The following is a 49,343-nucleotide window of genomic DNA, read 5'->3' as shown; positions in this document are numbered from 1 at the left end:
GAAGCAACAGGATCAATCGTTTGGGAAGAGGATGTTTTCATGATGCAAAAATAAGAATTTTAACGCAATCCCCCAAGGTTTCAGACTGAGCCAATCTTCGCCTACCACCTTATTCATAATTATATTATGGAAACAAAACTAGTTACCGTTCAACCAGCGGTGGGAGGCATGATAAAGGCTTCCAAAGATTCATTTGTTATTCCTAAAGAAGAATTAAAGGATTTCTACCTTAAATTCGCTTTCCTCCTGAACCCGGATTCCTGCTCCGTAAACCGCACCGAATTCGAACTATTAAACATTCTGCTGAAAGACCTGAAAAAAATCTTGGCAGCATTGACTCACCTCAACACCCATCCTTGGGATGAAGGCATCGCAGAAATCCAAATTTCATGCGGTGTTTACTCCCTACAAGATAACTTGAGCAAAGAAAAACGTATGCAAATGAACACCTCTACGGGTAAACACCTACAATTTCTCACCCAAATGGCTATGAACAGTCCAGTGTTCAAACAGTTATTCAGGAACTATCACAACCATTATATCCAAGTGGAAAGTTTGGTTAAACAGATGGCTAAAGAAATGGACCAACAGAAGCAATAAGAACAGAAGTTGGAGAATCAACAGAGGGGGTATCTTTAGAAAAATACATTCATTTCTAAAAATACCCCCTTTAAAATAGGGGTACTTTCAGAAAAAACATATAATTTTGCGCCATCAACCGATAAAAAGTAGACCATTTATGTCAAGAATGCGTTTTTTTGCCTTACAAGAGCTTTCCAACCGGAAACCTCTGGAAGTAACTGCTCCTTCCAACAAACTCTCTGATTATTATGGTAGCCACGTGTTCGACCGCAAGAAGATGCAGGAGTATCTTCCCAAAGAAGCCTACAAAGCTGTAACCGATGCTATCGAAAAAGGTACGCCTATTAGCCGCGAAATAGCAGATTTGATTGCTAACGGCATGAAAAGTTGGGCCAAGTCACTCAACGTCACTCACTACACACACTGGTTCCAGCCTCTGACAGACGGAACAGCCGAGAAACATGACGGTTTTATCGAATTCGGCGAAGATGGCGGAGTAATCGAACGCTTCTCCGGAAAACTACTGATCCAGCAAGAGCCGGACGCCTCTTCTTTCCCCAACGGCGGTATCCGCAACACTTTCGAAGCACGAGGATATACCGCCTGGGATGTTTCTTCACCGGCATTCGTGGTAGACACCACTCTTTGTATCCCAACTATCTTCATTTCTTATACAGGCGAAGCACTGGATTACAAAACTCCATTATTGAAAGCACTTGCCGCCGTAGATAAAGCAGCAACGGAAGTCTGCCAACTATTCGACAAGAACATCACACGCGTATATACCAATTTAGGATGGGAACAGGAATATTTTCTAGTTGACTCTTCCTTATATAATGCACGCCCCGACCTCTGCCTGACGGGACGGACACTGATGGGACACTCTTCCGCCAAAGACCAACAGTTGGAAGACCACTATTTCGGCTCCATCCCTCCACGTGTCACGGCATTTATGAAAGAACTCGAAATTGAGTGTCACAAACTGGGTATTCCCGCCAAAACCCGTCATAACGAAGTAGCCCCCAACCAATTTGAGTTGGCCCCTATCTTCGAAAACTGCAACCTTGCCAACGACCACAACCAGCTTGTCATGGATTTGATGAAACGTATCGCAAGGAAACATCACTTCAATGTACTCCTACACGAAAAGCCATACAGCGGAGTAAACGGTTCGGGCAAGCACAACAACTGGTCGCTCTGCACCGACACCGGCATCAACTTGTTCGCCCCCGGAAAGAATCCGAAAGGAAACATGCTATTCCTCACTTTCCTGGTAAACGCCTTAATGATGGTTTATAAAAACCAGGATTTACTGCGTGCCTCCATCATGAGCGCCAGCAACAGCTACCGTTTGGGAGCCAACGAAGCTCCTCCCGCCATTCTCTCCTGCTTCCTGGGTTCACAACTATCGTCTACTCTCGACGAAATTGTCCGCCAGGTAGGAAACGAGAAAATGACACCGGAAGAAAAAACCACTCTTAAATTAGGTATCGGACGTATCCCCGAAATCCTACTGGATACTACCGACCGTAACCGCACCTCTCCTTTCGCATTCACCGGAAATCGTTTCGAGTTCCGTGCCGCAGGTTCGTCTTCCAACTGTGCCGCCTCCATGATTGCAATCAATGCCGCCATGGCAAATCAGTTGAACGAATTCCGCGCATCAGTAGAAAAACTGATGGAAGAAGGAGTAGGCAAAGATGAAGCCATCTTCCGCATACTGAAAGAAACGATTATCGCTTCCGAACCGATTCGTTTTGAGGGCGACGGTTATTCTGAAGAATGGAAACAGGAAGCCGCACGCCGCGGACTGACTAACATCTGCCACGTACCGGAAGCCCTGATGCACTATATTGACAACCAATCCAAATCAGTGCTGATTGGCGAACGTATCTTCAACGAAACCGAATTGAACAGCCGTCTGGAAGTGGAACTGGAGAAATATACCATGAAGGTGCAAATCGAAGGCCGTGTATTGGGCGACCTCGCCATCAATCACATCGTACCGACTGCCGTTGCCTATCAGAACCGATTGCTCGAAAATCTTCGCGGACTGAAAGAAATATTCCCGGCTGAAGAGTACGAAGTGTTGAGTGCCGACCGCAAAGAGCTGATCCGTGAAATTTCACACCGGGTCACTTCCATCAAAGTACTGGTTCGCGAAATGACCGAAGCACGAAAAGTTGCCAACCACATGGAGAACTACAAGGAAAGAGCATTTGCATACGAAGAAAAAGTACGTCCATACCTCGATCAAATCCGCGATCACATCGATCATTTGGAGATGGAAGTGGACGATGAAATATGGCCGTTACCCAAATACAGGGAACTGTTATTTACTAAATAAAATGCCTATAAGATTGCACGAAAGCTCCCACTTTTGTGCAATCTTTTTATAGATTCGTTCATTTTCTCATTTTTTCTTTTTACTTTTGTGCTGTATAACACAGTTTTGTAGCACTCATGGTAAAAATGAATATGTCAGACATCGATATTTCGGAACCGTTATCCGATATGTTAGCTCCTTTAAATAACGAGCAAAAGGAGTTTCTGATGAACAATTATACGATACAAACCTACAAAAAAAATGAAACCATCTACTGCGAAGGGGAAACACCTTCTCATCTGATGTGTCTTATCAGTGGGAAAGTAAAAATCTTCAAAGATGGCGTGGGAGGTAGAAGTCAGATTATTCGCATGATTAAACCACGCGAATACTTTGCTTATCGTGCTTATTTTGCCAAACAAGATTTTGTAACTGCCGCAGCAGCTTTCGAACCCTCTGTTGTTTGTCTGATTCCTATGAATGCTATCTTAACTTTAGTTGCCCAGAATAATGACCTGGCTATGTTTTTTATCCGCCAGCTTTCTATTGATCTCGGCATCTCAGACGAACGCACTGTCAATCTGACACAAAAGCATATCCGCGGACGCTTGGCCGAATCTCTCATCTTCCTGAAAGAAAGCTACGGCTTGGAAGAAGACGGATCTACTTTGAGCATTTATCTTTCACGCGAAGATTTAGCTAATCTCTCTAATATGACTACTTCGAATGCTATCCGCACATTGTCACAGTTCGCTACGGAACGACTGATTACAATCGACGGAAGAAAGATCAAAATCATCGAAGAAGAAAAGCTGAAGAAAATAAGTAAGATTGGATAAGAAAATTCCTGCACCAGTCGCTCCACCCTAAATAGTGAACATACATATAGAAAATATAATTGCAGACATCAGACGTGGTAACAAACAGGCTTTCAAAAAGCTATTTGATGACTACTATCCTATTCTTTGCGTGTTCGCATCCCACTATATTGAAGACAAAGAAGTTTGCAAAGACATTGCGCAAGATGTATTGTTAGCTTATTGGGAACGGAAAGAAGATTTCGACAACATTTTGAAAGTAAAAAGCTTCCTTTATACCGTCACCCGAAATAAATGTCTGAATCACCTAAAACATGAACAATTAGATATTCCTAATTTTTCCGGACAGGAAGAATTCGATAGTGGTTTTGAAGCTGCTATTATCGAACAGGAAACATTCCACATGGTTCGCAAAGCGGTAGAAGAATTGCCTACCCAAATGCGAAATATCATCTTATACTCTATGAAAGGGTTAAAAAACCATGAGATTGCTGACAAATTGCAAATTTCAGAAGGCACTGTCCATACGTTAAAGAAATTCGCCTATCGCAAACTTCGCGAAAGTCTCAAAGGCATAAATTACACCTTATTACTATTTTTATGCAAATAAAGTAACTTTTTGATTACCCCGTTTTTTCGATTGGATTGTTTTACTTATATAACAAATCGAAAAAACGATGAATTCATTCAAAGAAAAATTTAAAATTGCAAAAATCTTAGCTTCCTTATTTACTCATTCGTCTACTCCCGAAGAGAAAAAAAACTATCATGCGTGGTTGGATGAAAATCCGGAGCATCAAAAAATAGCCGACCGGATATTAAATAAGGAAACGTATGAAGAAAACAGCCGGTTAATAAAAAGCTTCTCTTCACAAAAGGCATGGGACAGAATCTATCCGCTACTAGGAGGAGAAAAAACATCCGGTTTTCTTTCATGGAAAAGGAGTCTGAAATATGCGGCTCTTCTTTTGCTATTGTTAATACCGATTTCATACCTTATTTATAATTGGGTAGCCGGAGAACCAATCGGTGAAATCACTCCAGGAACCCATGGCGGAGAACTGACTTTAAGTAATGGCAACACCTTCAACCTTTTTGAGAATGTCCTTCCGGAGGGTGCAACTGAAGTGTTCATCATTGACTCCAAAGGGATAAATTATCAAACTCCTGCCAACAAGCCCAAAGTGAAAGAAATCAAAAATACGCTTCGTACACTGCATGGTATGGAATGTCACATTGTCCTTTCGGATGGAACAAAAGTACATCTGAACGCAGAATCACAACTGACTTATCCGATTTGTTTCAGCGATAAGGAACGCATCGTACAGGTTGAAGGTGAAGCCTATTTTGATGTTGCTCCAGATAAAGCACATCCTTTTATCGTGCAAACACCGCACACTTCTATTCGGGTGACAGGAACTTCTTTCAATGTAAGGGCTTATGCGGATGAAGAAGTGGAAAGTACTACACTAATTAGTGGAGCTATAGAGATTAGCAGTGAAAACGAAGATTATGAATTGATTCCAAACCAACATTTCGTATATGACAAAAATAGTCGGGAAAGTACCGTATCTAACGTAAATACAGAATTATACACTTCCTGGGAGTCCGGATCATTCATATTTATGAACGTTCCTCTTGAGAATGTAATGTCATATCTTTCCAAATGGTACGGATTCACATACACTTTTGAAGACGATGCAGCCAGACAGGTACAAATCGGAGCTTATCTCAACCGCTATGCAAACATGAATCCAATTATCGACATGATAATGGAATTAAATATGGTAGACATAAAACAAAGAGAAGGTATACTGCACATTTCTTATAAACAATAACTATTAATACATATTATAACTAACGCATTATGAAAAAACGAACACAATCCTCCTCAAAGGGAGTATCTTATGTAAGCAGAAATTTCGTTAAGCTCTGCCTTTTATGGATATTCTCCCTTTCTTCACTTATGATTCAAGCACAAGACAATCAGCGAATCTCCGTTGATCTGAGAGGCGAAAGCCTGGAATCTACGCTTTGGTATTTGCAAAACCGTACAAAATTCATCTTTATGTACGCAACAGAAGATATCGCTAACATAACCGATATCAGCGTAAGGGCAAAAAACAAAACGATCACCGAAATTCTGGATGAATGTCTGGAAGGAACTAACCTGACTTATGAAGTATCAGGCACTGCCATCGTTATTAAGAAAAGAAAGACTAATAAAATCACGATTAGTGGATGGATACGTGATGCAAGCGGTGAAGCACTTCCCGGAGCTACAGTCACTGTCCGAGGTTCAAAACATGGAGCTATCGCCGGACTAGACGGACATTACACTTTTAATATTCCTGCGCAAGAAGGGTTAATATTAACTTATTCATTCATCGGAATGGAGAAAAAGACTGTAAGATATACAGGAAAGAAAACGATTAATGTCACTCTAAACAGTTCCAGTACTGAAATCGACGAAGTGGTTGTAACCGGTTATCAGAATATTCAACGCCGTGACCTAGTAGGTTCTATTACCACAGTAAAAGCAAAAGATATTTTAATGCCTTCATATACCACTATTGACCAAATGTTGCAAGGACGTGTGGCAGGTATGATTGTCACCAATACAAGTAGTCGTGTAGGTACTGCCCCGAAAATTCAAATCCGTGGTACCAGTACCTTACTGGGTAATCAAGACCCACTTTGGGTAGTCGACGGCATCATTCAGGAAGACCCCCTGGAATTGAATGCATCTTCTCTCATGACAGAGGACTTGAAAAACATTATCGGTAATCAGATTTCTTGGTTAAATCCTGCTGATATCGAAAGCATTAGTATTTTAAAAGATGCTTCTGCGACCGCTATTTATGGTTCAAAAGCATCGAATGGTGTTATTGAGATCACAACCAAAAAGAATACGACTGATCGTCTAAGTGTCAATTACACCTCTAATTTTGTAATGGGTACGCGTCCCAACTATGGACAGTTTAATTATATGAACTCCAAAGAAAGAGTACTATTCTCACAAGAAGCTTTTAACTGGGGAACACCTTATGGCACAGAACCAATCAAACAAATATATACTTATGAAGGATTATTGAATATGTATCTATCGCACGATATATCTTCTGAAGATTTTCTGGCACAACGCAATGTTCTGGAAACACAAAATACAGACTGGTTCAAACTACTAACCCGCCGTTCTTTTAGCCATAACCATAATATAAGTGTTTCCGGCGGAACAAATAAATACAGTTATGCAGCTTCTATGGGATATTCCAATAGCGAAGGGCAGGAAATAGGAAACGACAGTGAACGTATGACCGGACGCGTTGCCATCACCATACGCCCGGTACAAAAACTAACGATTAATGCAACGATCAACGGTAGCGTAAGTACGAATAACGGTTTTGCCGGAGGAGTCAATCCTATGGGGTATGCTACTACTACCAATCGTTCTATAGACCCTGATGCTTACTATCAAATGAAAGCCTCATACCCATACAATAGCGGAGTCAAATCATTATCATACAATTTCGTAAATGAACGGAATAATAGTGGTTCTAAATCAAAATCAAGTTTCATGTCAGCTTCGCTAGACTTGAAATGGAATATTTTGGACTGGTTAACTTACCAATTTACTGGTGGATATTCCAATAATAACAGCACAAACGAAGCTTGGGAAACTGAACAAACGTTTTATATTGCTGAAACATATCGTGGTTATGATTTCAACTCTGTCTCACCAAACAGTAAAGAGTTTGGAGCAGCCTTACTCCCATTCGGAGGCGAATTATTCACAAATAACGCACAGCAGTACTCTTACAACATCCAAAATAAACTGCAATTCAGTAAAGCCTTTAATAATGAGAACCGAATTAATGCTTTAGTAGGTATGGAATTACGTTCTTCCACTAATAAAGGTGTCAGCAATACAGTATGGGGATATGCCCCAGATAGAGGAGAAGTAATAACATTACCAACCACTCCACAAGCTTTTACACCTATTACAGGTTCTAAAGACGAAGGATGGGGGCTTTTAAAAAAGATATATGATGGTGGATGGAGAAAAGTCAATACTACAGACAATTACCTTTCCGTATTCGCCACACTAGCATATTCACTCAAAAACCGATATGTTGTTAATGCAAATATACGTAATGATGCATCCAACCGTTTCGGTCAGGATGCTAATCACCGTATTGATCCTACCTATTCATTCGGTTTCTCCTGGAGAGCTTCTGAAGAGGACTTCATGAAGAAATATGTAAAATGGATAACAACTTTAAACTTCCGCGGCACCTATGGTATTCAAGGAAATGCAGTAACGCGCATTAGTCCGGATTTGATTTTAAATCAGGGGAAAGTGGCAAATCTATACAACAGATATCAGTCTACCATCTCCCAAATTCCAAATCCGAATCTATCATGGGAACGTACCAAATCATGGAATTTCGGTGTAGATCTGGAATTATTCAGTATGTTTTATATGAATTTGGAATATTATACAAGACGCTCCAATGCCATTGTTGAACTGGAATTACCTTATGAATATGGAATAACATCCATGAAACGCAACGGTGGTATTATCCACAACAGAGGTATCGAATACACATTAACTTTTACCCCGATACAGAAACGGGACTATGCATTAAGTGTCAGTTTGAATGCTTCCAAGAACTGGAATGAAGGCGGACATACAGACATTGATGTCAATGCAGCTTCCTTCTTAAGTGGACGTTCAGATATTGTATTAAAAGAAGGATATCCGCTCAGCAGTTTCTGGTCATACTCTTTTGCAGGATTAGACGGAAAAACCGGTGAAGCTTTATTCAATCTTTTGGATATTCCGGAAGAAGAACGTAGCAGACAAATAGATCCGACTACTTATCTGGTATATTCTGGTCAGAAAGAGCCTTATTTCACCGGTGGATTGAGCTTAAGTTTCCGCTATAAATCATTAACTTTAAACACCAGTTTTTCACTTTTACTCGGCAACAAGAAGCGTCTGCCATCACCATACAACCAATTCGCTAGTTCTTATTATATGCCGGATCCATATACAAATATAAACCGCGATTTACTGAACCGTTGGAAAGAACCGGGAGACGAAGCCCATACAATCATTCCTTCTTTACCCAAAGCAGGAATGGCTTATATAGAATTGCCCAACAATGAGAATGTTTATAGCATTCCATTATGGGAACAATCTGACGCTATGGTGGTCAGTGGTTCTTTCTTACGCTGCCGTAACATCGGCCTATCCTGGCAAATGAAACGTGAGTGGTGCGAAAAAATATATATGAAAAATCTATCACTCAACTTTAACATGGATAACATCTTTGTTATCGCCAGCAAACGTTTCAACGGTTTCGACCCGGAAGTTAGCAACAGTGTACTTCCACGGAATTATTCATTAGGTATTAACATTGGTTTCTAAAAAAATAAAAAGATAGACAATGAAAAGAATTATATATATACTAACAGGAATAGTCTTACTATCACTATCCTCTTGCTCAGATTTTCTAGAGCCTAAATCTCAAAGTGAGTACGTTCCCAAAGATGCAAATGCTTTGCAAGAAATGTTAATCGGTTCTGCTTATCCCAAACAGGATAAAAGCAATTTCCTACTACCCTTTCTTAGCTTCTTAGACGATGACATTCAGTTCCACAAAACTGATTATGAATTTAGCATCAACTCTCTAAAAAATATAGAAGCCAAACAAGCTGTTTATACATGGCAACCGGATATGTTTTTCATTATGGAAAGAAATGGTTATCCTCTTCAGAATATCTGGGAAGGATACTATAACTATATCTTAGGCGCAAATGCAGCTCTTGATTATATCGGTGACGTAAATGGTACGGAGGCTGAAAAAAATTATGTAATAGCCCAATCCCTCGGATTAAGAGCTTTCTATTATTTTATGTTAGTCAATCATTTTGGAGCACCATACAACTATAACAAACAGGCTTTAGGAGTTCCACTCAAACTAGACAGCAACCTGCTACCTGAAGACCAACTATTAATGACACGAAACACCGTTGAGGAAGTATACAACCAAATTGTGGACGATCTGAATGAAGCTGAACGTTTATTCCTTACTTTAAGCAAAGATAAACAATATGAACCGAATTATCTGGTTAGCCTTCCAATGATACAATTGCTGAAGTCCCGCGTCTTTCTCTATATGGAAAACTGGAAAGATGCAGCCATATACGCCAACAAAGTAATAAAAGACTGGTCCTTCGCTTTAGTAGACTTAAATAACCTCCCTTCTCCAACAGTGGCAGAGCCTTATTACAATTTTACATCTTTAAAATCATCTGAGGTTATTTGGTTATATGGAAGCGTTTCAGACTTAACTGTATTCAATGATGAGTCGGTAGAGTATGAGGAAGAAGGTTACTTCGGTAATACCACCACCTATTACCGAGAAGCTTTTATCGCTTCTGATAACTTGATTGAAAGCTTTGAAGATGGAGATTTAAGAAAAGAAAAGTATATAGCAAAAGAGTTCAATAAAGATGATAAAGTTTTCTATGAAGACTCTTATACTACTTTCGGCAAATACAAACTTTCAGCTACAGGTGAACCTAGTGGTTCGGAAAACTTTGCTTTATCCTTCAGACTAGGTGAGGCTTATTTAAATCTAGCAGAAGCAGCTGCCCATAATAATGACGAGAGTACAGCACTATCTGCTTTAAAAACCTTACTGGCTAAACGTTATGAACCCGACAAATTTGTTGAGCCTACCGGATTAACAGGTGATGCGCTCAAAACTTTCATCAAAAATGAAAGAAGAAAAGAACTTTGTTTTGAAGGGCAACGATGGTTTGATCTCCGACGCTACGGAATGCCACAAATTATTCATAGATGGGGAGAACAGGTATATACATTAAAACAGAATGATCCTTCCTATACCATGCCTATACCAGACGCCGTCTTAATTAAAAATAAAAAACTGGAGCAGAATCCTTTAGCTCCAAAACGCGAAAGTTAATAGTATATATCTTATGAATTAAACAAAAGAAATGAATATGAAAAAAATATATATATTATGGGGATTACTTGCTTGTATGGCATTATTCACCTCATGTTATGAAGAAGACACACTGACTCCTACAGAAGGAGGCATTGAATTACGCTTTAAAGTACCTCAAGGAAATAATAGTTGGGACGATGACATCGCCCAAATATACGAAGACTATAATGTATATCTTATTTATAAAGATCTGCAAAGGGCTGATTTTAATCGCAGCTGGACAGGCATATCATATGGTAGTGGCTACGAAGGCCAAGGCTGTGTAAACGACGAAATGACCAATTACTATGTCGAATTTATGAAAAAGCATATCTTTGCATACTTGAATCCGCCGATCACATCTAAAGTTCTGCCTATGTATTGGTATTTGGGATACAATGTCTATAGCAAAAGCGTATTAGAAGTTGGAGGCGTAATCCTAGCAAGCTGGATTGTACCCATACACGAAAATTACGATGGGCTGGATTATTGGTGCACTTGTATGTTTGGAGAAGACAATCCCAGCGATCCTTATTTAATCCCTACAGACAGAGCACTCCTTGACAGACGCCGGAAAATGATATTGGCTCCCGTATTGGAAAAAGCAGTAAAAGCCGGAAACATCATTATACCTGAAGAATTTGAAGTGGGATTCGACCATGTCACTAATCTGATAGCAGGCTTGGGAATGGAAGATGACCCAAACTATTATCTTACCAGAGGATATCCGGGAAGTGTAAACACGTATGTATTCAATAGTATCAGCGAACCAGCCAACAACTCTTATCCTCCAACCAATGAAGAGACTTTTATAGGATATATGCATCTTTCCATGTACTATAACCAAGCACGACTAGCAGAGGTATATCCGGCTGATAAATATCCTTTTCTCACCGAAAAGTTTGCTTTCGTACAGAAATATTTAAAAGATAAATATCAGATCGATCTGGAAGCAATAGCCAACGGACCGGAAGACTGGGATTTACCTTTACCTCCAATACCGGAGACTCCAGATGAAGAATAACAACTCTGATAATGAACTATAAACTCATAATAATGACAAAAGTAAAAAATCTATTATTAACCATATTACTCTTATGCGGTACCACTGTATGGGGAAATAACGGGCTAAGAATATCAGGAAGAATAAAAGTATTAAAGCCAACGACTTTACAAATAAAAGATATGAATGAAGGCGTTGTATTAAGCTGCATCATCGGTACTAATAACACATTCAGTACCGATGAAATAAACATCATTCCTGATGTCTACAAACTCTATTTAGGAGAAACCGAACAGAATATTTATCTGGAAAATAACCCGGTAACAATCAATGGCTACTTCGACGAAAAGAACCCTGAACAAAGTTCGCTTTCATTCACTGGCATCGATCCGTTTCTGACTTTACAAAACTATATGCCAGCAGAAAAAGACCCGGATATAGCAACGATTTCCACTTCCGTCAAAGGAAAACTAACTCCCTCCATGGCATCTGCATTAGCCTATCTGGCAGATGTAAATGATTACCAATCCAACAAAATGCTATTGGACATGATACCGGAACAAGACAGAAAGTCTTTATCTGCCAAATGGCTGGTAAACAGGGTAGAAATCCTCTCCCACCAAATCATTGGTGCAGAATGTCCCGACTTTACTTTCACAGATGCCAACGGAAAAAACGTAAGTCTGAAAGACTTCCGTGGGAAAATTGTCGTACTTGACTTCTGTGCCTCCTGGTGTGGTCCTTGTCGTAAAGAGATGCGTAGTATGCTAACCATATACAATGAATTGAAGGCTGACGATCTGGAATTCATCAGTGTCTCGCTGGATGACAGCGAAGCAAAATGGAGAAAAATGCTGGATGAAGAAAAATTGCCGTGGGTGATGCTATGGGATAAGGCAGGATTCCCTAAAAACAGCAAGACTCCAAGTGCTATCCAGACTGCTTACGGCTTCTACTCCATCCCTTTCCTTGTAGTCATTGACAAAGAAGGCAAACTTGCTGCACGCAACGTTCGGGGTGAACAAGTACGCGAAGCCATTTTAAAAATAAGACAATAAACAAACTATATAAATTATAACTCTTTTGACAATGAAGAAACTTATATTTCCAATCGTATGCTGTTTCATCAGCGTTACTGTATCAGCCCAGTTAATCAAACCAAAGGCAGAAACACAAAAAAAACAATCCGAACTGGACTGGTTTAACTGTTCTTTCAACCAGGACAGTGTATACGGAGCTGAAGTAAACAAAGCTTATGATTACTTGAAAGCCAACAAAAAGAAAGCAAAGAAAAGACCGGTTGTTGCACTGATCGGAACCGGAATGGACGTAGAACACGAAGACCTGAAACACGCAATCTGGATCAACCCAAAAGAAAAGTCAAACCAGAAAGATGATGATAAAAACGGGTTTGTTGACGACATCAATGGCTGGAACTTCATCGGTGGTAAAGACGGCCAAATAATGGAAGCTTTGACACGCGAAGGAGAACGTGAATTCTTCCGTCTCAAAGATAAATACGCTGATTATATCTTTGACGGAAAAAAGTATTATAAAATAGTCAATGGAAAACGCCAAGAAGTCCCCGCACCGGAAAACATAGAAGAATATAATTACTATCGCTATAAAGTCATGCCGGAATCAAGAATCGGTGGAGCTTACGGCGGTCTTCAACTATCTTATGTTATAGAAGAATATGTTGAAAAGTTCGATAAGGACATGAAAAAACGTTTTCCCGGAAAAGAGTTGACTGTTGAGGACTTCCAAAGTTGTTATGATCCCAAAGCTGAAAGAGACAGTCTTTCTGAAGTCGCTTTTGTATTTACTGCCTACTATTTCAGCATCTATAATACGGATAAATGGGAACCTGTTTATCAGAATATGGGAAAGAAAAGTGTAGAAACAGGTAAAGCGTCTTATGAAGAGGCTTTAAAGAGATACGGAAGTGATAATCGAAAAGAAATTGTAGGTGATAATCCTCTGGATATTAACGATACGCATTATGGTAATAATGTACTGTTGACATCTGATGCGGCAACAGGCGTAATGAAGGCCGGCGTTATCGCAGCTAAACGTGACAACGGTATCGGAAGTAACGGTATTGCAGACAATGCAGAAATCATGACCTTACGCATCCACCCGGGAGAAGGAGAACCGTACCTGAAAGATATGGCATTGGCCATCCGCTATGCAGTAAACCACGGTGCAGATGTAATCGTATTACCGGAACAAAACTCCATATATCCGGAAGAGCAGAAACAATGGGTGTCAGAAGCATTGAAAGAGGCAGAGAAGAAAGGGGCATTAGTTATAGTTCCGGTTTGGGATCTATCAATGGATATGGATAAAGACGAATTCTTTCCCAATCGTAAGATGAATAAAGAGGGAGAACTTACTAATTTTATGGTAGTTGCTTCTTCAGACAAGAATGGAAATCCGGTATTGAACACCAATTACGGTGCAACTGCTCTCGATATTTATGCTCCGGGAACAGACATTTATTCATCTTATATGGGTGACACTTATCAAAAAGGAACTGGAGAAGGAATGGCTTCGGCTACTGTAGCTGGCGTAGCTGCTCTTGTGAAGTCTTATTTCCCTAAACTGACCGGCTCTCAAATCCGTGACATATTATTAAAAAGCGTCACTTCACGCAAAGGTGTAGAAGTAGAAAAAGGAATCCGCGTGAACGATAGCCCTTCACAAGATTTATTCCTTTTTGATGACCTATGTATTTCCGGAGGTATCGTTAATGCTTACCAAGCAATCTTGGAAGCAGAAAAAGTCAGCAAATAAAGATTAGTCTATGAAATATACTCGTCTAATAGGAACCGTCATTGCCTTTTGCATGGCGGTCCCTTTATTCGCCCAACAATATAAAGCAACTATACCTTATCGGATAGTAGGCGAAAAAATGGTTATCGAAATGAAGGTAAACGGCAATGCACGCCCTTTTATCTTTGATACCGGAGGGCGCACCGCACTTACCACTAAAGCCTGTCAAGCACTACAAATAACAGCAACAGACTCTATGAAGGTGACAGATGTGAATAACGTGGAAAGCTATTACAAAACTACGCGAATAGAAAATCTGACGACTCCCGATGATGTTATTAACTTTAAAAATGCCCCGTCGCTAATCATCAATGAAGTAAAAGGCTGGGAATGTTTTGGAGTAGATGGTATCATCGGAAGCGATTTATTTGCAAGTACTATTGTAAGCATTGATTCGCAGACTAAAAATATCATAGTCACATCTGCCGAAAAGCCTTCCACAGTATCTTTACGAAAAATGCTGAATTTCACCAAAGAAGGAGGAATGCCAATTGTCAATGTACAGATCGCTCCGGTCAGCAACATCACCGTATTATTTGATACAGGCAGTCCCAGTCTGTTATCTCTTATTGAAAGTGATTTTGAGAGAATTAAACCGGAGGCATCTATGGAAGTCGTTTCTGAAGGATATGGGGAAGGAAGCATCGGAGTAGCCGGACAAGCAGATAAAGCATCTTCATATAGAGTACATATTCCCTTATTATCAGTAGGAGCCACCAAATTCCGCAACTTAACGACCCATACAGACAAACACCCTTACACATTACTAGGTGTAAAGTTATTACAATACGGAAAAGTGACTATCGACTATCCACGTGGAAGATTCTATTTTGAAGCTTTCCAACCGGATAATGAAATCAACAATCAATGCAACAACTTCGATTTGACGGTCAAAGACGGAGACTTATATGTATCTACTGTCTGGAGCAGCACGAAAGGTAAGATAGAAGTAGGAGACAAAGTGATTAAGATTAATGGCAAACCTACTAAAAAATATGACTTCTGCGAAAGTATTCTGAACGGAATACCGGAATTGAAAGAGAAAAAACAGACGAAGCTAACGATTGAGACTGCTTCCGGAATAAAGAATATTATCTATAAAAAAGAATGACATGAAAAGAATAGGAATACTGACCGGCTTATGGCTGCTATTATTTCTAAACTGCGGACAAGAAACGATAGCGCAAATCCAGAATAAAGTTTGCGATACCATTCCTTATGAATTCATTCAGGAGAAAATCATTATACCCGTTACTGTTAATGGTGTAAATGTAAAATACATCGTCGATACAGGAGGAAGAACCGGGACTATGTATGACGCCGCAACTGAAATGAAAGCTACTGCCGCAGGATATATGCGCATTTCCGATGTGAATGCACAAGGCTCCAACTATCAGGAAGCCCACGTACAAAATATTTCCATCGGAAAGAACTACAAAATCAAACAGTTGAAAACGATGGTACTACCTAAGAATCCATTCTTCACAGAACTGGGAGTTATCGGAATTCTTGGAGGAGATGCCTTTGCACAGTCGGTAGTAACATTCGATTCCCGTTCTAAAATAATGGTAATCAACTATCCTTATCGTCCCGAAAAGTTAAAGGTTACAGATGGAATTCCGCTGTTAGATGAAACTGAACATCATTCCATTGTCAACGTTCGCTTAGGAAACAATGATTTAAAAGTTCTATTCGACACAGGTGCAGGAGGCTTTCTGCTTTATTGTACGGAAGATTACAACAGGTTGGCTGACATTTCGCAAGTTACCAATCATGGATATGGTATCGTAGCTGCCGGAATAACAGGGTTGGGCAAGCCGGTAGATATTAAAAAAGTATCTGTACCTTCCATCAATATCATGGGAAAAGAATTCACAAACGTAGGTAGTACAACAACTGTCATGAATGGAACGATCATCGGGGTGGATCTACTGAAATATGGTAAAGTAATTATTGATTATATGCGGAGACGTTTTTACTTCCTCCCATTTGAAGAAGGAAAAATCGACATGGGTGGTGCTCCCGCTCTTTGGAACGTAAGCATATTACCGCGCAACGAAAGATTCGAAATTACAACTATATGGGATAGCATGAAAGATGCAGTTGCTTTCGGCGACGAAGTGATTAATATCAACGGAACTTCTCTTAAAGATTGCCCCATGAGCCAGATGGCCGTAGAAGAAATTATGAATGCTATACCTGGTGATACCGGCTATATTATCATCAAAAAATATAATCAAGAGAAAAGAATTGAAATCAGGAAAGAGAAATAAACTTTAAACAGAAAGAATATATGAAACGAATAATAACTAAAATGTATCTCTGTTTGCTTGCATTTTGTATCACAGGAGGCATCAGTGCACAAACACAAAACAGTATGACAGAGGTCATTCCATTCAAAACTATTGATGGAAAAATTATCGTGGAAGCCACTATAAATGGTGAAGCAGCTGACTTTGTCCTTGATTTATCGGGACATAACGCTCTACTTCCTGAAGCTCTCAAAAAGTTACACATCAATACAGAAAAGAGAGGAACTTTTAGTTCTTACCAAGATTTTGTATTTAAACAGGTACCTGTTGGAAAGGTATATGAAATGGGAACAGTAGCTATTGGTAAAAATACATTTGCAAACGATCTTCCGGCTTTCACATTAGAAGACGAACCTTATCTACGCAAGCTAGGGGTTATGGGTGTATTAAGTGGTGCTGTTTTCCGCACTTCTGTATTAACCATTGACATGCAACGGAAGAAAATTACGATTACACAGCCCTACCGCCCTTCTTATATGAAACTTAACTATCGGGAAAATTTTAACCTGATAACGGGATTAGGAGTAGTATGCCCGATAAACATCCAGGGAAAGCCGATATCTCTTGTCCTAGATACATGGAGTGAAGGATTGGTGAATCTTACTGAAGCAGATTTCAATACATGGAACACACAATATACCAAAGGAAGTAACCAAAAAGTCTCCAATGGATATAAAGAAACAAGGAAAGAAGAGGAAAGCCTCATCCTACCTGAAACGATGTTTGTAAAAACAAAGATTGAAGATGCCATAGCAGTGAAAAACCCATTCTTGAAACGTTCCGTATTAGGCAAAAAGATACTGGACTACGGAATTATATCTATTGACTATATTCATCAGAAAATTTACTTTCAACCATTCGATATGGTTCCTATACCGGAAGCGGAAGCTAAAGTGACGGAAACCAAAGTTGAAGATGGTAAATTGAATCCAATTACCCGCCAGTTCTTCCTCGAACACATTTTCGACTACCGAAAAGGAAATGATTTCATCTATAATGGAGACAAACCGATAGTTATCGATTTTTGGGCTACATGGTGCGGTCCATGTATGCGTCTACTTCCGGAAATGGAGAAACTAGCTGAAAAATATAAAGGAAAAGTTATATTCTATAAGGTAAATGCTGATAAAGAAAAAGATTTATGTAGCCATTTTAGTGTACAGGCATTACCTACGTTATTCTTCATCCCGGTAGGCGGCAAACCGATAATCGAGGTTGGTGCTACGCCGGAAAAGTATGTGCAAATCATTGAAGAACAACTTCTGAAATAAAACATCTCTCTTAATATATAACTATGTAAATCTAAAACTTTAGCTAAGAGCCGGAATCCGTTCCGGCTTTTTTATTTCCATATCATTGGAACTTATCATTAAAACAAGTACATTTGCCCTGTCAAATCTATTTATAACTTAACACACATTTTGACCATGAAGAAAAGTATTTCTCTTCTTCTTTTGTCCTTGCTTATGATTGCCCCCAGTTGCCAAAAGACAAAAGAAGCGGCGAACGAGTACAACATCGTTCCCAAACCCAATCAAATTCTCCCACAGGAAGGACGTTTTGAACTAAACAGCAAAGTCAGTCTGGTAATTCCTTCCGATGCTCCGGAAGTTAAAGGTATTGCCGACAGCCTGGCCGAACGTTTAAAACAGACAGCAGGAATCTCGTTGAAAGAAGCAGAAAGTGCAGATGGAAAATCAGCAATCTGCTTTGTTGTACAAGAAGGTATGCCGAAGGAAGGATATAAATTATCCGTTACTCCCAGTCTCATCACGCTTACCGCTTCTCAACCGAACGGGTTCTTCTACGGCGTACAGACACTTTATCAGTTACTCCCTCCGGCGGTTTACGGAAACCAGTTGGATAAGAAAGCAAACTGGTCGGTTCCTGCTGTAGAAATAGAAGATTCGCCCCGTTTTGTTCACCGCGGACTGATGCTGGATGTTTGCCGCCATTATGTACCGATTGACTATATTTACAAGTTTATCGACTTGCTGGCAATGAACAAGATGAATGTTTTCCATTGGCATTTGACAGACGATCAGGGATGGAGAATCGAAATCAAGAAATATCCTAAATTGACAGAAATCGGTTCTAAACGTGAAAAGACATTGGTAGACTATTACTATGTAAATTATCCGCAAGTATTCGACGGAAAAGAACACGGAGGGTATTACACACAGGAACAAATCAAAGATGTAGTAGCTTATGCTGCAAGTAAATATATCAACGTTGTTCCCGAAATAGAAATGCCGGGACATGCGTTGGCTGCACTGGCTGCCTATCCGGAACTGTCATGTGATTCTACACAGACTTATAAAGTATCTCCTACATGGGGTGTATTCGAACAGGTGTTCTGTCCGAGTGAAACAACTTTCAAATTCTTTGAAGGAGTGATGGATGAAGTAATTGAATTATTCCCTAGCGAATACATTCACATCGGTGGCGACGAATGTCCCAAAACAGCGTGGAAGAACAGTGCTTTCTGCCAGCAGCTAATCCGCCAGTTAGGACTGAAGGATGATACGACTCCCAGCAAGACGGACGGAATAAAGCATAGTAAAGAAGATAAGTTGCAGAGCTATTTTGTTACCCGCATGGAGAAATATCTGAATGGCAAAGGCAGGAACATCATTGGTTGGGATGAAATCCTCGAAGGTGGTCTGGCTCCAAATGCGACTGTTATGTCATGGCGTGGTGTAGAAGGAGGAATGAACGCTGCCAAAGCCGGACATAATGCGATTATGACTCCGAACCCTTATGTATATCTGGACTACTACCAGGAAGAACCTGAAATTGCCCCGACTACTATCGGCGGATACAACACACTGAAAAAAACATATAGCTACAACCCTGTCCCGGACGATGCAGACGAACTTGCCAAGAAGCATATCATCGGAATACAAGGCAATATATGGAGAGAATATATGCAGACTTCCGAACGTACAGACTATCAGGCCTTCCCGCGTGCAATGGCTATTGCCGAAACGGCCTGGACACAAAACGCAAACAAAGACTGGAAGAATTTCTGCGAACGAATGGTAACTGAATTTGAACGCTTGGAAGTAATGAACACCAAACCTTGTCTCAACTTCTTTGACGTAAACGTAAATACGCACGCGGATGAAAACGCTCCTTTAATGGTAATGTTGGAAAGTTTCTATCCGAATGCAGAAATCCGATATACTACGGACGGCAGTGAACCGAGTAAAACATCCACACTGTACGAAAAGCCTTTCGTTCTGGAAGGTAATATCGACCTGAAAGCAGCTGCTTTCAAAGATGGAAAAATGCTGGGTAAAGTAGCTCACAAGCCATTATACGGTAATTTATTGACAGGAAAGCCCTATACTGTTAATTATAAGATGGGATGGACAGGCGATATATTTGATGAAAACGATGTATTAGGAGCTGACAAGACAACCTTCGGACTGACCAACGGTAAACGAGGAAATAATGCTTCTTATACTCCGTGGTGCAGCTTTGGTATTGTTGAAGGTAAAGACTTGGAATTTATCATTAATTTGGATAAGCCGACACAAATCAGCAAAATAATTTTCGGTTCTTTATTCAATCCGGCTATGAGAATTCTTCCTGCAGGAGGAGTTGCCGTAGAAGTATCTGCAGATGGCAAACAATACACTCCGGTAGCTGAAAAGGCCTTGAAACACGATTATCCGGAAACAGGACGAATTGCATTCACTGATTCCATTGAATTTGAGCCAACACAGGCTACCTTCCTGAAAGTTAAGATTAAGAATGGCGGCACACTGCGCAATGGAGTTAACTTTGAAAAGAACAATGGTCCGGAAGTTATTCCTGCCGAATTATGGATTGATGAAATAGAAGCTTATTAAACAAAGCTAACTATATTTTATGCGGATTTCACGGTGCTGACTCAACAGGACGTGGAATCCGCATCATTTATTCCGGACCTGAATAACAGAACGGTGAACGCTAGTTTAATACTAATGTTCACCGTTTTATTTATAATCAATCACACCCCAAAAGGCATAATTATCATTCATTCGTTTACACCGAAGATATATTTATCACACAAGCCCTTTGGAAGAAAGGTAACGTTCTGCCTCCAAGGCAGCCTTACATCCACTTCCCGCGGCTGTAATAGCCTGACGATAATGCGGATCGGCCACATCTCCTGCTGCAAAAACTCCGGGCACTTTCGTACGAGGACTATCACCGTCTGTAATAATATAACCTACTTCGTCCGTATCGATATACTCTTTAAATATTTCAGTATTCGGTTGATGTCCGATAGCCAGGAAGAAACCGTCGATAGGTAAACTATAACGTTCTTCATCCGGTTCACCCCAACGTTTCACCAGGTTTACACCCTCTACGCCATTGTCACCAAACAAACCAACTGCATTGTGTTCAAAAAGAACTTCAATCTTCTCGTGGTTCATGACACGTTCCTGCATAATCTTCGATGCACGCAGGAAAGGTTTACGGACAATCAGATATACCTTGGATGCAAGACCGGCAAGATAAACCGCTTCTTCACAAGCAGTATCACCTCCACCAACTACAGCAACCACTTTCTTACGATAGAAAAATCCGTCACAAGTAGCACAAGCGCTTACACCCATTCCGGCATATTTCTTTTCATCCTCCAGCCCCAGATATTTAGCAGTTGCCCCGGTAGCAATAATCAATGATTCCGTTTCAATCACTTTATCACCGTCAATTGTTATTTTATAAGGAGCTTTGCTTAAATCTGCTGCCGTAGCGATACCAAAACGAATATCTGTTCCGAAACGGCTTGCCTGTGCACGCAAATCTTCCATNAACTGCGGACCACTGATACCTTCCGGATAACCGGGAAAGTTTTCTACATCTGTCGTAGTAGTCAACTGGCCGCCCGGCTGCAATCCTTCATATAGTACCGGACATAAATTTGCACGTCCTGCGTAAATCGCTGCCGTATATCCGGCAGGTCCTGAACCTATAATCAGGCATTTCACTTTTTCTATTTCTGCCATTTTAATTTATCTTTATTGTTTTGTTATAAAAACATGTTATCTCAAATCTATCACCTCTGCATTGGGATATTGTTTTTTATCAAAAGTAAAAACACGATCCGTATAATTCTGCCCCGTCTGATAACTTGTAACGGTTATCTCATTACGTGTCTGCTGTCCACGCTGCTGAAGCAAAATATATAGAGGTTCATAAGTGTCCTTCGTCACAAAAAGAGTGATACGTTCCAACTCCTGTTTCTTATCCCTGGCAGTCAGAACGACTTCCCAAACAGCTTTTCCACGAAACGTTTTGGTTGTCCCCAACTTATAAGAGAATCCTTTCTGATACATATACAGAAATGTATACGGATTTATCTGCTGCAACTCTTCCTGCGTCGGATTACTGACATTCACTTCATCATTCTTTGTCACATAACTCCATTGCGTTTTTCCGTCAAACCAAGTGATGATATCAGATGTTTTCAGTACGAATTTCTCTCCTTTCAACTGAATTGTTCCGTTTTCAGCACCTTCTACCAAGCCGTTTGCCACAGCCTTTACAGTAAAATCAGCCTTCACGCCACCAGCTTTACGAAACGCCTCTGCCGTTTTGTCAAGAATGACTCTAGCCTGGGACTGCTGTTGTTGAGCAATCACAGGCAAAGACAGTAAAGCTATTAAAACACTAAAAATGTACTTTCTCATTTGATTAATAAACGAACTATTACTGTAAATTGTTCAATCGCATTTCAAGATCATTATCGTCAATACACAATACGTCACGCGCCTTACTTCCTTGTGTAGGACCTACAATTCCGGCTTTCTCCAATTGATCCATTATACGGCCGGCACGATTATAGCCAATCGCAAATTTACGCTGAATCAATGAAGTGGAACCTTGCTGATGAATAACAACCAACCGGGCTGCATCTTCAAACAACGGATCGAGACGTCCCATATCAATATCCCCTACTTCACTATTACTATCTTCACTCACATATTCGGGCAGGAAGAACGGAGTAGGATAACCTTGCTGACGGGCAATGAATTTTGTAATCTCTTCCACTTCCGGCGTATCGATAAAGGCACACTGCACACGTACCGGATCAGCTCCCTGCAAGAAGAGCATATCCCCTTTACCAATCAGGCGGTTAGCACCCGGACGGTCAAGAATAGTACGAGAGTCCATCATGGCAGATACACGGAAAGCGATACGCGCCGGGAAGTTGGCTTTAATCGTACCCGTAATGATATTGGTAGTCGGACGCTGTGTAGCAATAATCATGTGAATACCGACAGCACGTGCCAACTGCGCAATACGGGCAATCGGAAGTTCCACTTCCTTACCGGCAGTCATAATCAAATCTCCGAACTCGTCAATAACCACTACGATATACGGCATAAACTTATGCCCCTTTTCCGGATTCAGACGACGGTTAATAAACTTCTCGTTATATTCTCTGATATTACGTACATGCGCCATCTTCAGCAGGTCATAACGGGTATCCATCTCTACACAAACAGAGTTCAGGGTTTGCACGACCTTCGTTACGTCTGTAATAATCGGTTCGCCTCCATCAGGAAGTTTGGCCAGGAAATGATTTTCAATCACCGAATAGATGCTGAATTCTACTTTCTTCGGATCGACCAGTACAAATTTCAATTCTGCCGGATGCTTCTTATATAATAAGGAAGTAATAATAGCATTCAAACCTACTGACTTACCCTGACCGGTTGCACCCGCCACCAATACGTGCGGCATCTTGCAAAGGTCGAACATAAAGACTTCATTCGTGATGGTCTTACCCAATACAATAGGCAGATCATATTTGGATTCCTGGAATTTCTTACTTCCGATCACACTTTGCCCGGAAACGATCTTCGGATTCTTGTTCGGCACTTCAATACCGATTGTTCCTTTACCCGGTATCGGAGCGATGATACGGATACCGTCAGCAGAAAGGCTTAATGCAATATCATCCTCCAAACCACGGATTTTAGAAATACGTACTCCTTGCTCCGGAGTGATTTCGTATAGAGTTACCGTAGGTCCTACCGTTGCTTTAATCGTACTGATTTCGATTCCGAAACTGCGCAATGTATTGATGATACGATCTTTGTTTGCATTTTGTTCGTCCATGTCAATCGTCGGATCATCATTTTCAAAATGCTTCATCAGGTCGATAGTCGGGAAGCGGTAGTTTTCCAAATCCTTAGTAGGATTATAAGGTTCGAGTTCCGGTCCCTCATATTCTTCTTCAGAAGCAGCAGGTTCTACTTCAAACCCGGGTTCCGCCTCTTCCAAAGGTTCGTCCTGCACAGCGGGAACAGGGTTGGAAACAGTCGGTTCAAACACCATCGTCACTCCTTCACTTCCATCAGACAAAGGAGAATCTTCCGGATCCGGCTGGTTGAGCGGGAATTCATCTTCGGGTTCTTCAGCCTGTATATCCATCACTGGTGCCGGAGGAGGTGTCTGTTTATACGTCCGTTTCAAATTGAACTCCACTTCCTGCGGTTGGGAAGTCGTGAATTCCTGATCGCCTTCCCCTTCCGGGATGACTTCTTCCTTCTCTTTCTTTTCGCGTTTTAGGAAGCTCAACGCAAAAAGTTTACGCAACCAAATAACAGTACGCGCACTTATATATATAAAGAAACAGATAGCAGTTATCAACAGGATCATCCATACACCAGGTACTCCTACTTGTGAGATTAACCAACGACTGACATTGTATCCATGCATACCGCCCAGATAAATGAAAGAATCCTGATAATGATCCATAAAAGCAAATCCGAAGAATATGGAGAACCAGACTAATAAAAGCGTGCAGCCAATAAACCACTTCCACAAGCGGACCACACGTACACGCATCAACTTCAATCCTGCCACTGCCAGAAAAACAAGTATAAAGAAAGAGGAAATGCCGAAACAGTCGTTTATCAGATAGCTTGCCAACTGCGCTCCACGTGAACCGGCATAATTCTTCACCTGATTATTAACAGCCGCCAAATCCGCCGAACTACCGCTATCGATAATACTTTGATCGGCAGCCCCCGTAAAGAAGAAGGAAGAAAAAGCCAACAACAGGTAAACGGAAAAGATGACCAGCATCAATCCAATCACAAAATGAACAGTTTCATTCTTACATACAGCCACAATTTTACTGGGGGAAGAGGGAGTGCTTTCTGCCTCCTTATCTAATTTCTTCTTTGCCATGAGTCTTTTATTCTATTTTTATAAAATTGGAATGAGATTCTAAGCCGCAAAAATAATAAAAAAATAACGAGCACTACGCTCATTCAATCCTTTTTCTTACCTTTGCGTTTCAAATCAATATAGATCATGGAAAAAGAAAGCCAAACGATATTTGATAAGAACGTAATTGAGTTCGTTACAGTAGCCGCCGAATTTTGTGCATTTCTCGAACGTGCCGAACGCATGAAGCGTAGTACTTTCGTTGATACATCATTAAAAATACTCCCCCTGCTCTATCTCAAAGCATCTATGCTACCCAAATGTGAGACGATCGGGGACGAAGCACCCGAAACGTATGTCACAGAAGAGATTTACGAAATTCTGCGTATTAATCTTTCAGGATTGATGGGTGACAAGGATGATTATCTGGACGTATTCGTACAAGATATGGTTTATAGCGACCAGCCTATCAAGAAATCAATATCGGAAGATCTGGCTGACATTTATCAGGATATTAAAGATTTCATATTTGTCTTCCAACTGGGACTGAACGAAACAATGAATGATTCATTGGCTATCTGTCAGGAAAACTTCGGTACACTGTGGGGACAGAAACTGGTAAACACGCTACGCGCCCTTCATGACGTGAAATACAACCAGCTGGAAGAGGAGGAAGAGAATGGTAATGAAGAAGGATTTTACGAACCAAGCGACGACAACGATTGTTGTGAAGAAGAAGGCTGTCATTGCCACGACGATGATTGCCACTGTCACGAAGACGGTTGCCATTGCCACGATGATGAATAAAAATAGAAATGATTGTAAGAAGAACCATAGATAAAGATGAACTAAAAGAACTCCCGAAAACTGTTTTTCCGGGACGTATTTACGTTATCCAGTCGGAAGCTGAAACGGAAAGAGCAGTAGCTTACCTCCAATCCAGATCTGTGATAGGCATTGACAGTGAAACGCGTCCTTCCTTTACCAAAGGACAATCGCACAAAGTAGCACTCCTCCAGATTTCTTCTGAAGAATGTTGTTTCCTATTCCGGCTCAACATGACGGGATTGACCCAGCCATTGGTTGACTTATTAGAGAACCCGGCTGTAATCAAAGTGGGCCTTTCACTGAAAGATGACTTTATGATGCTGCACAAACGCGCACCTTTCACTCAACAAAGCTGTATTGAGTTGCAGGACTATGTGCGCCAATTCGGTATACAGGACAAAAGTCTGCAAAAGATTTATGCCATCTTATTCAAAGAAAAAATATCCAAATCACAGCGCTTGTCCAACTGGGAAGCTGATGTATTGAGCGACGGGCAGAAACAATATGCCGCCACGGATGCATGGGCTTGCCTCAACATCTATAATCTGTTGCAAGAGCTGAAACAGACAGGAGATTGGGAAATAGCTGCTCTCCCACCTGCTCCCAAGGAAAGGAAAGAAGTCACTATCGGCCCTATAAGTAACCAGCAGTCATAGACGATAAATGATAAGTGATAAATAATAAAATAAGTAATTAATAACCAATAACAAAACTATCTCAATCCTCCTCTCCCTGGGAGAGGGTTAGGGAAAGGCTATATTATGCATAAAGTATATCTAAAACCCGGTAAAGAAGATTCTCTTAAGAGATTCCACCCCTGGATTTTTTCCGGTGCTATCGCCCGTTTTGACGGAGAGCCCGATGAAGGTGAAGTTGTAGAAGTATACACCTCCAAAAAAGAATTTATTGCCGAAGGACATTTCCAGATCGGAAGTATTGCTGTGCGCGTACTGTCTTTCCATCAGGAACCTATCGATCACGATTTTTGGAAACGCAAACTGGAAATAGCATACGATATGCGTCGCAGTATCGGCATCGCCACCAATCCGACCAACAACACTTACCGGCTCGTTCATGGTGAAGGAGACAATCTCCCCGGACTGGTTATTGACGTTTATGCCAAAACTGCAGTCATGCAGGCACACTCTGCAGGAATGCACGTAGACCGCATGACAATTGCCGAAGCTTTATCCGAAGTAATGGGCGACAAGATCGAGAATATCTATTATAAATCAGAAACAACTCTTCCTTTTAAAGCAGATCTTTTCCCCGAAAACGGTTTCTTGAAAGGAGGAAGCAGTGATAATATCGCGCAAGAATATGGTTTGCAGTTCCATGTAGACTGGCTGAAAGGTCAAAAGACCGGATTTTTTGTAGACCAGCGCGAAAATCGTTCTTTACTGGAACGTTATGCCAAAGACCGTTCGGTACTGAATATGTTCTGCTATACCGGCGGATTCTCATTCTATGCCATGCGCGGAGGTGCAAAGCTCGTCCACTCTGTCGACAGCTCTGCCAAAGCAATTGATCTGACTAATAAAAATGTAGAACTGAACTTCCCCGGTGATTCCCGCCACGAGGCTTTTGCCGAGGACGCTTTCAAATATCTCGACCGCATGGGCGACCAGTATGATTTAATCATTCTCGACCCGCCCGCATTTGCCAAACACAAAGACGCCCTGCGGAATGCTTTACAAGGTTATCGCAAACTGAATGCCAAAGCATTCGAGAAAATCAAACCGGGCGGCATCCTGTTTACTTTCTCTTGTTCGCAAGTAGTAAGCAAGGACAATTTCCGTACTGCCGTATTTACCGCAGCAGCCATGTCAGGACGTAGTGTACGCATCCTGCATCAACTGACTCAACCCGCCGACCATCCGGTAAACATCTACCATCCTGAAGGAGAATACCTGAAAGGCCTGGTACTCTATGTAGAATAACCGGATTCACCACGGATTACACGGATTAACACAGATTTTTATCACAAAGTCATGCAGGAGTTCCACAGGGTGGCACAGGGCTTCACGAAGTCCTTTTCCTTTTCTAAGGTGAGAACAGAGAATCCGGATATAATGATTGATTGATAAAAATCTGTGTTAATCCGTGTAATCTGTGGTGAAACAGAAGGGCAGTAACAGAAAAACGGAGGATTCAAAGTTAATTAGAGTTAACAAACGGAAGATTTTTGAGAAAACATTATGTTGTATAACATAAACCGTCTATCTTTGCACTGTGTTTTTCATGGTATTAGATTTAAGGTTAACAAAGATTGGCTGTCTGGGATAGATAGCCTTCTTTTTTTTATACCCCCTTCATTTGTTTTTTCACGACCAAATCTCTCCTTTTCTTCGCATTTATGCCATTTTTATCCCCTTTTTATCAAATTACTAGTCTACCTATTCAATGAAAATATTATATTTGCAAGGTTTATGAACGTGAAGAGAAACACAAATTAAAAAAGTCATGAGTATAAAAGTTCGTTTGATTATTATGAACTTCCTGCAATTCTTTGTATGGGGGTCCTGGTTAATATCACTAGGTGGCTATATGGGAAGAGAACTTCATTTCGAAGGAGGACAGATCGGAGCCATTTTCGCTACTATGGGGATTGCCTCTTTGGTAATGCCGGGTATTATCGGTATCATTGCCGATAAATGGTTTAATGCAGAACGTTTATACGGGCTTTGCCATATCGCAGGAGCCGGATGCCTCTTCTACGCTTCTACTGCAACAGGATACGACCAGATGTATTGGGCTATGCTACTCAACCTGTTGGTATACATGCCCACGCTATCCCTCGCTAACACTGTATCGTACAATGCACTAGAACAATATAAATGTGACCTGATTAAAGACTTCCCTCCCATCCGTGTATGGGGAACGATCGGTTTTATCTGTGCCATGTGGGCAGTCGACCTTACCGGGTTTAAGAATTCAAGTGCACAGCTTTATGTAGGCGGTGCTTCCGCATTACTACTCGGGCTTTATTCTTTCACCCTTCCCGCTTGCCGACCGGCTAAATCAGAAAACAAATCATGGCTCTCCGCTTTCGGTCTGGATGCGCTGGTGTTATTCAAGAAAAAGAAGATGGCTATTTTCTTCCTTTTCTCTATGCTTTTAGGTGCGGCATTGCAGATTACAAATACTTACGGTGATCTTTTCTTAAGTAGCTTTGCCAGCATCCCCGAATATGCAGAATCATTCGGAGTGAAACATTCGGTAATCCTGCTGTCCATCTCGCAGATGTCGGAAACACTGTTTATTCTTGCCATACCTTTCTTCCTGCGTCATTTCGGAATCAAGCAAGTCATGTTAATCAGTATGTTTGCCTGGGTATTCCGGTTTGGGCTGTTCGGTTTTGGAGATCCGGGATCGGGACTATGGATGCTGATCCTTTCCATGATCGTTTATGGTATGGCCTTTGATTTCTTCAACATTTCCGGTTCATTGTTTGTTGAACAAGAAGCCAATTCTTCCATCCGTGCCAGTGCACAGGGGTTGTTCTTTATGATGACCAACGGACTGGGAGCCATCATTGGCGGATATGCCAGCGGTGCGGTAGTAGATGCATTCTCTGTGTATGCTGACGGCAGACTGGTGAGTCGCGAATGGATGGATATCTGGCTAATATTCGCAGCATACGCGCTGGTGATCGGCATCCTGTTTGCCTTGGTATTCAAGTACAAACACCAGCAGGAGAGTAAAACAAATTAAGTAAAAGAGAACGATGGACAAAAAGGTAGAATTACAAGTTATAAATATCACGAACAGCCAGGCGCAAGTAGGCGCATTTGCTATGCTATTAGGCGAAGTGGACGGTGAACGGCAACTGCCTATCATCATCGGTCCCGCGGAAGCCCAGGCTACCGCTTTATATCTGAAGGGAGTAAAGACACCCCGTCCATTGACACACGATCTGTTTACAACAAGCCTCACCATACTGGGAGCCAGTCTGATACGTGTGTTAATTTACAAAGCAAAGGATGGTATTTTTTACTCCTATATTTACCTTAAGAAAGACGAAGAGATTATACGTATTGACGCACGGACTTCAGACGCAATTGCCTTGGCAGTGCGTGCCGACTGTCCAATTCTTATTTATGAATCTATTCTTGAACAGGAATGCCTTCACATGTCGTCGGAAGAAAGAACCCATTCTGAAAAAACGGACAACGACGAAGAGACTGAAGAAGAACATGATTTGCCGGATGCTACTTCCATAACGCTTGAGGAAGCACTGGAGCAGGCTATCAAAGATGAGAATTATGAATTAGCCGCCCGGATACGTGACCAAATCAATTCAAGAAATAAAAACCAGTAAGTAACATTATGCACGTTTTTTATACTCCCGATATACAGAAAAGCAACGAACTTCCCGAAGAGGAAGCACAACATTGTACCCGCGTTCTGCGATTAGGTATCGGAGATGAAATCACTCTTACGGACGGTAAGGGGAACTTCTACAAAGCTGAAATTACTGTTGCGACCAACAAACGTTGTTTTGTAACGATCAAAGAAACGATTTTTCAGGAACCGTTATGGCCGTGCCATTTACACATTGCCATGGCACCGACGAAGAACATGGACCGTAACGAATGGTTTGCAGAGAAAGCTACCGAAATCGGATTTGACGAACTGACTTTCCTCAACTGCCGTTTCTCGGAACGTAAAGTCATCAAGACCGAACGGATTGAAAAAATTCTTGTATCAGCAATCAAACAATCTCTCAAGGCACGGTTGCCTAAATTGAATGAGATGATTGAGTTCGATCCGTTCATCAGACAAGAGTTCAAAGGACAGAAGTTTATCGCCCACTGTTATGAAGGTGAAAAACCTTTATTAAAGAATGTCCTGAAACCCGGAGAAGACGCCCTTGTCCTGATAGGTCCCGAAGGAGATTTCAGTGAAGAAGAAGTGAAGAAAGCCATCGAACAGGGATTTGTTCCGATCAGTTTGGGCAAATCACGACTCCGTACGGAAACAGCGGCACTGGTGGCCTGCCATACGCTGAACCTACAAAATCAATAATTCTGAATCAATGATTATACAACTTTTAAATAACATAAGTATGGCAAAGAAAACGATTTCACGACTCTCGGTACTGGCAGTACTGATTGTTTTTCTGGCAGCATGTTCCAAAACATCGGAGTATACCAATGTGATACCGGCTGACGCCTCGGTAGTTGCCTCTATCAACCTCAAATCCCTTGCAAATAAAGCGGGATTGGATGATAAAGAGAATGAAGCTGCGAAACAAAAAGTACTGGAAGCACTGAAAAGCGGAATGAATGCCGCTACCTTCCAACAACTGGAAAAGGTCATGAAGAATCCGGGTGAATCGGGAATCGATGTCGAATCTCCATTCTATGTATTCTCATCCTCTTCTTTCCCTTACCCTACTGTTGTAGGTAAAGTGAACAATGAGGACAATCTTCATGCTTCACTCGACGTGATGGCTAAAGAACAAATCTGCCAGCCGATAAGCGAAGCTGACGGCTACAGTTTTACAACAATGAATGGCGGCCTGCTCGCTTTCAACAATTCTACTGTATTGATAGTCAATGTAAGCGGAACCACTCAAACTGAAAAAGCCAAAGAAGCCATCACTAATCTGTTGAAACAGACGGCAGATAACAGCATTGTAAAATCAGGAGCTTTCCAAAAAATGGAAAAGCAGAAAAGCGATATCAACTTCCTTGCTTCTATGGAAGCTATCCCTGCAACCTATCGCAACCAGATAAGCATGGGGTTACCAACCGAGGTGAAAGCAGAGGACATCACTCTTGTAGGAGGACTGAATTTTGAGAAAGGCAAGATTGCCCTCAAAACAGAAAACTATACTGAAAACGAAGCCGTGAAAGCGCTTATAAAAAAACAAATGGAGTCATTTGGAAAAGCAAACAACACTTTCGTTAAATACTTCCCGTCTTCCACGCTGATGTTCTTCAATGTAGGTGTGAAAGGAGAAGGGCTTTATAATCTGTTGAGCGAGAATAAGGAATTCCGCAATACAGTATCTATTGCTAAAGCAGACGAAGTAAAAGAGTTGTTCGGCTCGTTCAATGGTGATATTTCTGCGGGATTAATCAACGTAACGATGAACAGTGCTCCTACTTTCATGATGTATGCGGATGTTAAGAATGGTAATGCCCTCGAAACAATTTATAAGAACAAGCAATCATTGGGACTGAAAAGAGGGGAAGATATCATTCAACTTGGCAAGGACGAATATGTCTACAAAACAAAAGGCATGAATATATTCTTCGGTATCAAGGATAAACAAATGTATGCTACCAATGATGAATTACTCTACAAGAACGTGGGCAAAGCTGCCGACAAATCGATAAAAGAAGCTCCTTACGCATCGGATATGAAGGGTAAAAACATCTTTGTAGCAATCAACGCTGAAGCAATACTGGACTTGCCTGTTGTTAAAATGGTAGCAGGTTTCGGAGGACAGGAAGTTAAAACATATATTGAGTTAGCCAATAAGGTTTCTTATCTGTCAATGAGTTCAGAAGGAGAAATCAGCGAGATCGACCTTTGCCTGAAAGACAAAGACGTCAACGCTCTCAAACAAATCGTAGACTTTGCCAAGCAATTTGCCGGCATGTAATTAATTTGTAAACAAACGGTATGAATAGTATTCACCTGCAGCAAACACTTCCCCAAGTGTTTGCTGACCGTAATTCGGTGACTTCGGATGTATGGCACCAGGATCTGATCTTCCGGAAAGAAGAAATGTATCTGATTGAAGCAGCTTCCGGCACCGGCAAATCTTCGTTGTGCAGCTATATCTATGGTTATCGCAACGACTACCAGGGGATTATTAATTTCGATGAAACCAATATCAAAGCATACTCCGTGAAGCAATGGGTCGACCTAAGAAAGCATTCACTAAGTATGCTTTTTCAAGATTTACGCATCTTCACCGAACTGACCGCTCTTGAAAATGTGCAATTGAAGAATAACCTTACCGGATGCAAAAAGAAAAAAGAAATCTTATCATTCTTCGAGCAACTGGGTATCGCAGATAAAATAAATGTGAAAGCCGGCAAACTATCTTTCGGACAGCAGCAACGTGTTGCCTTTATCCGGGCACTCTGCCAGCCGTTCGACTTTTTATTTCTGGATGAACCGATCAGCCATCTGGATGATGATAACAGCCGCATCATGGGTGAACTTATCATTGCCGAGGCAAAGACACAAGGAGCCGGTGTAATCGCAACCTCCATCGGTAAGCATATCGAGTTGCCTTACAACCATATACTTCAACTGTAACGAGTAATAAATAACAAAAAATGAGTGGAAAATAGTAAGTGAGAAAATCAGCCGTCTCCCTCCACTGCAACATTTCAAATCGTAAATCGTAAAATCATAAATAAAATGCCAACCCTTGTCTGGAAGCTCCTCCGCCAACATATCAGTATCGGTCAACTGGCCGGTTTCTTTTTAGCCAATCTATTCGGCATGATGATTGTATTGCTTAGTGTGCAGTTTTATAAAGATGTCATTCCGGTATTCACCGAGGGAGACAGCTTTATGAAAAAGGATTTCATCATAGCTACAAAGAAAATCAGCACACTCGGTTCTTTTGCAGGAAAGAGTAATACGTTCTCTGCCGAAGATATTGCGGATTTGAAGAAACAACCGTTTACCAAAACAATAGGGGCTTTCACTCCTTCTCAATTCAAAGTATCGGCAGGATTGGGCATGCAGGAAGCTGGTATTCATCTTTCCACGGATATGTTTTTTGAGTCTGTTCCTGATAAGTTTGTCGACATCAAACTCGACAAATGGCACTTCGACGAAAGCACGCATACCATCCCCATTATCATTCCCCGCAACTATCTGAACCTTTATAACTTCGGTTTTGCACAGAGCCGTAGTCTTCCCAAACTCTCGGAAGGATTGATGGGGCTGATTCAAATGGATATCATGATGCGTGGAAACGGACGGGTGGAACAGTACAAAGGAAACATTGTCGGCTTCTCCAATCGTCTGAATACGATTCTTGTTCCCCAGTCTTTTATGAAATGGGCGAATGAGAATTTCGCACCGAATGCAGAAGCGCAGCCGGCCCGGTTGATTATCGAAGTGAGCAATCCGGCGGATTCCGCTATCGCCAGCTATTTTCAAAAGAAAGGATATGAAACGGAAGACGGCAAACTGGATGCCGGAAAAACGACTTATTTCCTCCGTCTTATCGTAGGCATTGTATTGGGGGTAGGTTTATTTATCAGTATTCTTTCATTCTATATCCTGATGTTGAGCATTTTCTTGCTCTTGCAAAAAAATACGACTAAGTTGGAGAGTTTGTTATTAATCGGGTACAGTCCCAACAAGGTAGCATTGCCTTATCAGTTACTCACGGTAGGACTGAATGTTATCGTACTTGTATTATCCATCGGATTAGTCTCCTGGCTACGCAGTTATTACATAGATAGCATCCGATTATTGTTTCCACAACTGGAAACCGGGTCATTATGGGCAGCTATCAGTATGGGCATTCTTCTATTCATAGTCGTATCAGTAATCAACATACTGGCAGTAAAGAGAAAGGTACTTTCTATCTGGATGCATAAATCATAAAGCCATCATTCGTACAAAAGTTTGTAATATCATACACATTCTGTATTGTTTTGACGAATCTTTTTTTACGATCTTGAAATAAGTGGTATTTTTACGCAGTATTAAAGATATACTGTATGAAAAGCAAAACTACATTTTCCATCCATAGAGGTTTAATGGCTTTCTTTTTCGGAATGCTGCTTTGTGTTACCTCTTTATCTGCACAAAATGCACAAGACACAATTCTTGCGTATTTCAATCTGCTGGAGAAAGTTCCGCAAGAGAAACTGTATCTGCATTTGGATAAGCCTTTCTATGGAGCAGGAGAAAAAATCTGGTTCAAGGGCTATCTCGTAAATTCTGTCACTCATCAAGACAATACGCAAAGTAACTTCATCATTACGGAGCTTGTCAATCGTTCCGACTCTATCGTGGAACGCAAGAAGATTCGCAGAGATTCGTTAGGATTCCATAATGCTTTCGCCCTCCCTCCCACTCTCCCTGCGGGTGATTATTATTTGCGGGGATATAGCAACTGGATGCTTAACCAAGAACCGGAATTCTTTTATTCACGTAATCTGAAAATTGGTAATTCGATTGATAACACGATTGTTTCAACTATTGAGTATCAACAAGAAGACGAATCACATTATACAGCCAAGGTCAGATTTACCAGTAATACACAAGAGGCTTTCGGAAATACAACCATCCGCTATCGCACCATCGAAAACGGAAAGATAAAAGATAAAGGTAAAAGAAAGACAGACGAAAGTGGTTTGATTTCTATTTCTCTGCCGGATCTGAAGCCTATTGCCACACGCCAGATTGAAGTAGAATTTGACGATCCTCAATATATTTATAAGAGAACGTTCTATCTGCCTTCGTTTACAAAAGACTTTGACGTTAAGTTCTTCCCGGAAGGTGGAGCTCTCTTGACCGTTGCTCATCAAAACATAGCTTTCAAAGCTCAAGGATCAGATGGTTTTTCCACAGAAATAGAAGGATTTCTGTTCGATGCAAAAGGAGACACATTAACTGCTTTTCGCTCGGAGCATGATGGTATGGGAGTTTTCACCTTGAACCCGATTGCAGGGAACTCCTATTATGTGATTGCCAAGTCTAGTGACGGCATTACCAAACGATTCGATCTTCCGGCCGTAGAAGAAAAAGGAATCGCTCTTTCCATGACGCATTACAAAAAGGAAATACGCTACGAAATCCAAAAAACAGAAGCTACCCAGTGGCCCCAAAAGTTATTCTTGATTGCACACACTCGTGGAAAGCTGGCAATCTTGCAACCGGTCAGTGCCGACAGGACTTTTGGAAGAATGAATGACAGTTTATTCAACGCAGGTATCACCCATTTTATGTTAATCGACCAACAGGGAAACGCACTTAGCGAACGTTTAGTTTTCGTACCCGACCGGAATCCACATCAATGGCAAATCCTTGCGGATAAGCCTACATACGGAAAAAGAGAAAAGGTTTCCTTGCAAATTTCAGCAAAGGATGATAACGGAACTCCGGTAGAAGGTAGTTTCTCCGTCAGCATTACAGACAGAAGAAGTATCCAGCCGGACTCGCTTGCAGATAATATCTTATCGAATCTTTTACTAACTTCCGATTTGAAAGGATATGTAGAAAATCCGGGCTATTATGTTCTTCAGCAAGACCTGCGTACGCTTCGCACGATAGACTTCTTGATGATGACGCACGGATGGCGCAGGCATCATATCCGGAATGTATTGACTTCGCCTTCATTGAACCTCACCAACTATATGGAAAAAGGACAAACCATCAGCGGACGTATCAAGGGTTTCTTCGGCGGCAACGTCAAAAAAGGACCTATTTGTATTTTAGCTCCCAAACAGAACATCGTTGCCACTACTACCACAGATGATAAAGGAGAATTCATCGTCAATACATCATTCAAAGATAGCACAACTTTCCTCGTTCAGGCACGTACCAAAAGAGGATTCGCCGGAGTGGACATTGTGATCGATGCTCCCCAATATCCGGTAGCTTCTCCTAAATCTCCTTTTCATGATGGAACGTCAACCTCCTTTATGGAAGATTATTTACTAAATACCCGCGACCAGTATTATATGGAGGGTGGAATGAGAGTATACAACCTAAAAGAAGTAGTCGTTACAGGAAGCCGCAAGAAAGCCAGCTCGGAAAGTATTTATACAGGAGGCATCAACACCTACACTATCGAAGGAGACAGACTTGAAGGATTCGGCGCACAGACGGCCTTCGATGCAGTCAACAGGCTTCCGGGGGTCAGTGTGACTAACGGAAACGAAATACATATCCGCAACAATCCCGAACAACCCGTTATCGTCATTGATGATGTTGTCTATGAAGACGACAACGACATACTGACCATGATTCAAACCAGCGACATGTCCAGTTTGAGCCTTCTTCGTGGTGCTGATGCAGCAATTTTAGGTTCCCGCGGTTCGGCAGGCGCTATTGTCATTACCCTGAAAGACGGCAAGGATCTCCCGGCAAGACCGGCACAGGGCATTATTACATGTACTCCATTGGGATATAGCGATTCAGTAGAGTTCTATCAACCGACTTATGATACTCCCGAGAAAAAGAATGACCAACGTTCGGATTTACGAAGCACTATCTACTGGAATCCATCCTTACAACTGAATGCAGACGGAAAAGCAACTATAGAATATTATACTCCGGACAGCACTGCACCGGAAGATATCATCATAGAAGGCGTGGATAAAAACGGAAAGATATGCCGGACGATACAAACGATCAACAAAAAATAAATGAAACTGAATTTGAGATATGAATAGACTCATTATTGGTACAAAAAATGAACTAAATACAATCTATTCCGTACTCCCTGCAAACGATTTTTCATTTTCATTTCTCATATTCTCATTGTTTTTGGATAAACGGAAGATAATCAGATTAATATCTTATGAGAAATACTTTTTAAAACGGTATTTCTCATAAGTTTATCCGTATTTTAGCTCTAAATAGACCTTATTCTCATAGTGTTTCAAGGTATTTCTCATAGTGTAATGTGCCGGAAGCCGGCATTGAATAAATAGAACGATGTATTCCTTTTGCTTGTTTCCATATACAGTGCCTTAGTCCCATATATTGTGGGAAAAGATTCCCTACAATTTGGGAAAGGATTCCCTCATTTTGTGGGAAAGTTTTCCTTCAATATATGGGAATACTTTCCCACAATATATGGGACAATCGGAACTAATGAGCATCTTCAAGCAAAAAGCCACTATTTTATCTAAATAGTAGCTTCATTTCCTGATAAAAATAAGGTAAGTCGAAAGAAAAAAGGAAAGACGAATGGCTTTTGACTATGAGAAATACCCTGAAACGCTATGAGAATAAGGTCGATTTTGAGCCAAAATACGGGTAAACTTATGAGAAATGCCGTTTTAAAAAGTATTTCTCATAAAATATCTATCTGATTATCTTTCGTTTATCAAAAACAATGAGAATATGAGAAATGAAATGAAAAATTCTTTTTCAGTGCGTGGAGGTGGGAATTCATTTTGTACAAGAACGAAAACATAAAGAATCCTTCTCCCTCTCCTTATCTTGATAAAAAAGTGATTGAATATCAAACAGGTTAAAATTATTTCGTAATTTTGCAGATATAAAAGAATGAAGCTATGCCGGACTATGATTTAATCGCCATACTCGGACCTACAGCCTCGGGTAAAACTCCCTTTGCCGCGGCCTTGGCCTATGAACTCAATACAGAAATTATCAGTGCCGACTCTCGTCAGATATACAGAGGGATGGATCTCGGTACGGGAAAAGACTTGGCAGACTATACAGTAAACGGACGTACAATCCCCTACCACTTAATCGATATTGCAGATCCCGGATATAAATATAATGTATTCGAATATCAACGCGATTTCCTGATTTCTTACGAATCAATCAAACAAAAAGGCTGTCTCCCCGTTTTATGTGGAGGGACAGGCATGTATCTGGAATCCGTATTGAAAGGATATAAGCTGATGCCCGTGCCGGAAAACCCTGAATTACGTATTCGTTTGGCAAATCATTCGCTCGAAGAGTTGACGGAAATATTAGGCCGGTACAAAACATTACACAATTCTACCGACGTAGATACCGTGAAACGTGCTATCCGTGCGATAGAGATTGAAGAATATTATGCTGCCCATCCGGTTCCCGAACGGGAGTTTCCTGAATTGAACAGCCTCATTATCGGAGTGGATATTGACCGGGAACTGCGTCGTGAAAAGATCACCCGCCGATTGAAACAACGGTTGGACGAAGGAATGGTAGATGAAGTGCGGCAATTGATCGAGCAAGGAATTGCGCCGGATGATTTAATCTATTATGGGTTGGAATATAAATACCTGACATTGTATGTTATTGGAAAACTAACCTATGAAGAGATGTTCAACGGTCTGGAAATTGCGATCCATCAGTTTGCCAAACGACAAATGACCTGGTTTCGCGGCATGGAAAGAAGAGGATTTACCATCCATTGGATGAATGCGGAGCTGCCGATGGAAGAAAAGATAGCTTTTGTAAAAGAGAAACTGGAAGGGATTTAGTATCTTTGTCAGTTATATAGTGTGATTTTTAATACACAATAGGATAGATATACGAATATGAGTGTAGAACCAAAAAAATGGGGAGTGATTTACAACCCGAAAGCTGGTACCCGAAAGGTAAAAAAGCGCTGGAAAGAAATTAAGGAGTACATGGACAGCAAAGGCGTAGACTATGACTATGTACAATCCGAGGGTTTCGGTTCGGTGGAACGTCTTGCCAAGATTTTAGCCAACAATGGTTATCGCACGATTGTCATTGTGGGCGGTGATGGGGCATTAAATGATGCCATCAACGGCATTATGCTATCCGATGCCGAAGATAAAGAAAACATCGCTCTCGGCATGATTCCCAATGGTATCGGAAACGACTTCGCCAAATATTGGGGGCTTAGTACCGAATATAAACCGGCTGTCGACTGTATCATCAATCACCGGCTGAAGAAAATAGATGTGGGGTACTGCAATTTCTACGATGGAAAAGAACACCAACGCCGCTACTTCCTCAATGCTGTTAATATCGGACTGGGGGCACGAATCGTTAAAATCACCGATCAGACCAAACGCTTCTGGGGGGTGAAATTCCTTTCCTACGTGGCCGCCCTGTTTTCTCTTATATTTGAACGGAAACTCTATCGGATGCACCTCCGCATCAACGACGAGCATATCCGCGGACGCATCATGACCGTATGCATAGGCAGTGCCTGGGGATGGGGACAGACGCCTAGCGCCGTTCCTTATAACGGATGGCTGGATGTCTCCGTTATCTACCGCCCGGAATTCCTGCAAATCATTTCCGGACTATGGATGCTGATTCAGGGAAGAATCCTGAATCATAAGGTAGTGAAAAGCTACCGGACGAAGAAAGTAAAAGTACTCCGGGCACAAAACGCCGCTGTGGATTTGGACGGGCGGTTGTTGCCCAGACATTTCCCGCTGGAAGTAGGGGTGCTTTCGGAAAAAACAACACTTATTATTCCAAATTGATAAATTCAGGCACGGATTACGCGGATTACACGTTTTTTAGTAAATCTACATCTGCAAAAGCCGTATAGTTCGCGTAATCCGTGCCAGAAACATAAACTTATAATTAGATTAAGAAAAATGATAGAACTTAAGAACAATCCTGCCGGTAACTTCTTTCTGTTGGCAGGTCCATGCGTTATAGAAGGTGAAGAGATGGCAATGCGCATTGCCGAACGAGTAGTAAAAATCACCGAAGCTCTACAAATTCCATACGTATTCAAAGGCTCTTACCGCAAGGCTAACCGCTCACGTCTGGATTCGTTTACAGGTATCGGTGACGAAAAAGCACTCAAAGTATTAAGAAAGGTACATGAAACTTTCGGAGTTCCGACTGTGACAGATATTCACAGTGCAGATGAAGCAGCTATGGCAGCCGAATATGTAGATGTACTTCAGATCCCGGCTTTCCTTTGCCGCCAGACCGATTTATTGGTTGCAGCAGCGAAAACCGGAAAAACAATTAACATCAAAAAAGGACAGTTCCTTTCTCCGCTGGCAATGCAGTTTGCTGCCGATAAAGTGGTGGAAGCAGGAAATAAAAATGTGATGCTTACCGAACGCGGAACGACTTTCGGTTATCAGGATCTTGTTGTAGACTATCGCGGCATCCCTGAAATGCAATCATTCGGTTATCCGGTTATTCTGGATGTCACCCATTCCCTGCAGCAGCCCAACCAGACCAGTGGAGTAACCGGTGGAATGCCGCAACTGATAGAGACTGTAGCTAAAGCAGGTATCGCTGTGGGTGCTGACGGAATATTCATTGAGACACATGAGAATCCTGCAGTAGCTAAAAGTGACGGTGCCAATATGCTAAAGTTAGACCTCCTGGAAGGGCTGTTAACGAAGTTAGTCAGGATACGGGAAGCTATAAAATAACTCTTTTCCCTGTCTATTTGTGATTTACAACCAAACACGACGACAAATAACAAAGAAATATTTATTTAAACTAAATAGAACATGAAACATTTATTACGTGGATTATTTATTGCAGTCCTTTTTATATGCTGCAATTTCCAGCTCGTACTTGCACAACCCATGCAAGAACTGCCTGTGGACAAAAACGTCCGCATCGGTAAACTGGACAACGGGCTTACCTATTACATTCGACACAATGCACTTCCTGAAAAACGAGTAGAATTCTACATCGCACAGAAAGTAGGTTCTATCCTTGAGGAACCGCAACAACGTGGTTTGGCTCACTTCCTGGAGCACATGGCTTTCAATGGAACCAAAAACTTCCCGGGTGATGAAACCGGACTCGGTATCGTGCCTTGGTGTGAAACAAAAGGTATCAAGTTCGGAACGAACCTGAATGCATATACCAGTGTCGACCAAACGGTATATAATATCAGCAACGTACCAACTGAAAATATCAATGTAGTAGACTCTTGCCTGCTTATCCTTCATGACTGGTCGAGCGCTATCGATCTTGCTGACAAGGAAATAGACAAAGAACGTGGCGTAATCCGTGAAGAATGGAGAAGCCGCAACAGCGGTATGCTTCGTATCATGACTGATGCACAGTCTACGATGTATCCGGATTCTAAATATTCAGACTGTATGCCTATCGGAAGCATTGACGTTATCAACAACTTCCCGTATCAGGATATCCGCGATTATTACGCCAAATGGTATCGTCCGGACCTGCAAGGTATCGTTATTGTAGGTGACATCAACGTAGATGAAATTGAAGCCAAACTTAAAAAAGTATTCGCAGACGTAAAAGCTCCGGTAAATCCGGCCGAACGTATCTACTATCCGGTAGCAGACAATCAGGAACCGCTTATCTATATCGGAACTGACAAAGAAGTGAAAAATCCTTCTGTCAACATCTTCTTCAAACAAGATGCTACCCCGGATTCTTTGAAGAATACCATCGCTTATTACGCAACGAACTACATGGTCAGCATGGCTATGAATATGCTGAACAACCGTTTGAACGAACTTCGCCAGACTGCTAATCCTCCTTTCACAAGTGCCGGTGCAGAATATGGAGAATATTTCCTTGCCAAAACTAAAGAAGCATTCAGTATCAGCGCAAGCAGCAAAATCGACGGAATCGATTTAGCTACGAAGACTATCCTGGAAGAAGCAGAACGCGCACGCCGCTTCGGATTTACGCCAACAGAATATGACCGCGCACGCGCCAACTATCTGCAAGCCGTAGAATCTGCTTACAACGAACGCGAAAAAACCAAAAGCGGCTCTTATGTGAACGAATACGTTAACAACTTCCTTGATAAAGAACCGATTCCGGGAATCGAAGTTGAATATACGCTCCTGAACAAACTGGCTCCGAATATTCCGGTAGAAGCTGTTAACCAGATCATGCAACAACTGATTACTGATAATAACCAGGTAGTTCTGTTGGCCGGTCCGGAAAAAGAAGGAGTGAAATATCCTACCAAAGAAGAGATTGCCGCTCTGCTGAAACAAATGAAGTCATTTGACTTGAAGCCTTATGAAGACAAAGTCTCTAACGAACCGCTGATCTCGGAAGAACTGAAAGGTGGCAAAATTGTTTCTGAAAAAGCCGGAGACATTTATGGTACGACTAAGTTAGTGCTTTCCAACGGTGTAACTGTATATGTGAAGCCTACTGATTTCAAAGCTGACCAAATTGTTATGAAAGGGGTAAGTTTCGGTGGTACGAGCATATTCCCGAACGAAGAGATCATCAATATTGCTCAATTAAACGGAGTAGCCCTGGTGGGTGGTATCGGTAATTTCAGCAAGGTTGACTTGGGCAAAGCTCTTGCCGGTAAACGTGCAAACGTGGCTGCCGGTATCGGTAATACAACAGAAACGGTTTCCGGTAGCTGTGCACCGAAAGATTTTGAGACAATGATGCAACTCACTTATCTGACTTTCACTTCTCCACGCAAGGACAATGAAGCATTCGAATCTTACAAGAATCGTTTGAAAGCCGAACTTCAAAATGCGGATGCCAACCCGATGACTGCTTTCAGTGACACTATTACAAGTGTATTATATGGTCATCATCCACGTGCTATCCGAATGAAAGAATATATGGTAGACCAGATCAACTACGACCGTATTCTCGAAATGTACAAAGACCGCTACAAAGACGCAAGCGACTTTACTTTCTACTTGGTAGGAAATGTAGACTTGGCAACGATGAAACCATTGATCGCCAAATATCTGGGTAGTCTGCCATCTATCAACCGTAAAGAGACTTTCAAGGACAATCACATGGATATCCGCAAAGGACAGATCAAGAATGAATTCGCAAAGGCACAAGAAACGCCGATGGCTACCATCATGTTCCTTTATAGTGGTAGTTGCAAATACGACTTACGCAACAACGTCCTGCTTAGCTTCTTAGATCAGGCTCTGGATTTGGTTTACACAGCAGAAATCCGTGAAAAAGAAGGTGGTACATACGGCGTAAGCTGTAACGGAAGCCTGGGTAAATATCCGAAAGAAGAATTGGTTCTTCAAATCGTATTCCAGACTGATCCTGCCAAGAAAGACCACCTTTCTGCTATCGTTGTGGAACAACTCCACAAAATGGCCAAAGAAGGTCCGTCTGCCGAACACATGCAGAAGATCAGAGAATATATGCTGAAGAAGTATAAAGACGCCCAAAAAGAAAATGGCTACTGGCTCAATAACATGGACGAATACTTCTACACCGGTATCGATAATACAAAAGACTATGAAAAGTTGGTCAACAGCATCACTGCTAAAGAAGTACAAGACTTCCTTGCCAAGTTGCTGAAACAGAACAACGAAATTCAAGTCATTATGACTGTACCGGAAGAAAACAAATAAATATTTCTCTAGTATATCTACTGAATGATGATATTCAACGAATTACGTAAACATGGAAGGCTCGCCGCCAAACGGCATCCGATGTATGAAAAGAACAAAGTTGCTAAAATACTCGGTTATGTCATGGGCGCATTTTGGGCCGGTTACCTGATATTCTTCGGTACGACATTCGCGTTCGGTTTTTCAGATATGGTTCCCAACCGGGAACCATATCATGTAATGAACGCAGTGGTTCTGATCTTTATCCTGGCACTGGACTTCCTGTTGCGTGTTCCGTTACAAAAAACACCGACACAGGAGGTAAAACCTTACCTCCTGTTGCCGGTTAAACGAATTCGTGTCATCGACTTTTTACTGATCCGCTCGGGACTAAGTCTGTTCAACCTGTTCTGGTTGTTTCTATTTGTCCCTTTTTCCTTCATCACTATTACCAAGTTTTTCGGTATCTCCGGTGTTATCACCTATCTTATCGGTATCCTGCTATTAATTATTGCCAACAATTACTGGTACTTGCTTTGCCGCACTCTTATCAACGAACGTATTTGGTGGATTCTATTACCTATCGCTTTCTACGGTGGAATAGGCTGCCTTCTTTTTATTCCCGAAGATAGTCCCCTCTTCTATTTTTTCATGGATCTGGGAGACGGATATATACAGGGAAACATTTTCTATTTTCTCGGCACCATACTTGTAATTGTGCTTTTATGGCTGATTAACCGCAAAATCATGTCCGGGCTTATTTATGCAGAGCTAGCCAAAGTGGATGATACCCAAATAAAACACGTCTCCGAATATAAATTCTTCGAACGTTACGGAGAAGTGGGCGAATATATGCGGCTGGAACTGAAAATGCTCTTACGCAACCGCCGCTGCAAAGGTGCACTACGCAATATCTCTATCGTAATTGTAGCTTTCTCCGTTGCACTTAGCTTTTCCAGTGTCTATGACGGTAATTTCATGACCTCTTTTATTTGTGTGTATAACTTTGCCGTATTCGGAATGATTATCCTTTCACAGATTATGTCATTTGAAGGCAACTACATTGATGGTCTGATGTCTCGCAAAGAATCGATTATGAGTTTGCTGAAAGCTAAATATTACACATATAGTATTGGTGAGATTATACCTTTCATACTGATGATCCCCGCTATCATCATGAACAAACTGACCTTACTGGGTGCTTTTGCCTGGTTTTTCTATACCATTGGCTTTATCTATTTCTGCTTCTTCCAACTGGCTGTTTACAACAAACAGACAGTACCTCTGAACGAAAAAGTGACAAGCCGACAAAACAATAGCGCCATACAGATGTTGGTCAATTTCGGTGCTTTCGGCGTACCGCTTATCTTATACAGCCTGTTAAATGCACTTTGGGGAGAAACAATCACTTACACAATCCTGTTAGTGATTGGTCTCGGATTTACCCTGACCTCTCCTTTATGGATAAAAAATGTATATCATCGCTTCATGAAACGGCGGTACGAAAATATGGAAGGCTTCAGAGACAGCCGCCAATAAACGTTCATGAATCATTAACTATATAAACATTGAAGATCATGATTACCATTGATAAACTTAAAAAGAATTTCGGTGAAAAGGTTGCCGTAGACATAGAACATTACGAAATCAATCAAGGCGACATGCTCGGATTGGTGGGTAACAACGGTGCCGGTAAAACAACTCTTTTCCGATTGATGTTGGATCTGCTGAAAGCAGACGATGGAAAAGTGATTATAAATGATATTGATGTCAGCCAGAGTGAAGACTGGAAAAGCATTACCGGTGCTTTCATCGACGATGGCTTCCTGATCGATTATCTCACTCCGGAAGAATATTTCTATTTCATCGGGAAAATGTATGGGCTCAAGAAAGAAGAAGTAGACGAACGACTTGTCCCTTTCGAACGCTTTATGAGCGGAGAAGTAATCGGACACAAAAAATTAATTCGCAACTACTCTGCCGGTAACAAGCAAAAGATCGGGATAATCTCCGCCATGCTTCATTATCCGCAATTATTAATCTTGGATGAACCGTTCAATTTCCTTGATCCAAGTTCGCAGTCTATCATTAAACATCTGCTTAAGAAATACAACGAGGAGCATCAGGCTACGGTTATCATATCCAGTCACAACCTCAATCATACCGTAGATGTATGTCCACGGATCGCTTTACTGGAACACGGGGTCATCATCCGGGATATTATCAACGAAGATAACTCCGCAGAAAAAGAACTGGAGGATTATTTTAATGTAGCAGAAGAGTGAGGGAGATTTATGAGTTATGAGTTGTGATTTATGATTTATGATTGACGGGGTTGATAATTAATGATTGAGATACAGTTGATGAAGGCAAAATTAAGATTTATCTATCTATTAGTTGGGCTGGCTGCTATATTTAGTTCCTGTCGCACTTCCGCTCCCCGGCTGGACTATCAAGCATTGGCACGAGCTTCTATTTTATTAGGTGTAGATGTCAATCTGGAAGATAATCATAAGCTCTATCTCGAAGCAGCCGACTGGATAGGGGTTCCTTATCGTGGCGGGGGTGATTCTAAACGAGGAACAGATTGTTCGGGGCTGGTTTATCAAGTGTATCGAAAGGTATACCGCACCCAAGTGCCACGCAATACAGAGGACTTGAAAAAAGAAAGTAATAAGGTCGCTAAGCGAAACCTTCGGGAAGGAGACTTGGTATTCTTTACCAGTAGCCGTTCAAAAAAGAAAGTAGCTCATGTAGGTATTTATCTGAAAAACGGAAAGTTCATTCATTCCAGTACCAGTAAAGGAGTGATCGTCAGCAACTTGAACGAGAGTTATTATACCAAACACTGGATAAGCGGAGGCAGGATACGTTAATTATCAACTTCTAATGATATAAAATTATGAAATCATTCATCGGAGCAGTTATATTTATCTGTGTGGCATTCAGTGCCAATGCACAACTTTTATGGAAAGTGTCCGGTAACGGACTAACTCAACCGTCCTACATCATAGGCACTCATCACCTGGCACCATTCAGCATCATGGACAGCATTGCCGGACTTCAAAAAGCGATGAATGAAACGCAACAGGTGTATGGAGAACTGAAAATGTCGGAAATGCAGTCGCCCGCCACCATGGGAAAGATGCAAAAAGCAATGATGATTGATAGTGATACCACACTGACCTCCCTCCTTTCTCCGGAAGACTTTGAGACTGCTAACAAATTCTGCAAAGAAAACCTGATGGTAGACTTAAATATGGCTTCAAAACTAAAACCTGCCTTCCTGTTGAATAATGTAGTGGTAATGGCTTACATAAAACACGTAGGAAAGTTCAACCCGCAAGAGCAACTCGACACGTTCTTTCAAAGCCAAGCCGCCCAAAACGGAAAAAAGGTGGACGGTCTGGAAACTGCCGAATTCCAATTCAACCTGCTTTTCAACGGTAGTTCACTACAACGACAAGCACAGCTACTCATGTGCACTCTTAATAATATAGAAGCAGAAGTAGAAAACCTGAAAAAGCTCACGAACGCTTACATGAAACAGGATTTGAACACTATGTTCAAAATCAGCGAAGAGCGCAAAGGCAATCAATGCGACGCACTTCCCAGCGAAGAAGATGCCCTAATTTACAACCGTAATAAAATATGGGCTGAAAAATTACCGGCTATCATGAAAGCCGCTCCGACTTTTGTTGCGGTAGGCGCCCTGCACCTTCCCGGGGAAAAAGGATTATTAAAGTTACTAAAAAGCCAAGGATACACAGTAGAACCTGTGAAATAAGAAAAGTATTTAGTACTTTTGCGGAAAAGTTTTCTCCAATGAACTACAAAACCTATTTATTCGATTTCGACTACACATTAGCCGATTCGTCGCGTGGTATCGTTAAATGTTTCAGAATTGTGCTCACCCGGCACCAGTATTTAACCGTTACCGATGAAGCTATCAAGCGCACGATCGGCAAAACACTGGAAGAATCATTCAGTATCCTTACCGGAATTACCGACCCGGAACAGTTAGAATCTTTCCGGCAGGAATACAGACTGGAAGCTGATGTACACATGAATGTAAATACCCGTCTTTTTCCTGATACATTATCTACACTGAAAGAATTAAAGAAACGGGGTGCCCGCGTCGGAATTATCTCTACCAAGTATCGCTTCCGGATATTGAGTTATCTGGAAGAATATCTGCCAAAGGATTTTCTCGATATAGTTGTGGGAGGAGAAGATGTAAAAGCACCGAAACCTTCACCGGAAGGGGTACTATTTGCTTTGGAACATTTGGGAAGTACACCCGAAGAAACTTTGTATATCGGAGATAGCACGGTAGATGCTGAAACGGCCCGAAATGCAGAAGTAGATTTTGCCGGCGTATTGAACGGAATGACAACAGCCGAAGAACTCCGTGACTATCCACACAAAATCATTATGCAGAATTTGGGAGAGTTGGTCCAATAGACTGCAATGAGAGTTAAAATGCTCATTTATTTGCTGTAATCATTTTATCTCCTACAAAAAATAAAAGAAATATTTGTCGGGAACGAATAAAAATAGTACTTTTGTGCCCGATTATTCCGCAACGGGTTCGATAAAGAGCTCTTTAAGTGATTAAAGACCACCCGCCGGAGCTAACTTATACATTATATATAAGATGTACGCAATTGTAGAAATTAACGGTCAGCAGTTTAAAGCAGAAGCTGGTCAAAAGTTGTTCGTTCACCACATCGAAGGTGCAGAAAACGGTTCAACAGTAGAATTTGAAAAAGTTCTTTTGGTAGACAAAGACGGAAACGTTACAGTAGGTGCTCCTACCGTAGAAGGTGCTAAAGTTGTTTGCCAGGTTGTTTCAAACTTGGTTAAAGGCGACAAAGTTCTTGTTTTCCACAAGAAAAGAAGAAAAGGACACAGAAAACTGAACGGTCACCGTCAACAGTTCACTGAATTAACAATTACAGAAGTAGTAGCTTAATCAATTAAAAAGTAAGAAGAAATGGCACATAAGAAAGGTGTCGGTAGTTCTAAGAACGGCCGCGAATCACAGAGCAAGAGATTAGGCGTTAAGATATTTGGTGGCGAAGCTTGCAAAGCAGGTAACATCATCGTTCGTCAAAGAGGTACTGAATTCCACCCGGGTGAAAACATCGGAATGGGTAAAGACCACACTCTTTTCGCTTTAGTAGACGGAACAGTTAATTTCAAAGTAGGTAAAGAAGATAGAAGATATGTTTCTATCGTTCCTGCAACAGAAGCATAATTATCCGGACTGAAAATAGTTAAGACAAGGAGATGCAATCCACAAGATTGTATCTCCTTTCTTTTTATATCCAATTCACTTCATAGCCCAGCTTCTATATAAAACACCCATCATTAAAATACGTTTATATACAAACAGACATCATAGGTTTATATACAACACACAATAGTATTATTTCTATATATATTATTTCTATATATATTATGATAGTATATATTGCTT

At 41.3% G+C, this 49,343-nt stretch carries 38 protein-coding genes; 35 read left to right on the top strand and 3 right to left on the bottom strand.

Features of this window, described 5'->3' with window-relative positions; genetic code table 11:
• Positions 1 to 126: 126 nt before the first annotated feature.
• The 14 genes from KFO40_RS18930 to KFO40_RS18865 all read left to right on the top strand — a co-directional run bounded on the left by KFO40_RS18930 (position 127) and on the right by KFO40_RS18865 (position 20,752).
• The gene (locus KFO40_RS18930; protein WP_008645683.1) at positions 127 to 600 is read left to right on the top strand and encodes a hypothetical protein; all 474 of its coding nucleotides are present in this window, start codon (positions 127 to 129) and stop codon (positions 598 to 600) included.
• A gap of 139 nt (positions 601 to 739) precedes the next feature.
• Positions 740 to 2,929: a glutamine synthetase III gene (locus KFO40_RS18925; RefSeq protein ID WP_008645682.1), complete on the top strand. Its 2,190-nt coding sequence runs from the start codon at positions 740 to 742 to the stop codon at positions 2,927 to 2,929.
• Between the two features lie 116 nt (positions 2,930 to 3,045).
• Positions 3,046 to 3,747 carry a Crp/Fnr family transcriptional regulator gene (locus tag KFO40_RS18920; RefSeq protein ID WP_009039694.1) on the top strand — a complete coding sequence of 234 codons (702 nt, stop codon included), beginning with the start codon at positions 3,046 to 3,048 and terminating at the stop codon, positions 3,745 to 3,747.
• 34 nt (positions 3,748 to 3,781) lie between these two features.
• A complete protein-coding gene (locus tag KFO40_RS18915) occupies positions 3,782 to 4,336 on the top strand; it encodes an RNA polymerase sigma factor (RefSeq protein WP_008645681.1) in 555 nt (184 codons plus the stop codon).
• Positions 4,337 to 4,403: 67 nt separating this feature from the next.
• On the top strand, positions 4,404 to 5,564 hold the full coding sequence (locus tag KFO40_RS18910) for a FecR family protein (RefSeq protein WP_008645680.1): 1,161 nt from the start codon (positions 4,404 to 4,406) through the stop codon (positions 5,562 to 5,564).
• Between the two features lie 29 nt (positions 5,565 to 5,593).
• Positions 5,594 to 9,160, top strand: coding sequence for a SusC/RagA family TonB-linked outer membrane protein (locus KFO40_RS18905; protein ID WP_164497226.1), 3,567 nt, complete (start codon positions 5,594 to 5,596; stop codon positions 9,158 to 9,160).
• 19 nt (positions 9,161 to 9,179) lie between these two features.
• The gene (locus KFO40_RS18900) at positions 9,180 to 10,724 is read left to right on the top strand and encodes a RagB/SusD family nutrient uptake outer membrane protein (protein ID WP_004315454.1); all 1,545 of its coding nucleotides are present in this window, start codon (positions 9,180 to 9,182) and stop codon (positions 10,722 to 10,724) included.
• Positions 10,725 to 10,755: 31 nt separating this feature from the next.
• A complete protein-coding gene (locus tag KFO40_RS18895; RefSeq protein WP_004315453.1) occupies positions 10,756 to 11,769 on the top strand; it encodes a hypothetical protein in 1,014 nt (337 codons plus the stop codon).
• 32 nt (positions 11,770 to 11,801) lie between these two features.
• Complete coding sequence (locus KFO40_RS18890) at positions 11,802 to 12,806, top strand: TlpA family protein disulfide reductase (protein WP_032811708.1); 1,005 nt, start codon at positions 11,802 to 11,804, stop codon at positions 12,804 to 12,806.
• 31 nt (positions 12,807 to 12,837) lie between these two features.
• Positions 12,838 to 14,544, top strand: coding sequence for a S8 family serine peptidase (locus tag KFO40_RS18885; protein ID WP_008020929.1), 1,707 nt, complete (start codon positions 12,838 to 12,840; stop codon positions 14,542 to 14,544).
• Between the two features lie 10 nt (positions 14,545 to 14,554).
• A complete protein-coding gene (locus KFO40_RS18880) occupies positions 14,555 to 15,694 on the top strand; it encodes an aspartyl protease family protein (protein ID WP_087318506.1) in 1,140 nt (379 codons plus the stop codon).
• A 1-nt stretch (position 15,695) separates the two neighbouring features.
• Positions 15,696 to 16,856, top strand: coding sequence for an aspartyl protease family protein (locus KFO40_RS18875; RefSeq protein ID WP_211146702.1), 1,161 nt, complete (start codon positions 15,696 to 15,698; stop codon positions 16,854 to 16,856).
• 20 nt (positions 16,857 to 16,876) lie between these two features.
• Positions 16,877 to 18,166 carry a thioredoxin domain-containing protein gene (locus KFO40_RS18870; RefSeq protein ID WP_074707517.1) on the top strand — a complete coding sequence of 430 codons (1,290 nt, stop codon included), beginning with the start codon at positions 16,877 to 16,879 and terminating at the stop codon, positions 18,164 to 18,166.
• Between the two features lie 156 nt (positions 18,167 to 18,322).
• The gene (locus KFO40_RS18865) at positions 18,323 to 20,752 is read left to right on the top strand and encodes a family 20 glycosylhydrolase (protein ID WP_117684842.1); all 2,430 of its coding nucleotides are present in this window, start codon (positions 18,323 to 18,325) and stop codon (positions 20,750 to 20,752) included.
• A gap of 195 nt (positions 20,753 to 20,947) precedes the next feature.
• Here KFO40_RS18865 and trxB read toward each other — a convergent pair whose 3' ends face one another.
• From trxB to KFO40_RS18850, 3 genes are read right to left on the bottom strand one after another with little or no spacing between them, the layout of a single operon-like run.
• Positions 20,948 to 21,898, bottom strand: a complete 951-nt coding sequence (gene trxB / locus KFO40_RS18860; RefSeq protein ID WP_211146701.1) for a thioredoxin-disulfide reductase — start codon at positions 21,896 to 21,898, stop codon at positions 20,948 to 20,950.
• 36 nt (positions 21,899 to 21,934) lie between these two features.
• A complete protein-coding gene (locus KFO40_RS18855; protein ID WP_008645663.1) occupies positions 21,935 to 22,582 on the bottom strand; it encodes a LolA-like putative outer membrane lipoprotein chaperone in 648 nt (215 codons plus the stop codon).
• A 19-nt stretch (positions 22,583 to 22,601) separates the two neighbouring features.
• Entirely contained in the window at positions 22,602 to 25,094 is a 2,493-nt protein-coding gene (locus KFO40_RS18850; protein WP_009039692.1) for a DNA translocase FtsK, read from the bottom strand.
• A gap of 126 nt (positions 25,095 to 25,220) precedes the next feature.
• Between KFO40_RS18850 and KFO40_RS18845 the strand changes: the two genes are divergently transcribed.
• From KFO40_RS18845 to rpmA, 21 genes are all read left to right on the top strand, one after another.
• Positions 25,221 to 25,880, top strand: coding sequence for a DUF5063 domain-containing protein (locus KFO40_RS18845; RefSeq protein WP_008645659.1), 660 nt, complete (start codon positions 25,221 to 25,223; stop codon positions 25,878 to 25,880).
• An 8-nt stretch (positions 25,881 to 25,888) separates the two neighbouring features.
• Positions 25,889 to 26,557 carry a 3'-5' exonuclease gene (locus KFO40_RS18840; RefSeq protein WP_009039691.1) on the top strand — a complete coding sequence of 223 codons (669 nt, stop codon included), beginning with the start codon at positions 25,889 to 25,891 and terminating at the stop codon, positions 26,555 to 26,557.
• A 105-nt stretch (positions 26,558 to 26,662) separates the two neighbouring features.
• Positions 26,663 to 27,841: a class I SAM-dependent rRNA methyltransferase gene (locus KFO40_RS18835; RefSeq protein ID WP_004315432.1), complete on the top strand. Its 1,179-nt coding sequence runs from the start codon at positions 26,663 to 26,665 to the stop codon at positions 27,839 to 27,841.
• Positions 27,842 to 28,364: 523 nt separating this feature from the next.
• Positions 28,365 to 29,615, top strand: coding sequence for a nucleoside permease (locus tag KFO40_RS18830; protein ID WP_008020916.1), 1,251 nt, complete (start codon positions 28,365 to 28,367; stop codon positions 29,613 to 29,615).
• A 13-nt stretch (positions 29,616 to 29,628) separates the two neighbouring features.
• Positions 29,629 to 30,222 (top strand): bifunctional nuclease family protein, encoded by a 594-nt coding sequence (locus KFO40_RS18825; protein ID WP_009039690.1) that lies wholly within the window; start codon positions 29,629 to 29,631, stop codon positions 30,220 to 30,222.
• Positions 30,223 to 30,230: 8 nt separating this feature from the next.
• On the top strand, positions 30,231 to 30,929 hold the full coding sequence (locus tag KFO40_RS18820) for a 16S rRNA (uracil(1498)-N(3))-methyltransferase (RefSeq protein ID WP_004315426.1): 699 nt from the start codon (positions 30,231 to 30,233) through the stop codon (positions 30,927 to 30,929).
• A gap of 40 nt (positions 30,930 to 30,969) precedes the next feature.
• Positions 30,970 to 32,517 carry a DUF4836 family protein gene (locus KFO40_RS18815; protein WP_178287160.1) on the top strand — a complete coding sequence of 516 codons (1,548 nt, stop codon included), beginning with the start codon at positions 30,970 to 30,972 and terminating at the stop codon, positions 32,515 to 32,517.
• A gap of 20 nt (positions 32,518 to 32,537) precedes the next feature.
• Positions 32,538 to 33,182, top strand: coding sequence for an ATP-binding cassette domain-containing protein (locus tag KFO40_RS18810; RefSeq protein ID WP_009039688.1), 645 nt, complete (start codon positions 32,538 to 32,540; stop codon positions 33,180 to 33,182).
• Between the two features lie 105 nt (positions 33,183 to 33,287).
• Positions 33,288 to 34,493 carry an ABC transporter permease gene (locus KFO40_RS18805; protein ID WP_178287162.1) on the top strand — a complete coding sequence of 402 codons (1,206 nt, stop codon included), beginning with the start codon at positions 33,288 to 33,290 and terminating at the stop codon, positions 34,491 to 34,493.
• A gap of 116 nt (positions 34,494 to 34,609) precedes the next feature.
• Entirely contained in the window at positions 34,610 to 37,264 is a 2,655-nt protein-coding gene (locus KFO40_RS18800) for a TonB-dependent receptor plug domain-containing protein (RefSeq protein WP_211146700.1), read from the top strand.
• 876 nt (positions 37,265 to 38,140) lie between these two features.
• Positions 38,141 to 39,061: a tRNA (adenosine(37)-N6)-dimethylallyltransferase MiaA gene (gene miaA / locus KFO40_RS18795; protein ID WP_008020907.1), complete on the top strand. Its 921-nt coding sequence runs from the start codon at positions 38,141 to 38,143 to the stop codon at positions 39,059 to 39,061.
• 57 nt (positions 39,062 to 39,118) lie between these two features.
• Complete coding sequence (locus KFO40_RS18790; RefSeq protein WP_004316677.1) at positions 39,119 to 40,045, top strand: diacylglycerol/lipid kinase family protein; 927 nt, start codon at positions 39,119 to 39,121, stop codon at positions 40,043 to 40,045.
• Between the two features lie 117 nt (positions 40,046 to 40,162).
• A complete protein-coding gene (gene kdsA / locus KFO40_RS18785) occupies positions 40,163 to 40,963 on the top strand; it encodes a 3-deoxy-8-phosphooctulonate synthase (protein WP_004316678.1) in 801 nt (266 codons plus the stop codon).
• A gap of 81 nt (positions 40,964 to 41,044) precedes the next feature.
• Positions 41,045 to 43,882, top strand: a complete 2,838-nt coding sequence (locus KFO40_RS18780) for a M16 family metallopeptidase (RefSeq protein WP_211146699.1) — start codon at positions 41,045 to 41,047, stop codon at positions 43,880 to 43,882.
• Between the two features lie 24 nt (positions 43,883 to 43,906).
• Positions 43,907 to 45,400 carry a DUF5687 family protein gene (locus tag KFO40_RS18775; RefSeq protein WP_211146698.1) on the top strand — a complete coding sequence of 498 codons (1,494 nt, stop codon included), beginning with the start codon at positions 43,907 to 43,909 and terminating at the stop codon, positions 45,398 to 45,400.
• Between the two features lie 38 nt (positions 45,401 to 45,438).
• Entirely contained in the window at positions 45,439 to 46,146 is a 708-nt protein-coding gene (locus tag KFO40_RS18770) for an ABC transporter ATP-binding protein (RefSeq protein ID WP_008645654.1), read from the top strand.
• Positions 46,147 to 46,206: 60 nt separating this feature from the next.
• Entirely contained in the window at positions 46,207 to 46,737 is a 531-nt protein-coding gene (locus KFO40_RS18765) for a C40 family peptidase (protein WP_008020893.1), read from the top strand.
• A gap of 26 nt (positions 46,738 to 46,763) precedes the next feature.
• The gene (locus KFO40_RS18760; protein ID WP_008645653.1) at positions 46,764 to 47,648 is read left to right on the top strand and encodes a TraB/GumN family protein; all 885 of its coding nucleotides are present in this window, start codon (positions 46,764 to 46,766) and stop codon (positions 47,646 to 47,648) included.
• 38 nt (positions 47,649 to 47,686) lie between these two features.
• Positions 47,687 to 48,325 (top strand): HAD-IA family hydrolase, encoded by a 639-nt coding sequence (locus tag KFO40_RS18755; RefSeq protein ID WP_074910202.1) that lies wholly within the window; start codon positions 47,687 to 47,689, stop codon positions 48,323 to 48,325.
• Positions 48,326 to 48,518: 193 nt separating this feature from the next.
• Positions 48,519 to 48,836 carry a 50S ribosomal protein L21 gene (gene rplU, locus KFO40_RS18750; RefSeq protein WP_004316691.1) on the top strand — a complete coding sequence of 106 codons (318 nt, stop codon included), beginning with the start codon at positions 48,519 to 48,521 and terminating at the stop codon, positions 48,834 to 48,836.
• Between the two features lie 21 nt (positions 48,837 to 48,857).
• Positions 48,858 to 49,121: a 50S ribosomal protein L27 gene (gene rpmA, locus KFO40_RS18745; protein ID WP_004316697.1), complete on the top strand. Its 264-nt coding sequence runs from the start codon at positions 48,858 to 48,860 to the stop codon at positions 49,119 to 49,121.
• Positions 49,122 to 49,343: the final 222 nt, after the last annotated feature.

The organism is Bacteroides sp. 1001302B_160321_D4, from assembly GCF_015667765.1.
GTDB classification, from domain to species: Bacteria; Bacteroidota; Bacteroidia; order Bacteroidales; family Bacteroidaceae; genus Bacteroides; species Bacteroides xylanisolvens.
The sequence above is the reverse complement of the archived record's forward strand: the minus strand, read 5'-3'. Positions and strand labels throughout refer to the sequence as shown.

Bases quoted from the DNA above. Each gene is read 5' to 3' on its own strand.
- KFO40_RS18930 (WP_008645683.1), top strand. From the start codon at position 127: ATGGAAACAAAACTAGTTACCGTTCAACCAGCGGTGGGAGGCATGATA.
- KFO40_RS18925 (WP_008645682.1), top strand. From the start codon at position 740: ATGTCAAGAATGCGTTTTTTTGCCTTACAAGAGCTTTCCAACCGGAAA.
- KFO40_RS18920 (WP_009039694.1), top strand. From the start codon at position 3,046: ATGGTAAAAATGAATATGTCAGACATCGATATTTCGGAACCGTTATCC.
- KFO40_RS18910 (WP_008645680.1), top strand. From the start codon at position 4,404: ATGAATTCATTCAAAGAAAAATTTAAAATTGCAAAAATCTTAGCTTCC.
- KFO40_RS18905 (WP_164497226.1), top strand. From the start codon at position 5,594: ATGAAAAAACGAACACAATCCTCCTCAAAGGGAGTATCTTATGTAAGC.
- KFO40_RS18900 (WP_004315454.1), top strand. From the start codon at position 9,180: ATGAAAAGAATTATATATATACTAACAGGAATAGTCTTACTATCACTA.
- KFO40_RS18895 (WP_004315453.1), top strand. From the start codon at position 10,756: ATGAATATGAAAAAAATATATATATTATGGGGATTACTTGCTTGTATG.
- KFO40_RS18890 (WP_032811708.1), top strand. From the start codon at position 11,802: ATGACAAAAGTAAAAAATCTATTATTAACCATATTACTCTTATGCGGT.
- KFO40_RS18885 (WP_008020929.1), top strand. From the start codon at position 12,838: ATGAAGAAACTTATATTTCCAATCGTATGCTGTTTCATCAGCGTTACT.
- KFO40_RS18880 (WP_087318506.1), top strand. From the start codon at position 14,555: ATGAAATATACTCGTCTAATAGGAACCGTCATTGCCTTTTGCATGGCG.
- KFO40_RS18875 (WP_211146702.1), top strand. From the start codon at position 15,696: ATGAAAAGAATAGGAATACTGACCGGCTTATGGCTGCTATTATTTCTA.
- KFO40_RS18870 (WP_074707517.1), top strand. From the start codon at position 16,877: ATGAAACGAATAATAACTAAAATGTATCTCTGTTTGCTTGCATTTTGT.
- KFO40_RS18865 (WP_117684842.1), top strand. From the start codon at position 18,323: ATGAAGAAAAGTATTTCTCTTCTTCTTTTGTCCTTGCTTATGATTGCC.
- KFO40_RS18855 (WP_008645663.1), bottom strand. From the start codon at position 22,582: ATGAGAAAGTACATTTTTAGTGTTTTAATAGCTTTACTGTCTTTGCCT.
- KFO40_RS18850 (WP_009039692.1), bottom strand. From the start codon at position 25,094: ATGGCAAAGAAGAAATTAGATAAGGAGGCAGAAAGCACTCCCTCTTCC.
- KFO40_RS18845 (WP_008645659.1), top strand. From the start codon at position 25,221: ATGGAAAAAGAAAGCCAAACGATATTTGATAAGAACGTAATTGAGTTC.
- KFO40_RS18840 (WP_009039691.1), top strand. From the start codon at position 25,889: ATGATTGTAAGAAGAACCATAGATAAAGATGAACTAAAAGAACTCCCG.
- KFO40_RS18835 (WP_004315432.1), top strand. From the start codon at position 26,663: ATGCATAAAGTATATCTAAAACCCGGTAAAGAAGATTCTCTTAAGAGA.
- KFO40_RS18830 (WP_008020916.1), top strand. From the start codon at position 28,365: ATGAGTATAAAAGTTCGTTTGATTATTATGAACTTCCTGCAATTCTTT.
- KFO40_RS18825 (WP_009039690.1), top strand. From the start codon at position 29,629: ATGGACAAAAAGGTAGAATTACAAGTTATAAATATCACGAACAGCCAG.
- KFO40_RS18820 (WP_004315426.1), top strand. From the start codon at position 30,231: ATGCACGTTTTTTATACTCCCGATATACAGAAAAGCAACGAACTTCCC.
- KFO40_RS18815 (WP_178287160.1), top strand. From the start codon at position 30,970: ATGGCAAAGAAAACGATTTCACGACTCTCGGTACTGGCAGTACTGATT.
- KFO40_RS18810 (WP_009039688.1), top strand. From the start codon at position 32,538: ATGAATAGTATTCACCTGCAGCAAACACTTCCCCAAGTGTTTGCTGAC.
- KFO40_RS18805 (WP_178287162.1), top strand. From the start codon at position 33,288: ATGCCAACCCTTGTCTGGAAGCTCCTCCGCCAACATATCAGTATCGGT.
- KFO40_RS18800 (WP_211146700.1), top strand. From the start codon at position 34,610: ATGAAAAGCAAAACTACATTTTCCATCCATAGAGGTTTAATGGCTTTC.
- miaA (WP_008020907.1), top strand. From the start codon at position 38,141: ATGCCGGACTATGATTTAATCGCCATACTCGGACCTACAGCCTCGGGT.
- KFO40_RS18790 (WP_004316677.1), top strand. From the start codon at position 39,119: ATGAGTGTAGAACCAAAAAAATGGGGAGTGATTTACAACCCGAAAGCT.
- kdsA (WP_004316678.1), top strand. From the start codon at position 40,163: ATGATAGAACTTAAGAACAATCCTGCCGGTAACTTCTTTCTGTTGGCA.
- KFO40_RS18780 (WP_211146699.1), top strand. From the start codon at position 41,045: ATGAAACATTTATTACGTGGATTATTTATTGCAGTCCTTTTTATATGC.
- KFO40_RS18775 (WP_211146698.1), top strand. From the start codon at position 43,907: ATGATGATATTCAACGAATTACGTAAACATGGAAGGCTCGCCGCCAAA.
- KFO40_RS18770 (WP_008645654.1), top strand. From the start codon at position 45,439: ATGATTACCATTGATAAACTTAAAAAGAATTTCGGTGAAAAGGTTGCC.
- KFO40_RS18765 (WP_008020893.1), top strand. From the start codon at position 46,207: ATGATTGAGATACAGTTGATGAAGGCAAAATTAAGATTTATCTATCTA.
- KFO40_RS18760 (WP_008645653.1), top strand. From the start codon at position 46,764: ATGAAATCATTCATCGGAGCAGTTATATTTATCTGTGTGGCATTCAGT.
- KFO40_RS18755 (WP_074910202.1), top strand. From the start codon at position 47,687: ATGAACTACAAAACCTATTTATTCGATTTCGACTACACATTAGCCGAT.
- rplU (WP_004316691.1), top strand. From the start codon at position 48,519: ATGTACGCAATTGTAGAAATTAACGGTCAGCAGTTTAAAGCAGAAGCT.
- rpmA (WP_004316697.1), top strand. From the start codon at position 48,858: ATGGCACATAAGAAAGGTGTCGGTAGTTCTAAGAACGGCCGCGAATCA.